Origin of the sequence: Dactylosporangium sp. NPDC049525 (assembly GCF_040676755.1) — a bacterium.
Lineage (GTDB): Bacteria > Actinomycetota > Actinomycetes > Mycobacteriales > Micromonosporaceae > Dactylosporangium.
The window spans coordinates 681,091-736,801 of record NZ_JBFAPO010000001.1; the positions used below are offsets into that span (position 1 = coordinate 681,091).

Annotated in this window: 55 protein-coding genes, 3 tRNA genes and 3 pseudogenes (1 of these 61 cut by a window edge); 34 read left to right on the top strand and 27 right to left on the bottom strand. The window is 70.4% G+C overall.

Translation table 11 applies throughout. The features are described from left to right. Positions 1-111 precede the first annotated feature (111 nt). From AB0K00_RS03040 to AB0K00_RS03075, 8 genes are all read left to right on the top strand, one after another. Complete coding sequence (locus AB0K00_RS03040) at positions 112-1,083, top strand: NAD-dependent epimerase/dehydratase family protein (RefSeq protein WP_363514302.1); 972 nt, start codon at positions 112-114, stop codon at positions 1,081-1,083. A gap of 71 nt (positions 1,084-1,154) precedes the next feature. After that, positions 1,155-2,417 carry an LCP family protein gene (locus AB0K00_RS03045; RefSeq protein ID WP_363514305.1) on the top strand — a complete coding sequence of 421 codons (1,263 nt, stop codon included), beginning with the start codon at positions 1,155-1,157 and terminating at the stop codon, positions 2,415-2,417. Between the two features lie 492 nt (positions 2,418-2,909). After that, positions 2,910-4,115, top strand: a complete 1,206-nt coding sequence (locus AB0K00_RS03050) for an LCP family protein (RefSeq protein ID WP_363514308.1) — start codon at positions 2,910-2,912, stop codon at positions 4,113-4,115. Positions 4,116-4,153: 38 nt separating this feature from the next. After that, the gene (locus tag AB0K00_RS03055; RefSeq protein WP_363514311.1) at positions 4,154-4,474 is read left to right on the top strand and encodes a rhodanese-like domain-containing protein; all 321 of its coding nucleotides are present in this window, start codon (positions 4,154-4,156) and stop codon (positions 4,472-4,474) included. A 10-nt stretch (positions 4,475-4,484) separates the two neighbouring features. Further along, entirely contained in the window at positions 4,485-5,294 is an 810-nt protein-coding gene (locus tag AB0K00_RS03060; RefSeq protein WP_363514314.1) for a glycerophosphodiester phosphodiesterase family protein, read from the top strand. 128 nt (positions 5,295-5,422) lie between these two features. Then, positions 5,423-6,916: a HAMP domain-containing sensor histidine kinase gene (locus AB0K00_RS03065; protein ID WP_363514317.1), complete on the top strand. Its 1,494-nt coding sequence runs from the start codon at positions 5,423-5,425 to the stop codon at positions 6,914-6,916. Between the two features lie 4 nt (positions 6,917-6,920). Beyond that, positions 6,921-7,319, top strand: a complete 399-nt coding sequence (locus AB0K00_RS03070) for an ATP-binding protein (RefSeq protein WP_363514320.1) — start codon at positions 6,921-6,923, stop codon at positions 7,317-7,319. Positions 7,320-7,676: 357 nt separating this feature from the next. Continuing rightward, positions 7,677-8,564, top strand: a complete 888-nt coding sequence (locus AB0K00_RS03075; RefSeq protein WP_363514322.1) for a DUF5926 family protein — start codon at positions 7,677-7,679, stop codon at positions 8,562-8,564. Here the strand turns inward: AB0K00_RS03075 and AB0K00_RS03080 are convergent. Next, on the bottom strand, positions 8,561-9,784 hold the full coding sequence (locus tag AB0K00_RS03080) for an arginine deiminase (RefSeq protein WP_363515046.1): 1,224 nt from the start codon (positions 9,782-9,784) through the stop codon (positions 8,561-8,563). The two genes, AB0K00_RS03075 and AB0K00_RS03080, sit on opposite strands and share 4 nt — an antisense overlap. Positions 9,785-9,972: 188 nt before the next feature. Here AB0K00_RS03080 and AB0K00_RS03085 point away from each other — a divergent pair, with 188 nt between their 5' ends. The 5 genes from AB0K00_RS03085 (at position 9,973) to pheA (ending at position 13,341) form a co-directional block, all read left to right on the top strand. Continuing rightward, complete coding sequence (locus tag AB0K00_RS03085) at positions 9,973-10,677, top strand: hypothetical protein (RefSeq protein WP_363514325.1); 705 nt, start codon at positions 9,973-9,975, stop codon at positions 10,675-10,677. 133 nt (positions 10,678-10,810) lie between these two features. Further along, positions 10,811-11,242 (top strand): hypothetical protein, encoded by a 432-nt coding sequence (locus tag AB0K00_RS03090; RefSeq protein ID WP_363514328.1) that lies wholly within the window; start codon positions 10,811-10,813, stop codon positions 11,240-11,242. A gap of 182 nt (positions 11,243-11,424) precedes the next feature. Continuing rightward, positions 11,425-11,829 carry an ACT domain-containing protein gene (locus AB0K00_RS03095; RefSeq protein ID WP_363514331.1) on the top strand — a complete coding sequence of 135 codons (405 nt, stop codon included), beginning with the start codon at positions 11,425-11,427 and terminating at the stop codon, positions 11,827-11,829. 186 nt (positions 11,830-12,015) lie between these two features. Continuing rightward, entirely contained in the window at positions 12,016-12,372 is a 357-nt protein-coding gene (locus AB0K00_RS03100) for a hypothetical protein (RefSeq protein ID WP_363514334.1), read from the top strand. Positions 12,373-12,402: 30 nt separating this feature from the next. Next, positions 12,403-13,341, top strand: a complete 939-nt coding sequence (pheA, locus tag AB0K00_RS03105) for a prephenate dehydratase (RefSeq protein ID WP_363514337.1) — start codon at positions 12,403-12,405, stop codon at positions 13,339-13,341. Between the two features lie 33 nt (positions 13,342-13,374). On the opposite strand, the gene AB0K00_RS03110 is transcribed toward pheA, so the two are convergent. The 4 genes from AB0K00_RS03110 to AB0K00_RS03125 are packed head-to-tail and all read right to left on the bottom strand — an operon-like array spanning position 13,375 to position 15,748. Further along, positions 13,375-14,082: an AIM24 family protein gene (locus AB0K00_RS03110; protein ID WP_363514340.1), complete on the bottom strand. Its 708-nt coding sequence runs from the start codon at positions 14,080-14,082 to the stop codon at positions 13,375-13,377. Positions 14,083-14,140: 58 nt separating this feature from the next. After that, on the bottom strand, positions 14,141-14,872 hold the full coding sequence (locus AB0K00_RS03115; protein WP_363514343.1) for an AIM24 family protein: 732 nt from the start codon (positions 14,870-14,872) through the stop codon (positions 14,141-14,143). A gap of 53 nt (positions 14,873-14,925) precedes the next feature. Then, complete coding sequence (locus AB0K00_RS03120; RefSeq protein WP_363515049.1) at positions 14,926-15,273, bottom strand: metallopeptidase family protein; 348 nt, start codon at positions 15,271-15,273, stop codon at positions 14,926-14,928. A gap of 49 nt (positions 15,274-15,322) precedes the next feature. Then, on the bottom strand, positions 15,323-15,748 hold the full coding sequence (locus AB0K00_RS03125) for an OsmC family protein (RefSeq protein WP_327007352.1): 426 nt from the start codon (positions 15,746-15,748) through the stop codon (positions 15,323-15,325). 83 nt (positions 15,749-15,831) lie between these two features. On the opposite strand from AB0K00_RS03125, the gene AB0K00_RS03130 reads away from it, so the two are divergent. The 5 genes from AB0K00_RS03130 to AB0K00_RS03150 all read left to right on the top strand — a co-directional run bounded on the left by AB0K00_RS03130 (position 15,832) and on the right by AB0K00_RS03150 (position 19,364). Next, entirely contained in the window at positions 15,832-16,305 is a 474-nt protein-coding gene (locus AB0K00_RS03130) for a hypothetical protein (RefSeq protein WP_363514346.1), read from the top strand. Next, the gene (locus tag AB0K00_RS03135) at positions 16,298-16,915 is read left to right on the top strand and encodes an NAD(P)-binding domain-containing protein (protein WP_363514349.1); all 618 of its coding nucleotides are present in this window, start codon (positions 16,298-16,300) and stop codon (positions 16,913-16,915) included. The genes AB0K00_RS03130 and AB0K00_RS03135 overlap by 8 nt, the downstream gene beginning before the upstream one ends. 15 nt (positions 16,916-16,930) lie before the next feature. Next, positions 16,931-17,620, top strand: coding sequence for a hypothetical protein (locus AB0K00_RS03140; protein ID WP_363514352.1), 690 nt, complete (start codon positions 16,931-16,933; stop codon positions 17,618-17,620). 119 nt (positions 17,621-17,739) lie between these two features. Then, positions 17,740-18,555, top strand: a complete 816-nt coding sequence (locus AB0K00_RS03145; RefSeq protein ID WP_363514355.1) for an HAD family hydrolase — start codon at positions 17,740-17,742, stop codon at positions 18,553-18,555. Continuing rightward, positions 18,552-19,364, top strand: coding sequence for an HAD family hydrolase (locus AB0K00_RS03150; protein WP_363514358.1), 813 nt, complete (start codon positions 18,552-18,554; stop codon positions 19,362-19,364). The genes AB0K00_RS03145 and AB0K00_RS03150 overlap by 4 nt, the downstream gene beginning before the upstream one ends. Before the next feature lie 241 nt (positions 19,365-19,605). On the opposite strand, the gene AB0K00_RS03155 is transcribed toward AB0K00_RS03150, so the two are convergent. Then, positions 19,606-20,142 carry a bacterial proteasome activator family protein gene (locus tag AB0K00_RS03155; protein ID WP_363514361.1) on the bottom strand — a complete coding sequence of 179 codons (537 nt, stop codon included), beginning with the start codon at positions 20,140-20,142 and terminating at the stop codon, positions 19,606-19,608. 83 nt (positions 20,143-20,225) lie between these two features. On the opposite strand from AB0K00_RS03155, the gene AB0K00_RS03160 reads away from it, so the two are divergent. From AB0K00_RS03160 to AB0K00_RS03170, 3 genes are all read left to right on the top strand, one after another. Beyond that, positions 20,226-21,044 (top strand): alpha/beta hydrolase, encoded by an 819-nt coding sequence (locus AB0K00_RS03160; RefSeq protein ID WP_363514364.1) that lies wholly within the window; start codon positions 20,226-20,228, stop codon positions 21,042-21,044. Between the two features lie 132 nt (positions 21,045-21,176). Continuing rightward, complete coding sequence (locus AB0K00_RS03165; RefSeq protein WP_363515052.1) at positions 21,177-22,331, top strand: ABC transporter substrate-binding protein; 1,155 nt, start codon at positions 21,177-21,179, stop codon at positions 22,329-22,331. A gap of 85 nt (positions 22,332-22,416) precedes the next feature. Further along, positions 22,417-24,258, top strand: coding sequence for a hypothetical protein (locus tag AB0K00_RS03170; protein WP_363514367.1), 1,842 nt, complete (start codon positions 22,417-22,419; stop codon positions 24,256-24,258). Between the two features lie 62 nt (positions 24,259-24,320). Here the strand turns inward: AB0K00_RS03170 and AB0K00_RS03175 are convergent, their stop codons facing one another. Further along, positions 24,321-24,569, bottom strand: coding sequence for a hypothetical protein (locus tag AB0K00_RS03175; protein ID WP_344500958.1), 249 nt, complete (start codon positions 24,567-24,569; stop codon positions 24,321-24,323). 94 nt (positions 24,570-24,663) lie between these two features. Continuing rightward, positions 24,664-25,881: an ABC transporter substrate-binding protein gene (locus tag AB0K00_RS03180; protein ID WP_363514370.1), complete on the bottom strand. Its 1,218-nt coding sequence runs from the start codon at positions 25,879-25,881 to the stop codon at positions 24,664-24,666. Positions 25,882-26,137: 256 nt separating this feature from the next. On the opposite strand from AB0K00_RS03180, the gene AB0K00_RS03185 reads away from it, so the two are divergent. Further along, positions 26,138-26,575: a hotdog fold thioesterase gene (locus AB0K00_RS03185; RefSeq protein WP_363514373.1), complete on the top strand. Its 438-nt coding sequence runs from the start codon at positions 26,138-26,140 to the stop codon at positions 26,573-26,575. A gap of 48 nt (positions 26,576-26,623) precedes the next feature. Next, positions 26,624-27,016, top strand: a complete 393-nt coding sequence (locus AB0K00_RS03190; RefSeq protein WP_363514376.1) for a hypothetical protein — start codon at positions 26,624-26,626, stop codon at positions 27,014-27,016. A 322-nt stretch (positions 27,017-27,338) separates the two neighbouring features. Here AB0K00_RS03190 and AB0K00_RS03195 read toward each other — a convergent pair whose 3' ends face one another. The 12 genes and pseudogenes from AB0K00_RS03195 to crtI form a co-directional block, all read right to left on the bottom strand. Then, entirely contained in the window at positions 27,339-27,632 is a 294-nt protein-coding gene (locus AB0K00_RS03195; protein ID WP_363514379.1) for a hypothetical protein, read from the bottom strand. A gap of 486 nt (positions 27,633-28,118) precedes the next feature. Further along, the gene (locus AB0K00_RS03200; protein WP_363514382.1) at positions 28,119-28,853 is read right to left on the bottom strand and encodes a hypothetical protein; all 735 of its coding nucleotides are present in this window, start codon (positions 28,851-28,853) and stop codon (positions 28,119-28,121) included. 102 nt (positions 28,854-28,955) lie between these two features. Next, positions 28,956-29,171: a type II toxin-antitoxin system HicB family antitoxin gene (locus AB0K00_RS03205; RefSeq protein WP_363514385.1), complete on the bottom strand. Its 216-nt coding sequence runs from the start codon at positions 29,169-29,171 to the stop codon at positions 28,956-28,958. A gap of 167 nt (positions 29,172-29,338) precedes the next feature. Next, complete coding sequence (locus AB0K00_RS03210) at positions 29,339-29,656, bottom strand: helix-turn-helix transcriptional regulator (protein WP_363514388.1); 318 nt, start codon at positions 29,654-29,656, stop codon at positions 29,339-29,341. Beyond that, positions 29,653-29,901 (bottom strand): annotated as a pseudogene (locus AB0K00_RS03215) (type II toxin-antitoxin system RelE/ParE family toxin); the annotation flags it as partial. The pseudogene AB0K00_RS03215 and the gene AB0K00_RS03210, both read right to left, overlap by 4 nt. 155 nt (positions 29,902-30,056) lie before the next feature. After that, positions 30,057-30,130 (bottom strand) — tRNA-Phe (locus AB0K00_RS03220). A 13-nt stretch (positions 30,131-30,143) separates the two neighbouring features. Next, a tRNA-Asp gene (locus AB0K00_RS03225) sits at positions 30,144-30,217 on the bottom strand. 32 nt (positions 30,218-30,249) lie between these two features. Beyond that, positions 30,250-30,322, bottom strand: a tRNA-Glu gene (locus AB0K00_RS03230). 132 nt (positions 30,323-30,454) lie between these two features. Next, complete coding sequence (locus AB0K00_RS03235; protein ID WP_363514391.1) at positions 30,455-31,336, bottom strand: polysaccharide deacetylase family protein; 882 nt, start codon at positions 31,334-31,336, stop codon at positions 30,455-30,457. 203 nt (positions 31,337-31,539) lie between these two features. After that, positions 31,540-32,415: a MerR family transcriptional regulator gene (locus AB0K00_RS03240; RefSeq protein WP_363514394.1), complete on the bottom strand. Its 876-nt coding sequence runs from the start codon at positions 32,413-32,415 to the stop codon at positions 31,540-31,542. Beyond that, positions 32,412-32,957, bottom strand: coding sequence for an isopentenyl-diphosphate Delta-isomerase (gene idi / locus AB0K00_RS03245; RefSeq protein ID WP_363514397.1), 546 nt, complete (start codon positions 32,955-32,957; stop codon positions 32,412-32,414). Before idi ends, AB0K00_RS03240 begins: the two co-directional genes overlap by 4 nt. Beyond that, on the bottom strand, positions 32,954-34,450 hold the full coding sequence (crtI, locus tag AB0K00_RS03250) for a phytoene desaturase family protein (protein WP_363514400.1): 1,497 nt from the start codon (positions 34,448-34,450) through the stop codon (positions 32,954-32,956). The genes idi and crtI overlap by 4 nt, the downstream gene beginning before the upstream one ends. Before the next feature lie 71 nt (positions 34,451-34,521). Between crtI and AB0K00_RS03255 the strand changes: the two are divergent. Together AB0K00_RS03255 and AB0K00_RS03260 are read left to right on the top strand one after the other, a co-directional pair. Continuing rightward, a pseudogene (locus tag AB0K00_RS03255) lies at positions 34,522-35,421 on the top strand (phytoene/squalene synthase family protein); the annotation flags it as partial. A gap of 119 nt (positions 35,422-35,540) precedes the next feature. Continuing rightward, positions 35,541-36,809: a deoxyribodipyrimidine photo-lyase gene (locus AB0K00_RS03260; RefSeq protein ID WP_363514403.1), complete on the top strand. Its 1,269-nt coding sequence runs from the start codon at positions 35,541-35,543 to the stop codon at positions 36,807-36,809. Here AB0K00_RS03260 and AB0K00_RS03265 read toward each other — a convergent pair. Further along, complete coding sequence (locus AB0K00_RS03265; RefSeq protein WP_363514406.1) at positions 36,806-37,498, bottom strand: HAD family hydrolase; 693 nt, start codon at positions 37,496-37,498, stop codon at positions 36,806-36,808. The two genes, AB0K00_RS03260 and AB0K00_RS03265, sit on opposite strands and share 4 nt — an antisense overlap. A 40-nt stretch (positions 37,499-37,538) precedes the next feature. Here AB0K00_RS03265 and AB0K00_RS03270 point away from each other — a divergent pair, with 40 nt between their 5' ends. From AB0K00_RS03270 to AB0K00_RS03285, 4 genes and pseudogenes are all read left to right on the top strand, one after another. After that, positions 37,539-37,712, top strand: a complete 174-nt coding sequence (locus tag AB0K00_RS03270) for a hypothetical protein (protein ID WP_363514409.1) — start codon at positions 37,539-37,541, stop codon at positions 37,710-37,712. 12 nt (positions 37,713-37,724) lie between these two features. Next, positions 37,725-38,375, top strand: a pseudogene (locus tag AB0K00_RS03275) (hypothetical protein); the annotation flags it as partial. Positions 38,376-39,309: 934 nt separating this feature from the next. After that, positions 39,310-42,483, top strand: coding sequence for a S8 family serine peptidase (locus AB0K00_RS03280; RefSeq protein ID WP_363514412.1), 3,174 nt, complete (start codon positions 39,310-39,312; stop codon positions 42,481-42,483). A 91-nt stretch (positions 42,484-42,574) separates the two neighbouring features. Further along, positions 42,575-43,030 (top strand): MaoC family dehydratase, encoded by a 456-nt coding sequence (locus AB0K00_RS03285; protein ID WP_363514415.1) that lies wholly within the window; start codon positions 42,575-42,577, stop codon positions 43,028-43,030. Between the two features lie 4 nt (positions 43,031-43,034). Here the strand turns inward: AB0K00_RS03285 and AB0K00_RS03290 are convergent, their stop codons facing one another. The 3 genes from AB0K00_RS03290 to fabG are packed head-to-tail and all read right to left on the bottom strand — an operon-like array spanning position 43,035 to position 46,052. Continuing rightward, positions 43,035-44,102 carry an acyl-CoA dehydrogenase family protein gene (locus AB0K00_RS03290; RefSeq protein ID WP_363514418.1) on the bottom strand — a complete coding sequence of 356 codons (1,068 nt, stop codon included), beginning with the start codon at positions 44,100-44,102 and terminating at the stop codon, positions 43,035-43,037. Further along, a complete protein-coding gene (locus AB0K00_RS03295; protein WP_363514421.1) occupies positions 44,099-45,280 on the bottom strand; it encodes an acyl-CoA dehydrogenase family protein in 1,182 nt (393 codons plus the stop codon). The genes AB0K00_RS03290 and AB0K00_RS03295 overlap by 4 nt, the downstream gene beginning before the upstream one ends. Before the next feature lie 10 nt (positions 45,281-45,290). Then, positions 45,291-46,052 (bottom strand): 3-oxoacyl-ACP reductase FabG, encoded by a 762-nt coding sequence (fabG, locus tag AB0K00_RS03300; protein ID WP_363514424.1) that lies wholly within the window; start codon positions 46,050-46,052, stop codon positions 45,291-45,293. Positions 46,053-46,255: 203 nt separating this feature from the next. Here fabG and AB0K00_RS03305 point away from each other — a divergent pair, with 203 nt between their 5' ends. The 4 genes from AB0K00_RS03305 to AB0K00_RS03320 all read left to right on the top strand — a co-directional run bounded on the left by AB0K00_RS03305 (position 46,256) and on the right by AB0K00_RS03320 (position 50,612). Further along, positions 46,256-47,236: a hypothetical protein gene (locus tag AB0K00_RS03305; protein WP_363514427.1), complete on the top strand. Its 981-nt coding sequence runs from the start codon at positions 46,256-46,258 to the stop codon at positions 47,234-47,236. After that, positions 47,236-47,868: a hypothetical protein gene (locus tag AB0K00_RS03310; RefSeq protein ID WP_363514429.1), complete on the top strand. Its 633-nt coding sequence runs from the start codon at positions 47,236-47,238 to the stop codon at positions 47,866-47,868. Before AB0K00_RS03305 ends, AB0K00_RS03310 begins: the two co-directional genes overlap by 1 nt. A 3-nt stretch (positions 47,869-47,871) precedes the next feature. Beyond that, the gene (locus AB0K00_RS03315; RefSeq protein ID WP_363514432.1) at positions 47,872-48,681 is read left to right on the top strand and encodes an endonuclease/exonuclease/phosphatase family protein; all 810 of its coding nucleotides are present in this window, start codon (positions 47,872-47,874) and stop codon (positions 48,679-48,681) included. Positions 48,682-48,920: 239 nt separating this feature from the next. Next, on the top strand, positions 48,921-50,612 hold the full coding sequence (locus AB0K00_RS03320; protein ID WP_363514435.1) for a substrate-binding domain-containing protein: 1,692 nt from the start codon (positions 48,921-48,923) through the stop codon (positions 50,610-50,612). 22 nt (positions 50,613-50,634) lie between these two features. On the opposite strand, the gene AB0K00_RS03325 is transcribed toward AB0K00_RS03320, so the two are convergent. Both AB0K00_RS03325 and valS read right to left on the bottom strand, forming a co-directional pair. Beyond that, positions 50,635-51,441, bottom strand: a complete 807-nt coding sequence (locus tag AB0K00_RS03325; RefSeq protein ID WP_363515055.1) for a TrmH family RNA methyltransferase — start codon at positions 51,439-51,441, stop codon at positions 50,635-50,637. Continuing rightward, entirely contained in the window at positions 51,441-53,930 is a 2,490-nt protein-coding gene (gene valS, locus AB0K00_RS03330; protein WP_363514438.1) for a valine--tRNA ligase, read from the bottom strand. Before valS ends, AB0K00_RS03325 begins: the two co-directional genes overlap by 1 nt. Positions 53,931-53,948: 18 nt before the next feature. Here valS and AB0K00_RS03335 point away from each other — a divergent pair, with 18 nt between their 5' ends. Continuing rightward, entirely contained in the window at positions 53,949-55,379 is a 1,431-nt protein-coding gene (locus AB0K00_RS03335; protein ID WP_363514439.1) for a fused MFS/spermidine synthase, read from the top strand. On the opposite strand, the gene AB0K00_RS03340 is transcribed toward AB0K00_RS03335, so the two are convergent. Further along, a protein-coding gene (locus tag AB0K00_RS03340) for an SDR family oxidoreductase (RefSeq protein ID WP_363514441.1) crosses the window boundary here: on the bottom strand, positions 55,366-55,711 show its end. The gene runs 401 nt beyond the window's last position; only the last 346 of its 747 coding nucleotides appear in the window; its start codon lies off the right edge, out of view; its stop codon occupies positions 55,366-55,368. The genes AB0K00_RS03335 and AB0K00_RS03340 overlap by 14 nt on opposite strands.

Sequence of the window (55,711 nt, forward strand, 5' to 3'; positions counted from 1 at the left end):
CTGCCCTGTGGCCCTTCTACCCCGGGGGTGGTGTCCGGTTTGTGGTTGGTGCGGTGGGGGGGGGCCCCCGCCCCCCCCCCCCCGCCGCCAACTGCCGCTAGGCTGGTCCACATGGTCGTTGTTGCGCAGCGTTACGGCGAGGGACACCGGGTCCTGCTCACCGGTGGTGCCGGATTCGTCGGGTCTCACCTTGCGGATGCCTTGATCGCCCGCGGTGCGCAGGTCGTCGTGGTCGACAACTTCGTGACGGGCAGTAAGGACAACGTCGCGCACCTGGCCGACCACCCTCGATTCACGTTGGTCGAGGCCGACGTCAGCGAGCCACTGCCGACCGTCGAGGCCCTCAACGCCCGGTTCGACGCGATCATGCACTTCGCGTCGCCGGCCAGCCCGACCGACTTCGAGCTGCTGCCCGTCGAGATCCTCCGGGTCGGCTCGCTCGCCACTCTCCAGCTGCTGGAGCGGGCCGTCGCCGACGGCGCCCGGTTCGTGATGGCGTCCACCTCCGAGGCATACGGTGACCCGCTCATCCACCCGCAGCCGGAGACCTACTGGGGCAACGTCAACCCGATCGGCATCCGCAGCGTATATGACGAGGCGAAACGCTTCTCCGAGGCGGCCACCATGGGCTACCACCGGGGGCGCGGCGCCGACGTCGGCATCGTGCGGATCTTCAACACCTACGGTGAGCGCATGCGCCCCGACGACGGCCGCGCGATCCCGACGTTCATCTCCCAGGCGCTGCGCGGCGAGCCCGTCACCGTGCACGGCTCCGGCACCCAGACCAGGTCGATCTGCCACGTGTCCGACCTCGTCCGTGGCATCCTGCTGCTGCTCGACTCCGGTGAGACCGGCCCGATCAACTGCGGCACCGAGCACGAGATGACCATGCTCGAGCTCGCCGACACGATTGTGCGGCTATCCGACAGCACTTCGACAGTTTCGCTGCGCCCCCGCACCGCCGATGACCCCGAGCGCCGCCGCCCCGACCTGGGCAAGGCACGTGAGCTGCTCGGATACGAGCCGACCGTCGGACCTGAGGAAGGTTTGCGCCGGACCGTGGACTACTTCCGCTCCCGGTGACACTCCCGGCTTCGTGCCGCGCCCGCTCGGGTTACGTGGCGTAGCGGCCACGGGTTCGTATCGTGGGTTTCATGTCCACCACGCCTGCCTCAAACGGCTCGTCGGGTCGCGCCTCGGTGCCCAACGCCCTCCCGCCCAGCGCGGGAGCTCGTGCGCGCGTCTCTAGCGCCTCCACTCCGACCAGCCCGGCGACGCCAGGCGTCTACGGCAAGCCCGCCTCCGCCTCCGGCGGTGGTGGCGGCGGCGGTGTCGTGCCCCCGCGCCGCCCGGGCGGCAACGAATACCCGGGCCGCAGGAAGATCCGTCCCCGCTGGGGCCGCATCGCCCTGGTCGCCGGTGCCGCGATCGTCGTGCTCGCGCTCCTCGCGGGCGTCGGCGCCTACAGCTACTACCGCTACGTCGACGCGGGCCTGCAGCGCGACGACCCGTTCTCGCAGATCACCGACGGCCGGCCGGCGAAGGTCGCCGACGGCGCGCTCAACATGCTGCTGCTCGGCAGCGACTCCCGCGACCCCGACAACAAGGGCAAGCCCGGCGAGTGGCGCACCGACACCATGATCATGCTGCACATCCCGTCCAGCCACGACAAGGCGTACCTGGTCTCCATGCCCCGCGACCTGTACGTCTACATCCCCAAGAGCAAGACGACGCCCTACGGCGACACCAAGGCCAAGCTCAACGCGTCGTTCTCGTGGGGTGGCACCCCGCTGACCGTGCAGACGATCGAGAAGTACAGCAACGTCCGGATGGACCACGTGCTGCTCATCGACTTCGGCGGCTTCAAGCAGGTCATCGACGCCCTCGGCGGCATCGACATGAACATCGAGGCCGACATCACCTCCATCCACCCGCCGAAGCGCAAGTTCAAGAAGGGCATGAACCACCTCAACGGTGACGAGGCCCTCGACTACGCCCGGCAGCGCTACCAGTTCCCCGACGGCGACTTCGCCCGGATGCGCCACCAGCAGCAGATGATGAAGGCGATCCTCGACAAGGCCGTCAGCTCCGGCACCGTCAGCAACCCGGCCAAGCTCAACTCGTTCCTCAAGGCGATCACCAAGGCGATGACCGTCGACAAGGACTTCTCGCTCGCCGACATGGCGCTGCAGTTCCGCAACCTGCGCAGCGACGACCTGACGTTCCTGGTCAGCCCGCACGACGGCAGCAAGAAGATCAACGGCGAGGACGTGGTCGTGCCGAACGAGGCGAAGGCCGAGGCGCTGTACACCGCGATGCGCACGGACAAGATGGCGGACTGGGCCGCGACGAACGCTCCCAAGCCGGCCGCGAGCGGCTCGTCGCAGCCGTCGACGAAGGCCAGCACTAAGAAGTGATAATTCCGGCATCCCGGGCATGTCTCCCCACCTGCGGGGTTGCATGCCCGGACTGTCGTATAGATCTCATTGCCGTAAGCACTGTTGACCGAGTAGAAAACGCCTGATTGGTGGCATCTCTTCGGATCTTGTGCAGTGACGCTGGTCGGCACGATCCCCGCCGCGAACGTAGACTCGGATAAATCCCCGCCGGAGTGCGGGCACGCAGTCGGGGGCGACATGCAGCAGGACCAGGACCCGCCGGTGGATCAACCGGCGGACAGACCTGACGAGGTGTCACCGGCCTCGGCCGACGCATCCGCATCGACCGGAGCGCCAGCCGCCCGCGGCGCCACCACTTCGGATATTTCCGACTCGTCCGACTCGTCTGATGTGCCCGACTCGTCCGATGCGCCCGCCGAGCCGGCGGACGACCTGCCGGCCGCCGACGCCGGGGTTTCGGACGCCCAGACTTCGGACGCCCAGACTTCGGATGCCCAGACTTCGGATGCCGTGGCATCGGATGCCGAAGCCGACTCGGGCGTCGACGGCTCGCAGCCCGCTGCCGGTGACGGTGCCGTCGCGGTGGACGGTGCCCGCGTCCTCACCCGCCGGCAGAAGCGCAAGGCTCGCAAGGCCGCCCTCCCGGGCCGTGACCCGGTCTGGGCCAAGCTGCTCGTCGTCCTCGGCGCGTTCCTGCTCATCGCCTCCGCCACCGTGGTCACCGGCTCCCAGGTCCTCGCCAGCCGATACAGCAACAGCGTCCACCAGGAGAACCTCCTCGGTAACAACGCCCGCGCCGGCAACGACGACAAGAAGGAGGAGCGCCGCAGCACCATCAGCGGCCCGCTCAACTTCCTGCTCCTCGGCTCCGACCTGCGCGCCAAGGACCCCGAAGACGGCCAGCGCTCCGACTCGATCATCATCGTGCACATCCCGTCCGGCCTCGACCGGGCGTATCTGCTCTCCATCCCCCGCGACCTGCGGGTGAAGATCCCCCCGTTCGCGCTCACCGACTTCCGCGGCGCCAGCCACGAGAAGATCAACGGCGCGTTCCAGTACGGCGGCGGCGGCGCGGGCGGCGTCCAGCTGCTCGCCGAGACCCTCACCGAGCTGCTCGGCATCCACTTCGACGGTGCCGCGATCGTCAACTTCGACGGCTTCAAGGCCGCGGTCGACATCCTCGGCGGCGTCGACATGTGCATCGACCAGAAGGTCACGTCGATCCACCTCGGCTACGACGACAAGGGCAACTACCTGTCGCCCGAACACGGCGGCCGTCCCGCCGTGTACGAGCCCGGCTGCCACCACCTCGAGTCATGGCAGGCCCTCGACCTCGTCCGGCAGCGCAAGAGCCTGGCCAACGGCGACTTCGACCGGCAGAAGAACCAGCAGAAGTTCATCCGCGCCATCCTCACCAAGGCCCAGCAGCAGAACCTGACCACCAACCCGATCGCGCTCGACAAGCTCATCCGCGCCCTCGGCAGCGCGCTCACCGTCGACACCAACGGCGTCGCGCTCGAAGAGCTGATGTTCGGCCTGCGCAACGTGCGCCCCAGCAGCCTGGTCGGCCTGACCGTCCCGTCGGAGACCCAGGACATCGGCGGGATCTCCTACGTGGTGGCGTTCGACGAGGCACAGGCGCTGTACACGGCGATGCGCGACGACACGCTCGACGCGTGGGCGGTGGAGAACCCCACCTGGGTCAACCCGATCTGAGCCTCTTATAGGCTGGTGCGGTGTTCAGGGGATCCGCTGTGCCGACCATCACGGTCGACGAGGTCGCTGCCGACGCCTACCTGCTCGACGTCCGCGAGGACGACGAATGGGCCGCCGGTCACGCACCCGACGCCAATCACATGCCCATGATGCAGATCCCGGCCCGGATCGAAGAGATCCCCGCCGATCGCGACGTCGTCGTCGTCTGCCGCGTCGGCGGCCGTTCCGCGCAGGTCGTCGCATACCTGCAACAGCACGGCCGCACCCGCACCATCAACCTCGACGGCGGCATGTCGGACTGGGCGGCCGCGGGCCGGCCCATGGTGAGCGAGGACGGCGGTGCTCCGAGGGTCGCCTGAGCGGCCCTGGGTGTTCGCACACAGGGGCTCGTCGTATCGACACGCCGAGCACACCCTCGACGCCTACCTCCTCGCCATCGAGGAAGGCGCCGACGGCCTTGAATGCGACGTCCGGCTGACCCGCGACGGCCACCTTGTCTGCCTCCACGACTCCCGCATCGACCGCACCAGTGACGGCCGCGGTCGCGTCAGCGTGCAAACCCTCGCCGACCTCGACCGCTTCGACTTCGGCTCGTGGCGCACCGACCTGCCCGAATCGGCCGACGAGCTGATCACCGGCCGGAAGCTCGCCGACGATCGCTGGCGCGGCCGGGTCCTCACGCTCGACCGGCTCCTCGGCCTCGCCGTCGACGCCGGCCGGCCCATGCGGCTGCTCATCGAGACCAAGCACCCCACCCGCTACGGCGCCGCCGTCGAAACCGCGCTGCTCAGCCTCCTGCGCCGGCACGGACTCGACCGCCCCCACGACGACCAGCCCGTCCACGTCACGATGATGTCGTTCTCCGCCACCGCCGTCCGCCGGGTCCGCCAGCTCGCGCCGGCGCTGCCGACGGTGATGCTCATCGACGTCTGGTCCGTGCCCAGCCGCATCGGCTGGCTCCCACCCGGCAGCAGCATCGGCGGACCCGGCGTCTCACTGCTGCGCGCCTCCCCGGAAATCGTCGAACGCCTGCACCGCCGGGGTTTCCCGGTGTACGTGTGGACCGTCAACGAACCCGACGAAATCGACCTGGTGGTGAAACTGAAGGTCGACGGCATCATTTCCGACCGGCCCGCGTATGTCATCGAACGGCTCCGGGAGCTGGGCCTGCGAGACTGACCATCTTCTTGCTATCAGGTTGCTACCACGGAATCCGTCGTCGCACCGGCTCAGCCCACCGGAATCCCACGTGGACAACTTTCGTCAATAGCCTTTCAAAGCGAAGCGCGGGGAGGCAGACTCGCACCATGGTCGATGCTCGCCGTCCGGTCGACGCCACCGCCGTGTTCGGCGGGCTGGCCGAGATCGCCGAGCAACTCTCGACCGGCGCGGGCGGCCTCCTCGCGCTCCAACGCACCGTCGACGTCACCGTCGAAGCCACCGCGGCGGCCGGCGCGGCATTCGTCGAATACGGCCACGACAGCGGCCGGGTCATCGCCGCCGCCGCCGCGCTCGACTGGTCCCTCGGCCGGCCCGTCGACCTGATCCACCCGACGCTGCGGGGCCTGCTGCAATACGGCTCCAGGGTCCGCGAGTTCCCGGTCGGCCTGCTCGGCACCGTCGGCGGCGAGCACCTCCGCGGCCGTGGGCTCGCCCGCCTCGTCGCCGCCGAGGTCACCGCCGGCAGCACCGCCGTCGGCGTCCTCGTCGCCGGCTACCGCGACGAGGAAGGCACCGCCGGCAGCGACGAACGCGCCGCCCTCGCGTTCCTCGCCGGGTTCGCCGGGCTCCAGTACACGTTGGGCCGCGGACTGCCGATCCACGCCGACGGCGGGCCGGCCCTCGACCCGGTCGGAGAGCCGTTCGCCCTGCTCGACGCCAACCACCTGGTGCGCACCTGGAATCCCGCCGCGGCGCTGCTCACCGCCCGCTCGCCCGAGTCGGCGATCGGGGAGCCGTGGCCGTTTCCGCTGCCCACCGGCGCCGAAACCGTCGAACACCAGATGGCCTGCGGCACGTGGATCCAGATCCGGGCCGCCGCCGTGCCCGACACCACCGACATCGGCGTGGCGTTCCGGGCCCGCTCCGACCAGCCCGCCGACGGGCGCGACCTGTTCATCGCCCTCACGGGCCACGAGCTGCGGACGCCGATCACGGTCATTCGTGGGTACGCCGACACGCTCGTCGAACACTGGGACTCCCTGGACGAGGGCTCCCGGCGCGAAGCGATCTACGTCGTCGGCCAGCGCGCCCGCGAGCTCAGCCGGCTCGTCGACCGTCTCCTCAACGCCGTCGGCGACGAGTCCAACCCCGGCGACGCGTCCGCGCTGCTCCCGTTCGACCTGGTGGACACGCTGACGGCGGCGGTCGACGACCTCAGCACCGAGCAGCGCCGCACGCTGACCGTCGCGCTGCCGCAGACCCTCCCGAAGGCCCTCGGTGAACGGGCCACCCTCGCTACCATCCTTGCGGAATTTGTCACGAATGCGGGTAAATACTCCCTGAACTGGGTAGAAGCAGTTCTAACCGCAGGTGCGGACGCGCAAACCGTCTGGTTCAGGGTCGCCGACCGGGGCATCGGCATCCGCCCGGAGCACGTCGAGCGGGCGTTCGAGCGCTTCTGGCAGCTGGAGACCGGCGACCAGCGCACCCGCGGCGGCGTCGGACTGGGGCTCTATCTCGTGCGTAGGATCGTTGAGCGTCAACATGGATGGGTATCGTTGCGTCCACGCCAAGGAGGCGGGACCGTCGCGGAGGTGCGACTGCCCCGCGCCGACGCAGATACCCATGGGGAGGCTTGAGAGGGTGTCCACAACCGTCGCGGAGCGCGCCTGGTGCGTCGTTGTCCCGCATCACGCTCGCGGTGCACACGTCGCCCGCCACCGCCTTGCCCATGAGCTCGACGCCCTGGTCACCGAAGACCGCCTCGACGATGCCGTCGCCATCGCCGCCGAGCTGGTCGGCAACGCCGTCCGCCACGCTGCCCCCCTCCCCGGCGACGTCATCCGGGTGGCATGGCGCCTGCTCGACGACGACACCCTGGAGATCAGGGTCACCGACGGCGGCGCTGCGGCGGGCCCGGAACTGCGGGTCGCCGCCCCCGACGCGATCGACGGCCGCGGCCTGACCATCGTCGCCGCCCTGGCAACCGGCTGGGGCGTCGAGCGCGACGGCCTCGGCCAGTGCGTCTGGGCCACGCTCTAAGCGTTCCGGCGTTCCGGCGTTCCGGCGTTCGGCACCGGTCGCTGAGGCGTTTCGCCGTTCGCCGTGGCGTTCCTGCGTCGTTCGCCGTGGCGTTTCGCTGTTCGTCGAGCCGTTCCTGCGTTGTTCGCTGAGGCGTTTCGCCGTTCGCCGTGGCGTTCCTGCGTTGTTCGCCGTGGCGTTTCGTCGTTCGTCGAGCCGCTCCGTCGTCGTTCGCCGAGGCGTTCCGGCATCGTCGGCCAACCCATCGGGCGGACATTTCCGACTTGTCGGAAATGGGGGACGCGGCCGGGTGAGTGACGCGCCCGAGGTGGTGGGTGTCCGCCCGCGGCGCGGTGGGACCGCCTAGGCTGGGTCGCCGTGAGCAAGCGAGCGAAAACCCCCCGTGGCCGGTCCGCCGACGGCGAGAAGCGCCAGAAGATCCGCGACGTCTACGTGGGCCGCCCGTTCGAAGGGCTGGCCGACGAGCCGGAGTGGGTCGCACTGCGGGAACTGGTGCCGGCCGCCTCGGCACCCCTGAAGCTGGCCCCCGAGCTGGCCGAGCGTTACGGCGACCGTCCGGTGATCCTTTCGACGGTCCTGCCGATGGCGTGGCCCGCGATGACGAAGCCCGACGGCCGGGTGTTCATCGGGCTGCAGCGGCACGTGCAGTCCGGGGATGTGTCACGGGACCTCGCGGTGGCGTTGCAGTGCGCACTGGACACGCCGACCGGGCAGACCGTCGACATCCCGCCGCTGCCGGGTGTCGGCCCCCGCCTGCAGGACGTGATCGTCAACGCGCCGCTGGACATCACCGTGCACACCGGGTTCGAGTACTGGCTCGAGGACAACGCCACCGACGACCCGAACGTGCGGGCGTCGCTGGAGCGGGCCAACGCGAGCATCTTCCCGACGGCGCGGCTGTCGGCGGCGCCGGCGACGTACTGGTGCCGCGTCACCGACCGGTCGCACGTGCGGCTCGTCCTCGGCGACGACGAGGACCGCGCGCTCGACGCGTTGTCGCGGCTGTCCGCGGGTGGTGGGCTGCTGCTCGGCGACAACACGAAGTTCGCCGGCATGTTCCGCGCGCACGGCCTGCTCGCCCCGGTCTGGGACCTCCCGCTCGAGGTGCCGGCCGAGGAGTGGGAGGCGCCGGTCGCCGAGTTCGCGAAGCGCTACGCGGAGGCGATCGCCGTCGCCGAACCGCTGACCGCCGCCGAGCGGCGCAGCAAGCAGGGCCTGATCGGCCGTCTCCAGCCGCTGCGCTAGGACACAGCACCTCCCGCCCGGGCGATCGGCGCGGACATGCATCGTGGACCTCCCCGGCCCGAGCCCAGCTCGGAGCCGGGGATCCGGATGACCTCAATGCCGTGCCGCTCCAGCTGGGCGTTGGTCTCCACGTTGCGCTCATACGCGACGCAGAGCCGCGGGGCGATCGCCAGGGTGTTGTTGCCGTCGTCCCACTGCTCGCGTTCCGCGGTGACCGGGTCGAGGCCGGTGTCGATGATCCGCAGCGTGTCGATCCGCATCGCCTTCGCGGCGCCGACGATGAACGGCTCCGGCCCGGAGACGGCGAGGTCGCCGGAGACACCGGGGTCGTCGGAGCCGGCCGAGGTCACCGTCCAGGCCTGCAGGGTGCTGGCGACGTTCGGATACATGACGACCGCGTCGACGTCGACCATCGTGCAGACGGTGTCGAGGTGCATGGTCGCGCGCTCCTGTGCGATCGGCACCACCAGCACGGTATGGGCGAGGCCGCGTTCGAAGCAGCGCCGGGCCAGCCGCTCCGCGCCGGCGGGCCGGGTGCGTTCACCGACGCCGACCGCGATGACTCCCGGCGCCAGCAGCAGCACGTCGCCGCCTTCGAGGTGTTCCAGACCCGGCTCGTACACCAGGGACGTCCCGGCGAACCGGGGATGGTGCCGGTAGATCGCGCGGGTGAGCGTCGTCTCGCGCCGGCGGGCGTGCATGGCAAGGCTGGTCACCGCGACCTGGTCGCCGATCCAGACGGATGAATCGCGCGTGAAGAGCAGGTTGGGCAGCGGGTCGATGATGAAGTCGGCCCGGTCCATCAGGGCGTGCACGAGGCCGCCGCCGGCGCGCAGCTCGGCCCGGGAGAGCCCGGCGATGAGCGTGGTCGCCAGGGTCGCCGGGTCCAGCGCGGTGAGGTGGTCGGCCACGTGCCGGCGGAGCGTGTCGCCGAGCCGGACGTCGTCGAGGACCGCCTGCGTCACCTCGTCGCGGGCGGCGGGCACGACCACGGTCTCGGCCAGCAGCTCCGACACGTAGACGACCTCGACATTATGACTACTCAGGGCGTGCGCGAACGTGTCATGCTCTTCTTGAGCGCGTCCGACCCACGGGATCCCGTCGAAGAGCAACGAATCGTTGTTCCGCGGGGTCAGTCGGGCCAGCTCCGCACCCGGGCGGTGCAGCAGCACCGTGCCAAGCTGCCCGACCTCGCTGTCGACGTGATGATGGCTCACCAGCTCAGACTAACGGCTGACCCGTTATCCACCGGTTGGGCGCTATCTGCAAATTCATGAGACGTCGTGAATGCGGCATTCATCCCAGTCATTCCGAGTCTTTCAACCATCCGGTCATCCCGGTTGCCCGTTTGAACACGTACGGTGTTTGAACACACACGCAACCGAGCGGCGACTTGGAGGTGTGCGAGATGACCGAACTGCTGCATCGTGGCGGAACGGATTCGCAGCCCGCAGGGTTTGACGATCGCATCATTGTTGATGCAGGTCGGCCTTCCCCCATTGACTGGATGCGCGAACGACGCGCCGAACGCGGAGCACGCAGGGAAGAGGCAGGACACAACCGTCTGTACCGCAGGATGGGCAGTCTCATCGGCCGTCTCGGCGAGGAGTGGCACGTCCTGGACCTGCGTGAGCTGACCGGCGCCGAACGTCGCTCGTTCCTCGCCGTCGGTCCGGGTGGCGTGTTCGCGGTGACGGTCAAGGACCACGGTCGCAGCCGCGTCTCGTTTGCCGGTGACATCGTGCAGATCGATGGCAAGCGGCCCAAGTACGTCGAGGAGACCCGCGCGGAGGCCAAGGGTGCCGCCGAGGCGCTCTCCCGCAGCGCCGGGGTGTCGATCCCGGTCATGCCGATTCTGGCGTTCGCCGGCACCGGCAAGATCAGTTTTTACGGGGTGCCGAAGGGCTGCCTCGTCACGGCGTACCACGAGCTGCCCCGCGTCCTCAACGCGCGCGGCAACCGGCTCGCCGCCGACACGGTCGACAAGGTGTTCTCGCTCGCGCTGCACCCGGCCACGTGGTCCTCGCAGACCTATGCGGCATTCGCCGACAGCTACCGCTGGTACAAGGATGGGGATCGCGTGGGCACTGACAAGCGGAGTGACGCGGAGTAGCCTCTGCGGCGTGGAGCCGCTCGACACGAAGCGCCGGATTGAGCAATCGCTGGGGACCGATCACACCCTGACTGATGCGATGATGAGTGCGTTGCGCGGACGCGTCCGCCGCACCGGTGCCTGAGGAGGCGCTGTGGCGCATGTCGAGCTTTCCATCTCCGATCCACACCTTGCCCGCTCGCCCGACCCGGCCGAGTCGTCACTCGACCGTTGGGCGGCGACGGTCGCCGACGCGGCGGAGCCGAGCCTGGTGATCGACGACAAGGCGGTCATCGTCGCGGTGTCCGCCTCGTTCGAGGACCTGCTCGGGCTCACCGAGTCGGCCATCGACCGCCCGCTCGTCGACGGCGTCCTGCAGTTCCTCGACTTCGGCGACGGCGGTGCCCTGGACTCCTCCGAGATCAACAAGACGCCGCCGCTGCTTGCCCTGTCCTCGGGGCGGCTCGCCCGCGGGCTCGTCCGGGTGCGCTGCGCGACGGGACCGCGCACGTTCGACGCGATCGCGACCCCGCTGCTGCAGGACGGACAGGTCGTCGGCTCACTGACGTTCTTCAGCACCGTCTGACCGGACCGTCTGACCGGACCGTCTGACCGGACCGTCTGAGCGGACCGTCTGAGCGGACCGTCTGACCGGACCGTCTGACCGGCGGTGCGGCCGAACGCCGGAAAGCCACCTGGACAACGCACGCACGTAACTTGGCTCACGGCTCCCGCCACGCACCGCGTTCGCACCGTACGCTCCTTGTCATGTTGGACCTCCAGGTGCTGCCAGGTGACTATGCGATCGGCCGTCTTCCGGCCGGAACGCCCCTGCCGGCGGGCCTCATCGAGGCGGCGGCGAACAGCTCCGACGTCATCTCGGTGACCTGGACCCCCGACGAGGTCTCCATCCTGTGCCCCGCCGACCGGGTGCCCGCCGGCGCATCGGTCGAGACGCCGTGGCGCTGCCTGCGCGTCGCCGGGCCGGTCCAGCTCGCCCTCACCGGCATCCTCGCCTCGATCGTGTCCCCGCTCGCCGAGGCCAGGGTCAACATCTTCGCGTTCTCCACATTCGACACCGATTACGTGCTGGTGCCGGCCGTGCGGCTCAACGAGGCACTGGCCGCGCTCAACGCCGCCGGGCACCGGGTGACGGCCTCCGGCACCGTGTGAAGCTCAAGGGACTGGCGTCCTACGATGTGCTGCATGCGCGCACCGGCCGCAGTGTTTGCGATCGTCAGTCTTGGATGTCTGCTGTCCGGGTGTACGCGGTCGCACGCTGATTCCGGCCCTCTCCTGCCGCCCGTTTCGCCGCCTCCGGCGAGGTCGGCGAGTCCGACGCCGGTCAGCACGCCCAACGTGCCGGCGCGCACCACTCCCGCCCGCTCCGCCAGCAGCAGTCCGAGCCAGCAGCCGTTCTCCGAGGCATACGTGTCGCAGTGCAACGGCCGTCCGAGCGGCGACCAGGTCATCGCGGCGGTCCGCCGGGCCCGGCCCAACCTGCCCGCCGGGGCCGGCCTCACGGTGAAGACCGGGCCGCTGTGTGCCGGGGTGTGGCAGTACACCGTGCTCACCGTCACCGGCAGTGAGCCGCTGCAGGTCATGTCGAAGGGAGCGCCGGCCGCGCTGACCGTCGTGACCGTCGGCACCGACCCGTGCACCGTCGAGGTGCGGGCGACCGCGCCGCCCGCGCTGCTCAGCACCGCCAACTGCTGAGCGGCCGGCAAGAGCGTCTAGGCTTGACCCATGCCTGGTGTACCGCCGACGCGGTTCGTGTACCTGGGGCCGGAAGGCACGTTCTCGGAGCAGGCGCTCAGAACCGTCCCGGCCGCCGACCGCGGGGTGCTGACCCCGGCCCGCAGCGTCCCGGAGGCGCTCGACGCGCTGCGCGCCGGTGACGCCGACGCGGCGCTCGTCCCGCTGGAGAATTCGATCGGCGGGCAGGTCGGGGTCACCCTCGACGAGCTCGCCAACGGTGAGCCACTGATCATCACCCGTGAGGTGGTGCTGCCGGTGCAGTTCGTGCTCGCCGCCGCCGAGGACCGGTCGCTGGACTCGATCCGGTCGATCGCCGCCCACCCGCAGGCGGGCGCCCAGTGCCGCAAGTGGCTCCGCGACCACGTGCCGCAGGCGACCGTCGTCGACGTGCTGTCCAACGCGACCGCCGCGATCGGCGCCGGCACCGGCGAGTTCGACGCCGCGATCTGCGCCGCGATCGGCGCGACCCGCTACAAGCTCAACGTCCTGGCGAAGGACATCGCCGACAACCCCGACGCGATGACCCGCTTCGCACTGGTGTCGCGGCCCGGACCGCCGCCGCCACCGACCGGCGACGACCTGACCACGCTCGCGGTCTACATCGCCCACGACCGGGTCGGCGCGCTGCTGGCCGTGCTGACCGAGTTGTCGGTCCGCGGGGTCAACCTGACCAGGATCGAGTCCCGGCCGACCGGCGAACGCCTCGGCCGTTACGTGTTCTTCCTCGACTGCGGCGGCCACGTCGCCGAGGCCCAGATGGGCGAGGCGTTGCAGGGGCTGCGCCGCATCTGCGCCGACGTGCGGTTCCTGGGTTCCTACCCGCGAGCGTCGCACGGGGACGCGCCGCCGCACCGCGCGCCCGGCCTGTCCGACGAGGACTTCACCGACGCCGCCAGTTGGCTCAGTGAGCTCCGCAACGGGGGTTGAGGGGATGGGCGGCGGGCCCATCCCCGTCCGATGTCAGCCGCCGATGCCGCCGAGGAGGCCGGCCGGCTTCTGCTGGGCCGCCGCCGGCTTGCCCTCGCTGGGCTGGACGATGACGAAGCCCTGACCCTGCAGCACCAGCTGGAACAGCTCGCCCGAGCCGCCCTTGAGGATCGACTTGAGGCTCTGGTTCTTCTGGATGCTGGTCTGCAGGCTGCTCGACCAGCCGACGACGGCGTCGGTGTCGACCAGCACCGGCGCCTGCGGGCTCACCGGGATGATGATCGGGGCACCTTCGGTGACGATCGCGAGCTTGCCCTGACCGGTGAAGACGCTGTTGAACAGGCCGCCGCCGAACATGCCGGCACCCTGGACGCGCTGGATGTCGTACCGCAGCGACGGGTCGAAGCAGAGAACGTTCCTGCCGTTGATCGTCAACGCGTCGTTGGGCTCGATGTCGACGATGTGGCAGTCGGAGGCGGCGTCGGCGAACCACACCTCGCCCTGCCCACGCACGGCCATGAGGGACAGGCCCTCACCGGTGACCGCACGCTTGAGGAAGTTGCCGACGCCCTGACTTTTCACCTCGAACTGGAGGTTGCCGCGGAACGCGACCATGGCGCCCTGACGGGCCATGACCTCACCGTTCACGGCGTACTTGACGCACTTGGAGTGCTGCAGGCTCATGCCTGCCTGGGTTGGGGGCTGGGCCATGTTTTCGGCCTTGAAGATGTCACCGCGCACGCTGCGCAGCGTAACGGGTCCTCCAAGGGCGTGCGGAGGACCCGTTATGAAAGCGCGATCAACCGCCGAGCAAATTGCCCAGGACCCCGCCCTGCTGCTGTTGTCCCTGGCCACCGGCCGGACCCTGCGGCGGCTCCTCCGACGGCTGGACCACCACGAAGCCCTGCCCGGCGAAGCTCATCGTGAAAGCCTCACCGGTGCTACGGCCCAGCAGCGTGCCGATGCCGAGCTGGTCGGCGCGGTGGTAGCCGGTCTGCAGGCTCGCGGACCAGCAGATCGCCGCCTGCGGGTCGACGTAGGTGGGCGCGTCGACGCTCAGCACGACCGGGGTGCCCTTCGTCGTGATCGCGAGGCGGCCCTGACCGGTGAACACGCAGTTGAACAGGCCCGCCGAGGACATCATGCCGACGCCCTGAACCATCTTGATGTCGTACTGCAGCGACGCGTCGAACGCGAGCACGTTGGCCCCGTTGATCGAGATTGCGTCGCCGGGCTCCAGGTCGATGAGGTGCACGTCGGCGGAGCGGTCCGCGAAGAACACGTCGCCGCGGCCGGAGACCTTCATCAGCGGGACACCCTCGCCGGTCAGCTTCGACTTGAGCCACTTGCCGACGCCGCCCGAGCCGAGCGCCTGGAACTGCACCTGCCCCTGGTAGGCGACCATCGTGCCGGTCCGGGCCATGATTTCGCCGTTGAGTTCGGCTTTGAGCATCTTGGAGTTCTGCAGTCGCAGACCGGGCTGCTGCGACTCCTTCTCCATGTTTTCAGCGGCAAACAGCGCACTGCGCATCGGGCGTCCCTTCGACGACGAACCTGACTCGCACGGTATGAGCCTGCCGCAAATCAGCCCCAGCCCAGGGCGTGCAGGCGCCGGTCGTCGATGCCGAAGTGGTGCGCGATCTCGTGCACAACGGTGATCGCGACCTCGTCGACGACGTCATCCTCATCGTCACAGATCGCGAGGATCGGGTTGCGGTAAATCGAGATCCGGTCCGGCAGCACGCCGGAGTAGTCCCAGCCGCGCTCCGTCAGCGAGAACCCCTCATACAGGCCGAGCAGGTCCGGCTCGCCCGCCGGCGGGTCGTCGACGACCAGGATCACCACGTTGTCCATGAGGTCGAGCAGCTCCTCCGGGACCTCGTCGAGGGCGTCGCCCACGAGCTCCTCGAAGCGCTTCTTGCTCATCGTCACCGGCATGTCAAAGAGGGTCCCCCATCGCGGGGGACCCTCTCAAGGGACTTCAGACCAGCTTGGCGTCGAGCGTGATCTCGACAGCGGCGAGCGCCTTGGAGATCGGGCAGCCGGCCTTGGCCTCGGCGGCGATCTTGTCGAACTCGCCCGCGTCGATGCCGGGGACGTCACCGCGGCTGGTCAGGTCGATCCGGGTGATGGCGAAGCCGCCGTCAACCGGGCCGAACTGCACCGCGGCGGTGGTCTCCACCGACGTGGGCGTGAACCCGGCCTTGGCCAGACCGTTGGAGAAGGCCATCGAGAAGCAGGCCGCGTGGGCCGCCGCGATCAGCTCCTCCGGGTTGGTTCCCTCGCCGCTCTCGAAGCGCGAGGGAAAGGAATAGGAACCCTGGAAGGTGCCCGAGCCGGTGGAGACGGTGCCGGCGCCGGACTTGAGGTCGCCCTCCCAGCGGGCGGATGAAGTGCGAGTAGGCATGAACCAGACGCTAGCCCATTCCGTGTGTTCCTTGGGACGAGCTCGGCAGTCTTGAGGGGAGCGTGTTGATGCAACACAAACTGGTGCAGATCGGCGGCTGGCTGGGCGTGTCCGGCCTGCTCACCGGCATTGCCTCGATCTTCGTGCCGTGGGTGCAGCAGCTGGTGGTGACCGGGTCGGGGCGGCGGGCCCAGCAACGCCTCGACAGCCTCACCATCCTGAATCTCGAAAAGGGCGTCTGGTACGTGATCCTGCTGCTCAGCCTGATCGCGCTGCTCGGCGCGGCGGCGATGGGCGCCAACCAGGGCCGCAAGATCGCCGGGCTTGCCGGCCCGATCCTGTCGCTGGTGACCGCCTCGCTCGTAGTGGGCCTCATCACTACCTTCGACGGGCAGCTCGCCGGACCCGGCCGGATCGCGGATGTCGGCACGTCAGCGGGGAGCTGGCTGGCCCTGGTGTCGATGCCGCTGCTCGGATTCGCCTCCGGGCTGATCGCCATCGGTCGCGCCCGGCGGCATGTTTCGGCGCCGGCCGGTGTTGCCGCTGGACATGACTGATCGCAATGTGGGCGTCCTCGGCACCGGCATGGTCGGCGAGGCCATCGCGACCCGCCTGATCGAGGTCGGGTACGACGTCGTCATGGGCTCCCGTGACGCCGCCAATCCGAAGGCCGTCGCCTGGGCGGAGCGGACCGGTGGCCGCGCCGGCACGTTCGCCGACGCGGCCGCGCACGGTTCGCTGCTGTTCAACGCCACCCCCGGCGGCGCGTCGCTGGACGTGCTGCGCTCCGCCGGCGACCTGACCGGCAAGGTCCTCGCCGACATCTCCAACGACCTGAGCTCCGCCGCGGTGAAGCCCGTCGCCACCGGCCTGCAGGCGGCGTTCCCCTCGTTGAAGGTCGTCAAGACCCTCAACACCGTCAACTGCGACATCATGGTCCGCCCCGACCTGCTGTCCCAACCGCACACCATGTTCGTCGCCGGCGACGACGCCGACGCGAAAACCCTGGTCAAGGGAGTGCTGGCGAAGTTCGGCTGGCCCGAGGGCGACGTGCTGGACCTCGGCGGGATCGACAAGGCGTTCGCGATGGAGCAGTACCTCCCGCTGTGGCTCGCGGTGTGGGGTGCCAAGGGCGATCTGCGGTTCAACCTGCGTGTCGTTTCCTGAGCTACCCTGCGCGGTATGACTGAGCCGGTCGTCATCGGACCATCGATCGTCGCGCCCGCCGCACCATCCACAGCGCTGTCCCACGCGCCGTCCGATCAGCCGTCCGTCGACGCTCCGCCGCCCGGTGCGGCGGAGCGTGGCGCCGGCCCGGTCGCGATCGCCCTGCTCGCCCTCGGGTTCGGGCTGGCGGCCGCCGCGCAGTACCTGCCATGGAGCTCCGTCAACCTGCGCGAGGCCGCCGTGGGCGACCCGGACCTGTCCGAGGACAGCAGCGTGCCGCAGAGCATCGACGTCGACCTGGCCAGCCTCAACAGCGGCCCCGTCGTGGTCTACCTCGGCACGCTCACGCTCGCCCTGGTCGGGATCGGGATCCTGCTGGCGACCCGCGGCTCGGTCCGCCGGGGCGCGGCCGCCGGGGCGCTGGCGATGCTCGCCGGCAACGCGCTGGTCCTCGTCGGGTTCAAACAGATCATCGACCGGCTCGGCTACAGCCCGCTCACGTCGTACCGGCTGCCGGACGAAGCCGTCCACGTCGGCGCCGGCTATCCGCTCGCCGCGGCGGCCACCGCGATGCTGGCGGCCGGTGCGATCGTCGCCGTGCGCGGCTCGCTGCTCGGCCCGAACAGGCCCGGCCGCAAGGCGCGGGCGGAAGAGCCGCACGACGGCTCCGAGCCGCTGGAGCTCACGGTCACCCCACTGCGGTAGGCGGACAACAGCGCCGTCATCAGGACGTCGTACGTTCGGTTGAGATTTACTCGCATGGTGTGACCCCGGCGGGTCGCAGAGGTACGGTTGCTCCCCCGCTGACGCGGAAGGAGCACTGAATGCGCAGTTTGCCCAAACTCATCGCGACCGACCTTGACGGCACGCTCGTCCACAGCGACGACACCGTGAGTGACTACACCAGGGCCGTCCTGGAGCGTGTCAAGGCGGCCGGCATCCACATCGTGGGCGCCACCGGCCGCGGTCCCCGGCTGACCGAGCTCGTCCGGTCCGACATCCCCTCCGCCGACTTCCTGGTCATGGGCGGCGGCAGCCGGGTCGTCGACGTCCGCGACCCCGAGCATCCGGTCGTCCTGCGCGACGAGCGGCTCGACGGCGACGCCCTCGCCGAGGTCCTCACCCGCCTGGAGCACGAGCTCGGCACCCTGTCCGTCCTGATCGAGGCCGGCGACCACCACGAGGCGCCGCTGTGGGGCGACGCCGACCCGCACTGGCGCTACCCCGACGTCGTCGAGGCCAGGGTCCGCGCCGAATGCCTCACCGGCCCCGTCCTCAAAGGCTTCGCCAGGCACCCCACCTGCGACGTCGACGAGCTGCTCGCCGTCGCCGAGCGCGTCATCCCGCCGAGCATGGCCACGATCACCCAGGCCGGCCTCGGCTACATCGAGATCTGCCCGCCCGGCGTCGACAAGGCCACCGGCCTGCGGTTCGTCGCGACGGCGCTGGGCATCGACCCCGGTGACGTCCTCGTGTTCGGCGACATGCCCAACGACGTGCCCATGTTCCGGTGGGCCGGGTTTGGCCGGGTCGCCGTCGCCAACGCCCACCCGGCGCTGAAGGCCCTCGCCGACGAGACAACTCTCACCAATGACGAGGACGGGGTCGCGACCTACCTCGAAGCTATGTTGAAGCTGTGACGCAGACCCCCCGGTTGGTGGCGACGGACCTCGACGGCACCCTTGTCGGCCGGGACCGCACGGTCAGCCCCCGCACTGCCGAGGTGCTGCGCCGCCTCGACGCCGCCGGGATCGTGATCGTGCTGGTCACCGGTCGGCCGATCCGGTGGGTGCGTCCGGTGTACGACCAGCTGCCCTTCGCGCCGATCGCCATCTGTGCGAACGGGGCGGCGACCTACGACCCCGGCACCGACACGATCGTCCACAGCAGCCCGATCGAGCCCGACACGCTCGCCGAGATCTGCGAGCGGCTGCGCGCCAAGGTCCCCGGCGTCGTCTTCGCCGTCGAACGCGACGGCGGCCGGCAGATGCGGCACGAGCCCGAGTTTCCCGTCGGCCCGTGGGAGATCAACCACGAGTCGGTCGGCCCGGCCTCCTACGCCGAGCTGCTGACCCGGCCCGCCGCGAAGCTGCTCGTCCGTGCCGGCGTCCAGCAGTCCGACGAGTTCACCGCGCTGGTCGGCGAGTGTCTCGACGGGCTGGCGGAGGCGACGAACTCCTCCTCCAGCGGCATGGTCGAGGTCTCCGCCGCCGGCGTCACGAAGGCGACGGCGCTCGCCCGGGTCGCCCGCGACCACGCGGTCACCGCGCCCGACGTGATCGCCTTCGGTGACATGCCGAACGACCTGGCGATGCTCACCTGGGCGGGTCGCGGCGTCGCCATGGCCAACGGTCACCCGGCGGTGCTCGCCGCGGCCCACGACGTGACCACCGCAACCAACGAGGACGACGGCGTGGCCGCCTACCTGGAGACGCTCTACCGCCACTGACCGTCTTCGCGGCCGGTCTTCCCGGCTTTGACCGCGTCACCGGTCTCCGTGGTCTGACCGCGTCACCGGTCTCCGTGGTCTGACCGCGTCACCCGGTCTTCACGGTTTGACCGCGTCACCGGTCTTCACGGTTCGACCGCGTCGCTGGGCCTCATGGTTTGACCTTGGAGACCCGGCGCCGCCGCGGCGGCTGTCCCGCCCGGCGGTCGCACGACTCCAAGGTCAAACTCGTCGACCGGTCCTACAGATACTGGCCGGTGCCTGTGGGCGTCGGCTGGACGGGCTGGCCTGGGACGCCACCCGGTCCGCCGGTGAGCGCCGGGCGGCCACGCATCTGCTCGAGCTGGACCCGGGCCGCCATCTGCTGGGCGACGAGTGCGGCCTGGATGCCGTGGAACAGGCCCTCCAGCCAGCCGACCAGCTGCGCCTGGGCGATGCGCAGCTCCGCCTCGCTCGGCGTCGAGCCGTCCTCGAACGGCAGCGACAGCCGCTCCAGCTCGTCGCGCAGCTCGGGGGCGAGCCCGTCCTCCAGCTCCAGGATCGAGCGGCGGTGAATCTCCTTGAGCCGGCTGCGACCCGCCTCGTCGAGCGGGGCCGCGCGGACCTCTTCGAGCAGTTGCTTGATCATGCTGCCGATGCGCATGACCTTGGCCGGTTGCTCGATCAGCTTGCTCGGATCCTCCGCACCCTCCTCATCGGTGGACATGGTGCCGAGCGGACGTCCGTCGGGCCCGACCACCAACACGGTGCGCGACTCGTCCTGCGCCTCTTCTGCCATGGTTCCTAGTCTTGCCTACCCGTCGTTGGGACGACCACCAAGGGGCCCTGTTGCCACGCTTCGTGACGCGTTAATGTCGCCCCGTGACGAGTGATCCCCGCGAGGTGCTCAGCCGGCCCGCCCGGCCCGCAGACTTCACCCTGCGGTATGGCGAGCACCCCGACCAGCTGGCCGACGTCCGGCTTCCTGCCGTCCCGGGTGCGCCGCTCGTGCTCTTCATCCACGGCGGCTTTTGGCGCAGCGAATGGGACCGCACACACGCCGGCCCGCTCGCCGCGGACCTCGCCGACCGGGGATACGCCGTCGCGACCGTCGAGTTCCGCCGCACCGGACAGCCCGGCGGCGGCTGGCCCGGCACGTTCTCCGACGTGGCGGCCGCCGCCGTCGCCGTGCCCGACCTGCTCGCCAAGGAGATCGCGCACCGGGGACTGCGGCCCGTCGCGGTCGACCGCCCGATCCTCGCCGGGCACTCCGCCGGCGGGCACCTCGCGTTGTGGTACGCGGCGGTCGCCCCCGACGCGGTCGGCGGGGTCGTCGCCCTGGCGCCCGTCGCCGACCTGGCCTGCGCGCACGAGCTCAACCTCGACGACGGCGCCGTCGCCGACCTGCTGGGTGGGCCGCCCGACCAGGTGCCCGAGGCATATGCGGCGGCGGACCCGATGCGCAACCTTCCGTCGAAGGTCCGCACCGTCATCGTGCACGGCAGCGACGATGCGATCGTGCCGGTCACGCTGTCCAGGGACTTCTGCCGCATGGCCCGCCGGGTGGGGGACGACACCACGCTGGTCGAGTTGGCCGGTGTGGAACACTTCGCTGTGATCGATCCGTTGTCGGCCGCCTGGCCCGCCGTCCTTGCCGCGTTCGGCACGGTGACCAGGGGTGAGACCGAGGCTGACGATTGACTGTCTGCCGCGATGGCGGTAGAACGCAGCGTGGGTGTCGAGGTTTTCTCGCCGCCGCAGGGTGCTGGGGAGGAAAAGTACGTGTCCCACCTGAACCGCCGCCAGGCGCTCCGACTCTTCGCGGCCGCGGGCGTGGCAGGCGCGGCCGCACCGTTACTCTCCGCATGCAGCGGGTCCGACAGCGACGCCAACACCTCGCTGCCCACCGGGCCACCGGTCAAGATTGGCATGATCGTGCCACTGACCGGCAGCCGTAAAGACCTCGGTAACGAAATGGACAACGGTTTCCAGCTGTATCTCAAGCTGCATGAGAACAAGCTCGGCAACCGCGAGGTCCAGCTGCTCAAGGTCGACGAGGGCGAGACGCCCGATGTCGGCAAGGCCGCCGCCGAGAAGCTGATCAAAGAGGACCGTGTCCTCGCCCTGACCGGCGTCGCGGCCGCCGCGACGATGCTGGCCATGAAGGACAGCATCGAGAGCGCGGCGGTCCCGCTCGTCGGGTCCAACGCGTCGCCGACCAGCCTGCAGGGCGCCAAGTACATGTGGCGCACCTCGTTCGTGGCCAGCGAGCCCGGCCAGGCCCTGGCCAAGTGGGCCGCCGACAACGCCGGTGGCTCCCTGGCCATCGTCGCCGCCGACTACCCCGGCGAAGACGACGAGGTCAACTCGTTCTTCGAGAACTTCAAGTCGGCCAACGGCAACGTCAACGGCAACGGCATCCGCTTCACGTCGTACCAGTCGAAGGACTACAGCCAGGTCCTGAACCAGGTCAAGAACTCCGGCGCGACCGCGATGTTCGCCTTCTTCGCCGGCGCGTCCGCGGTCGACTTCGTCAAGCAGTACAAGGCGGCGAAGTTCCCGGCCGGCTTCAAGCTCATCGCACCCGGCAGCCTCACCGAGGGCTATGTCCTCAAGCAGCAGGGCAACGACGCCCTCGGCGTCTACACCGCGATGAACTACTCGCCCGACCTGGACAACGCGGCCAACCGCCGGTTCATCGCCGACTACCAGAAGGCCTACGGCACGATCCCGTCGACCTACGCGATGGCCTCCTACGACGCCGCCGCCGTGCTGGACAAGGCGATCGGCGACGCGAGCCGGCCGTCGCTGGACTCGTTCTCCCTCAACGCCGCGATCGGCAAGCTGGGGCAGATCGACAGCCCCCGCGGCGGTTGGCAGTTCAGCCAGAACAGGACCCCACTGCAGCGTTGGTACCTGCGGCAGGTCCGCATGGACGGGGCCCTGCTGTCCAACGTGCTGACGGCCGAGCTGACCACGCTCGGCTGAGGCGCCGGCGCGACCGGGGCGGGGTCGACAAGGAGCGCCGGCCTGGCGCAGGATGTGATTCCGCTCCCCGACGTCGGCAGGCAATGTGACCAACCCCGAACCGGCCGCCGCGGCGCCCTCCGCCGCCCCTTCGACTGATGCCGCAGCTGCCGGCGTCACCGCAACGCCGGACGCCGCGGTGGTGACGACCCCGGCGCCCGTGATCCCGGCCCAGCCGGGCCCACCGGGGGCCGAGGTCCTGCCCGAGCCGGCCGGCGCGCCCGCCGTGACGCCGCCGGCAGCTCCGGCTCCGGCGGAGGCCGCACCGCCGGCCGGCCCGTTGCCGCAGGGGTATCCTCCGCAGTTCGTGCCGCAGCAGCGGGTGCCGTTGCAGGGGCCGCCACAGCAGTTCGGGCCTCCGCAGCAGTACGGCCCTCCGCAACAGTTCCCGCCGCCGCAGCAGTTCGGGCCGCCGCCGAACGCCGGGCCGCCGAGCGCTGGAGCGCCGCCGTTCGGGGGGCCGGGCGTCGGGGCGCCGCAGGGGTATCCGCAGTTCGGGGCGCCGCACGTACACCATCCGCTGCCGCAGACACATCCCGGCTATGCCTATGGTTGGCCGCCGCAACTGCCGCCGCAACCACGTCGCAACTTCCTCTGGCCGGTCCTGACCACCCTCCTGGTGGTCAGCATGGTCCTTGCGCTCGGCGGGGCCGCCGCGGCCACCTGGGCGCTGCGCGGCGGGGGTGGCAGCCAGACCGACCTGGTCTCTTCCACCTGGGTCGACATGCGGCCCGGGGTCGGCGTCAAGGCGATCGAAGAGCTGCTGCAGCGGCACACCCAGGCGGTCAAGAAGAAGGATCTCAACGCCTGGATGGCGGACGTCGAGCAGAGCGACGCGGCGTTCGTGAAGCGGCAGAAGCAGCTGTTCGACAACCTGGTCAAGATGCCGTTCTCCGACATCAGCTTCGACCGGACCAAGGTGCCCGCGCGGCAGCTGGCGAAGTTCCTGCCGACGCAGCTGTTCGACCGGTATCACGCCGCCGTGCACGTCGAAGCGGTCACGATCCGCCATCGGATCGAGGGCGTGGACAGCAAGACCGTCGCGATCCCGTGGATGCCCGTGGTGGCCCTGACCAAGGGCAAGTGGCTCATCGTCGGCGACGCGGCCGGCAAGGACATGCCGATCGGTGCCAATGGCCAGCCGTGGGACTCGACCGGGCCGGTCGCGGTGCTGCGCAACGACCGCATCATCGCCGTGGTCTCGGCCGACGACGCCGAGCGGGGCCGCAACCTGCTGCAGATGGCCGAGACGAGCCTCAAGCAGGTCGCCGAGGTCCGCCCGACCGGCTGGGACGGCAAGGTGCTGTTCACCGCCGTGCAGGACAAGCGGATCTTCGACACGTACTTCGCCGAGTCGCAGGAGCGGATCGCGCAGGTGGCGGCGATCGCGGTGCCGTATTACAACGAGGTGGGCGACTGGGCGCACTCGCCGGCGTACAGCTCGACCCGGGTCGTGTTCAACCCGACGCAGCTGACGGCGCAGACCGACGAGCTGGCGCACGACCTCACGCATGAGTTCGCGCACGCCGCCATGGGCCCTGTGACGACCGCACGGACGCCACGGTGGGTGGTGGAGGGGTTCGCGGAGTACGTCGCGTACAAGAAGGACAGGGTGTCCGCGACGGACATCCGCCAGGTGCTGGGCAACCTCACCATCTCGACCCTGCCGACCGACGACGAGTTCTACTCCGAGCCGCGCAACTACATCGCCAGCTGGCTGGCGAACCGGATGATCGCGGAGAAGTTCGGGCAGGACAAGTTGATCGCGTTCTACGAGGCGTTCCAGAACGTCGCCGAGGTCGAGTCCGCGGCCCGCGCGGTCCTGGGCATCGGCGTCAGCGCGCTCGAGCAGCAGTGGCGGGACTACGTAGCCGAGAAGCGCGGCTGAGGGTTTCCCTCGGCCGCGCTCCTCTGGCTTTGCTTGTGCTGTTGTGCTCTATCGGGCAGCGGTCAGACTGTCGCCGGCGGGAGGCCGCCGTCGCCGTCCACGACCTGCTCCGGCGTGCCGTCCTCGTCGATGTCACTCATCGTGATGTCGACCTTGCCGTCACCATTGGTGTCGAACTGGAACACGTCGGCCTTGCCGTCGCCGTCCGTGTCGATCGCCCACAGGTCGGGCTTGCCGTCGTTGTTGGTGTCGCCGACGAGGAGCTCGATGCGCTGGTCGCCGCGCGTCTCGACGGTCTCGTTCTCGCTCATGGTGCGGGTCCTCTCACGTCAATCGGGGGGAAAACCTGATCCGCCGTGGGGCCTGCGCCTTCGGCCGGACCTTCGCGTGCGCGTTCGCGGTTCGCTAAGCCGTTGGAGCCTTTATGCCCGCAGCGACCAGTGCTTTAATCACGAGCGCTGACTCGTCGAAGCCCACCAGCAGGATCGCGGTCGCCTCGAAGCTCTTGACCTGACCCGCGATCGGCGCGAACAGCTTCGTCGCGTCGGCTTTCGGATCGTAGTTGTCCTTCGCCTCATACTTGAGGATCTGCATGTTCGCGGGCTTGATGCCGGCGGCGGCAAGGTCGCTGCGGACCCCTTCCGACAGGCCGCTGCCGTACGTGTCGTCGCGCGCGATGATCGCGACCTTGGTGTGCCCGTCCCGCATGATGATGTCGGCGATCGCCTTGGCCTGCAGGACGTCGGGCGGCGACGTCCGGAAGAACAGCCCCTTGTCGTCGAACTTCGTCAGCTCGTCCGACGTCGCCGACGGCGAGATCATCACCTTGCCGGCCTGCGCGACCCGCGGGATGACGGCCTTGCTCACCCCGGACGCGCCGGCGCCGATGATCACCTGGACGTTCGCCGAGATCAACCGCTCGACGGTCGCCTTGGCGGTCTCGGGGTTGGTGCCGTCGTCACCCTCCTCGACCAGCACCGGCTGGCCGAGCACGCCGCCGGCCTCGTTGATCTCCTTGACCGCAAGCTTGGCGGCGGCGAACATCGGCGGCCCCTGGAACGCCAGCGCGCCGGTCTTCGGCAGCAGCAGGCCGAACTTCAGCGCCGGCCCCTTCCCGCCACCCTTGTTGCCGCCGCTGGCGGGCGGTGCCGCGGTCTTGTTCTCGGTCTTCTCGTCACCCGCGCCGACGAACTCGGTCTTCGCGTCGTCGATGGTGTTGTTCCGGCCGAAGTTGAGCACGCCATACATGGCGGACGACGGCTCGCCCGCGTCGGTGAAGCCACTGCGGCGCAGCGAGATCCCGCGGTACTTGAAATCCTTGCCGGACTTGGCGGCCAGCAGGCACGCGGAGATCGTGTCGCAGATGTTGTCACCGGTGGTCACGCCGATCAGCTGCTTGGCGATCGACGCGGACTCGACCGACTTGCCCGCCTCGGCGGCCAGCGCGGCGACCACGACGGCGTCATAGGCCTCGCCGGCGTAGTTGAAGTCGGTGAGACCGGAGTCGATGGACCTGACCCGGCGCTTGAAGTCGTCGCTGAGCGGGGTCAGCGGGGTCGTGCCCTTCATCCCGGCGAGCACCGCCGGTGAATCCTTGAGCGCCTCACCGAACGAGTTGGCCATGTTGCCGTCTGAGCCATAGAAGCGAATGTCACTCTTTGTCTCAGTGTCGCCGTTACTCTGCGCGGTGGAACCGCAGCCGGACGCGGTGAGCAACAGACCAATCGCGGTGATTGCTCCCACGATGGCTTTGGCCGACCGTGCGCGCATGAGTGTTTCTCCTCCCCAAAGGTGCCGTGCGCACCATAGCGCGGTCTGGCCGCGGACTTAAGTGGGGAGGTGGCCGCCGCGGACGTACCACCCGGTAACCTCTAGCGGCATGGAGGACACTGGCGTCACCGAGAGTGATACCCTGCCCGACGGCATGTCGATGCACGGCACACTGGCCGAACGGATGGGCATTGACCTGCTGGAAGCCGCCCCCGAGCGGGTCGTCGGCACCATGCCCGTCGCCGGCAACACCCAGCCGTATGGCCTGCTGCACGGCGGCGCCTCGGTCGTCCTCGCCGAGACGCTCGGCTCGATCGGCGCGGCCCTGCACGCCGCCCGCCTTTTCAACGGCATTGCGGTCGGCATCGAGGTCAATGCCACCCACCACAAGGCGGCCCGCGCCGGCATCGTCACCGGGGTGGCGACCCCGCTGCGCCTCGGCGGGATGATCGCCTCCTACGAGATCGCCATCACCGACGAATCCGGCGAACGCGTCTGCACAGCCCGGCTGACCTGCGCACTCCGCCGATCGTCGGCCGTGTCATAGTCCGCGGTTTCGGGCCCGTGGCTTGACTGAGGCGCATACGGTGTCGGCGTGGATGAGCCCGGAGACGAGACCTACCAGGACGCCGCCATGGTCCTGGAGTCCGCCCTAGCGGGCGACGGTGAAGGCGTGGTCCACACCTTCGACGCAGTCGTCGACCGCCGCGGGATGAGCGCCGCCTACGACGTCGCATGGCGCCTCGCCGGCGAGATGGTCGGCGAAAACCTTGCCCGCGGCCCCTGGCGCCTGGAGTTCCCAGACATCGACGATGCCAACTACGACAAGCGCTGGGTCGCCCGCTTCGTCAGCGCCTACGCGAACGAGGACATCCCCAGCGGCACGGCCCTGTTCACCGTCGCCCTGGTCGACGGCAAGCTCCCCGACTGCCTGATGACCCTCGCCGGCTCGGCCGTCGCTACGCTCCGCCGCCGCGGTGCCGCTTAGTGCAATTTCGCACTTGCAGAATGGCATTGGGTGCAGCATAGTTGTGCATACGTCGTTACCGAGCGTCGCAGCGCCCGAACCCCTGACCGCGTGTCGACTGAGGGGTCCGCGCGGTCGGGTGAACGGGCGGGCGCTCGCCTAGCCAACTGGCCTTGGTGACCCCGGGCGCCCGCCCCCTTTTCTCGATTCCTCGAGGGGGCCGCCGATGCCACACGATTCCCGACCATTCCCAAGCAACGGCACTTACGCTGCCAGGGACCGCAGCGCCGGCAGTGCCGACAGCCGTGGCGACCTTGGCCGCGCTGCCCCGGGCCGCGCTGTTTCAGGCCGCGCCGCTCCTGGTCGTGGTGACCTGGGTCGTGGTGACGCGGGCGGTGGTGACCTCAACCGTGCCACTCCGGGCCGCGCTGCTCCGAGCCGTGCCGCCCCTGGTCGTGGTGACGTGGGCGGTGGTGACCTCGACCGTGACGCTCCGGGCCGTGCTGTCCCCGGCACCGGTGACCTTGGCTCTGGTGGCCTTGGCCCTGCCGGTTCTGGCCCTGGTGGTGCTCCTCGGCCGCGGGTCGGGCTGGGCGTGCCGTTGCCCGGCCTCGCGTCCCCCGGCGACGTGTCCCACGCGGAGCAGTTCCTCCTGATGCACATGCCCCGCGAGGTGACCCGAGCCTTCTGCTTGGCCTGCCACACCGCGTGGCCGTGCCCGGACGTGCGCTACGCCCGCGCGATCACCGCAGGCCAGGCCGTGTGGGGGAGTCATCTCGCATGAGCACGGTGCACTACTCCCAAGTGGCCGCGGACCGGATCACCGCCGCGAACCGCGCCGTCGGCATCCACGTCGAGTCGGCCACCAGCAACCGCTGCGCGGCCTGCGACCAACCGACGCCGTGCGCCTTCCGCCGCGCCGCCGAAGGAACCCTCCTCGCCTACGGCCAACTGCCTCGCCGTCTCCCAGGTCTCACTCTCCGCTCTTCGGGCGCCACCCTCGTCCAGCCGCAGGCGCGGCCGATCCCACCGTCAGGACGGGCAGGACCTCGCGCCCGGTCACTGGACGCGGCGTTCGGCTGGTTCACCGCGGGAGGGTGCGGCGAACCACTCAACGTGCCACTCAGCCAACCCTCGTCGGCAGCTCCGCCAGCACCCCCTCAGACGCCTGCTCCACCGACGTTTCGGGCGCGCCGCCCGATGCTCCCGCCGCCGACGCCTTCACCGCGTCCGCCGACCCTTCCGCCACCGCCGCCACCGCGCCAGCCGCCGCCTCCGCCGACGTCGGGATCGACCCCTTCGACACTGCCTCAGGCGCGCCGCCCGACCCGTCCGCAGGTGGGTCAACATCCGCTGTCGGAGCCGGACGGACCTCCCCGAGAATCTGCAACCGCTGCCGGATCGCGCCGTCCGTTCGTCCCAGCTCAACGGTCAGGGTCTTGATGGTGGCGCCCTCACGGAAGCGCCGCACCAGCAGCTCGAGATCCGCCGGCTCCCACGGCTGACCGGACTTCGGCGCGGTCGGGCGGGGATCCCTCGACCACGAGTCATACGGCCGCCATCCCCCCGAAGGCGTCGATCCCGGCGGCGGCGAACCCGGCGGCGAGCCACCACCTCGGAAGCCGGCGAGTGCCGACGCGAGCAGCTGGCCGACGTCGGTCGCGTCGCCGGTCGGCAACTCGGCGACGAGCTCAGTGAAGACATAGCCGGAGTCCCACCCGACCAGCCGCAGCCCGACGACGCCGGTGCCGTCGTCGAACGCGGTCACGTCATAGCTGCGATGGTCCAGCATCAACCGCCGCCGGACGTCGGTGCCACGGGTCGGTTGGTCGTCGAAGTCCCAGTCGAAGTTGTTCATGCCCGCACGCTACGACCAGGGTCCGACACTTTTCCTTACCCGTGATGTCATCGTTGCGGGGCGTGACGCCCCCGTGCCCGGCTCAGGCTGGCGCCACGGGAATCATGCAGCGAGGAGATCGACTCGCACAGCCGTGGGCACCGGCAGGGGCTCGCCTCGCTCGCTCAGCAGCCGCAGGTGAAGCTTGATCGCTTCCCGCATGTCGGTTACTGCCTGATCTGCCGTCTCACCAAGCGCGACGCATCCGGGTACCTCGGGCGACCAGGCGCCATAACCGCCGTCCTCCGCGCGTTCTACGACGATCGCGTAGCCACTCACTCCCGCTCCCTCATTACAGTCCCGCGTGTCTTTGTGGCAGAGTCGAGGTCGAACCGCCGAACTTCCGCTCTCAGGTGTCGGCGGTTCTGCGTGGAGGGCACGAACGCAGAGCAACGCGTGTCGCACCATCTCCAGCCGCCCGGGGCATGTTTGCCACGGCGTTGAGATCAGGCGATGGTGGTGATGTCGCCGTCGTCGAAGTAGATGGCCTGGTGGAGGCGACCACCCAGAGCAACCGCGTAGCGGGCGAGGACGTCTTGACCCGAGACCTTGCCTTGCTCGATCTGGGAGACCCGCCCCTTGGTGACGCCCATGCGGTCGGCAACCTGCTGCTGGGTCAGGCCGCGACCGCGGCGCGCTTCGGCGAGGCGGTGACCGGTGACCTCGGCCAGCAGCTCCTGCTTGCCGGCCGCGACGGCTTCCTCGCCGCCCGCCTGCTCCACGAGTTCGCCGCGGATGTCGCTCCAGCGCACGTAGCTGCTCATCGCTGGTCTCCCTCTTCCTGTGCCCGCTCTTTCAAGTAGACCTCGTAGCGCTGCTCCGCCAGCGGTATCGCCTCTCGATACCAGGCATCCCATTGCCCCGCCTTGTCGCCGGCGACAAGCAGGATGCTGGATCGCCAAGGATCGAAGACAAAGAGGATCCGCATGGTGCCCGGTCGTAGCTCTTTGAGGTTCGCCAACGACGAGTGGGTGATGGTGTCGACGAGAGGTCGACCGAGGCCAGGTCCGCAGTATAGCGAAAGCTATACCGGTCGGCCGACCGTCCGCCGTCGCGGTGGCCGCTGTTGCCACATCTTGATCTTCTGGTTGACTCCGGACATACAAAGACCCCGACCGGCGTTTCCGCTGGTCGGGGTCTCATAAAGCCCGGCGAAGAGCTTTGTGGGCAGGGGCGGGGTCGAACCGCCGACCTTCCGCTTTTCAGGCGGACGCTCGTACCGACTGAGCTACCTGCCCAAGATGGGCCTTGCGGTCCTGACGGGACTTGAACCCGCGACCTCCGCCTTGACAGGGCGGCGAGCACTCCAACTGCTCCACAGGACCTTGCTCAACTGCGCCCGGGCGAACCCGGTAAGTACCCCCAACGGGATTCGAACCCGTGCTACCGCCTTGAAAGGGCGGCGTCCTGGGCCGCTAGACGATGAGGGCGGCCCCGCAATCATCGCATACTCTACGACTTGTGCGGTGTTGCTCCCATCCGGCCCCGCCGGAGGCTTTCAGAGCATACGTGACCCGTTCCGCGAAAACCAAATGGGTATCCATCGTGGCGGCGCGGCGCGCTCAGACGGGCATTGCGATCAGGGTGAACTGCTGTTTGAGCTCCGGCAGGAGGGTCTTGTAGGCGGCGAGGGTGGCGCTGCGGTCGCCGCCGCCGTCGTGGGACAGGATGACGGCGCCGGGCTTCGTGTTGTTCCTCACGTTGCTGATGATGTGCTGGGTCATCTGGTCGCCGGACCACTTCTTGGTGTTCCAGTCGGAGGGGTCGACGGTCCAGCCCAGGGACTTCATGCCAAGCTCGGCGGCGATCTGCACCGCGGCGGGAGTGAAGTTGCCGGCGGGGTGGCGGAAGTACTTGATCTGCGCGTCGGGGACGGCCTTGTGGATCTCGTCGTTGGTGCGCTGGAGGTCGGCACGGATGGTGTCGGCGGACTTCTTGCCGAGCTTCTCGTCGTGCTTCCAGGTGTGGTTGCACAGGGTGTGACCGTCCTTGACGATCTCCTGCAGGTACTGCGGGAACTCCTGGACGGCGACGCCGACCACGCAGAAGGTGGCCTTGATGTTGTGCTGGCGCAGCATGGCGAGCAGCTTCGGGGTGTCGGCGCTGGGGCCGTCGTCGAAGGTCAGGGCGACCTGCGCGCCGCCCGCCTGCCGAATGATGCCGTCGGAAGGGGCAGCAGAAGAAGCAGCCGCGGACGGCGACGCGGAGGTCGACGCGGCCGCCGATGAGGACGGGGTGGCGCTGGGCTTGCCGGTGGCGGCCTGCGCGGTGGAGTCGCTGATCGGGCGGGCCTGGGCGCCGCCGTCCTGGCCGCCGCCGGTCGAGCCGGACGGCGCGGGAGACCCGTGCCACGACGCTGAGGGCGCGTCGGTGGCGCCGCAGCCGGCAAGGGCCAGGACGGCGGCGCTGATCAGCGCTCCTAGGGCGAGGCGGGTGCGGGTCATTGTCTGCTCCGGGGATGGGTGCGTGCGGTGGGAAGGCACACGCTAATGACAAGACGCACCCGGCAACCTCCTGCGTTCCGGCCATGGCACGAACCCGGGAGTACCTGGACAAGGGACTTTTACGCAGATGGTTGGTAATGCTTTCCGGGTGGTGTTGTCGGGAAGATGCCCGTCGAACTCTGGAACGCGGAAAACCAAGTGGGCTAAGCGATTGCGGCGATGAGCATGGTCAGTGCCTCGGTCAGGGAGGCGGGGTTCGACACCCCTGCGGGCAGCGCGGCGGCGTTCCAGCCGGGACCGCCGGCGGCGACGACGAGCGGGCGCCGGGGCATGGCGAGCACCGGCTCCAGCTGCCCGGGGTTGCCGGTCGTGGGCAGCTGCGACCAGACCAGCACCGCCGCCGGCCCGGTCCGTCGGACGGCGGTGGCGAGCGCCGTCGGGGGCACCCGCGCGCCGAGCATGCGGGTCGGGACGCCCGCGGCGGCGAGGGCCGCGCCCACCGCCTCCAGGGGAAGGCTGTGCTGCTCCTCGTCGGCGCAGGCGAGCAGGATCTGGGCGGGGACCGTCGGCTCGGGGCGCGGGACGGCGCCGAAGACGGCCGAGACGCAGCCGGACAGGAGGTGCTCGACCTCGACGAGGGCGCCGGTGATCGCGTGCCGGTCGCCGATGGCGGTGAGGACCGGGCGGAGCACCTCGTCCCAGGCGACGACGACGCCCAGGTCGTGCACGGCCGCGGCGACCCGCTGCCGGACCGCGGGCGCGTCGAGCCGCACGGCGGCCCGGTGCAGGCCGCGCGCCGTCGCCACCAGGTCGGCGCCGCCGGACAGCGACGACGGCGCCGGGCCGCGGACGTCCTGCAGCGCCCACCTGGCCGCCTCGTTGGGCGCGACGCCCTCGACGATCAGGCGCTGCATCACCTCGAGGCGTTCGATGTCCTGCTCGGTGTACCGGCGGTGGTGCCCGGGCTCGTGCAGCGACGGGCCCATCCCGTACCGCTGATGCCAGGTCCGCAGCGTGGTCACGGCGACGCCGAGCCGCCGGGCCACCGCGCCCGCCGAATACGCCGCCGCGGCCGTCATGCCGTGGAGCTTCGCCAGGCGGACACGACCCCGGCCAGCCATGGTGCGTACAGGTCCGGGGACCGCGACAGCTGCGTGGCGAGGTCGTCGGCGGCGACCCACTCGACGGCGGCGACCTCGGCGGGATCCACGGCGAAAGGGCCGGCCGGGGACAGCTCGCCGACGAGCACGTGGTCGTACTCGAACTCGACCCGCCCGGTGCCCGGGTCGGCGGCCTGGTAGACGTACACCCCGACCTCCCGCAACGGCAAGGTCGTGATGCCGAGCTCCTCGGCCAGCCGACGGGTGGCCGCGTCCGTGACCGCCTCGCCCGGGGCGGGATGGCCGCAGCACGCGTTGGCCCAGCGCAGGGCGAAGCGGGTCTTCACGGCCGCCCGCTGCTGCAGCAGGAGCCGGCCGTCGGCGTCGACGAGCACGACGGAGAAGGCGCGGTGCAGCCGGCCGGGGGCGCGGTGCGCCTCGTCGACGGTGGCCGACCCGACAGCACCGCCACCCGCGTCGACCAGCTCCACCAGATGCGACTCCCGAGAACGAGGACTCACGACACCACTCCCGTAATGCGTTCGGCTGCCAGGCGACCGGAGATCAGGACCATCGGCACGCCGACTCCGGGCTGGGTCCCCGACCCGACGAAGACCACATTGGACAGTGTGGGGTGGAGGTTGCCCGGTCGGAAGGGTCCGGTCTGGCGCAACGTGTGCGCGGCGGCGAACGGGGTGCCGGCGGCCATGCCCTGATCGGCCCAGTCGGCGGGGGTGACGAACCGCGAGACCTCGATGGCGTCGCCGAAGCCGACGTAGCCGCGCCGTTCCAGGGTGTCGATGAGCTCGCTGCGGTAGGTGCCGCTGAGCGAGCCGCGCCAGTCGAGCAGCGGGGCGGTGAGGTTGGGTGTCGGCGCGAGCACGTAGTAGGTCTGCCGGCCGTCCGGCGCGAGCGACGGGTCGGTGCGGGTGGGGTTGGTGACCAGCAGGGACGGGTCGCTCATCAGCCGGCCCTGGTTGATGACCTCGTCGAAGGTCTCCCGCCAGGCCCGGCCGAAGTGGATGTTGTGGTGGGCGATCGCCCCGTAGGACTGCCGCGACCCCACGTGCAGCACCACGCACGACGGCGAATACCGCAGCTTGCCCAGCAACGGGTTGCGCCACCGGGCAGGGGGCAACAGGTCCCGGTAGGCGACCGGCAGGTCCGGGTTGAGCACCACGGTGTCGGCGGGGAACCGGCGACCGTCGGCGCACACCACCCCGGTGGCGCGGCCGGCGACCACGGAGACCGAATCCACTGAGCACCCGTAGTTGATGGTCACGCCGTGCTTGGTCGCGACATCGGCGAGAGCGCGGGAGACCGCGTGGATGCCGCCCTTGGGGAAGTAGACCCCGGCGACGGAGTCGAGGTAGGCGATCACCGCGTAGAGCGCGAGCGCCTGGTGCGGGGCGACCCCGGCGTACATGGCCTGGAAGGAGAAGATCCGCCGGGTCCGCGGGTCCTGGAAGTAGCTGTTGACCTTGGACTGCAGCCGGCCGAAGCCGCCGCGGACCAGCAGCCGCCACAGGTTGGCCGTGACGAGGTCCTGCGGGCGGTCGAGGTTGCGGTCGATGAAGTCGTCGCGCTCCAGCCGCCACAGCTCCCGCGCGTCGTCGACGAAGCGCAGGTAACCGTCGGCCTCGCGGGCGCCGCACACCCGGGCGACCTCGCCGGCCATCCGCGCGGTGTCGGCGATGACGTCGAGCGTCGAGCCGTCGGGGAAGTGCGCCCGGTAGGCGGGGTCGAGCCGCGTCATCGGCAGCCAGTCGGCGAGATCCTCCCCGACGGTGCCGACCAGGTCCTCGAGCAGCGACGGCATGGTCAGCACGGTCGGGCCGGTGTCGAACTCATAGCCGTCCAGCGAGAGTTTCCCGGCCCGGCCGCCCGGGTAGTCCTCGCGCTCCAGGACGGTGACCTCGCGCCCGGCCGCGGCCAGCCGGATCGCGGCCGCCAGTCCACCCAGCCCCGCACCGACGACGACCACCCGATCGGTCGGTCCCTTCACTACCCGCATGAGCGAAGCGTAGCGTAGGCTCAAGGTTGCGTCGATTGGTGCGTCGATTTGGACCGAGCCGGGAGGCCAGCATGGAGTCAGAGGCCCTGACCGCCGCGTATGAGCGGTGCCGTGCGCTGCACCGCCACCACGGCCGGACCTACTACCTGGCGACCAGGCTGCTGCCCGCCTGGAAGCGCCGGCACGTCCACGCGCTCTACGGGTTCACCCGTTACGCGGACGAGATCGTCGACCGCACCGAGGCGCTGACCCCCCGGGAGCGCGCGAGCGAGCTCGAGGCGTGGGCCGGCCGGTTCGTGCAGGGGCTCTCCGGCGCGCCGACCGACGACCCGCTGCTGCCCGCGGTCCTGCACACCATCCAGGTGTTCGACATCGACCTGGAGGACTTCCGCAAGTTCCTGGACAGCATGGCGATGGATCTCACCGTCACCGACTACGAGACCTACGCCGACCTGCTCGGCTACATGGAGGGCTCGGCCGCGGTGATCGGCACGATGATGCTGCCGATCCTCGAGTCGTCCGACCGGGCCGCCGCCCGCGAGCCCGCCCGCCAGCTCGGCCTGGCGTTCCAGCTCACCAACTTCATCCGCGACGTGGCCGAGGACCTGGAGCGGGGCCGGGTCTACCTGCCGGCCGAGGATCTGCGCCGGTTCGGGGTCACCCGCGAGGACCTGGCGCGGGCTGCACGTGAGCGGCGCAGCAGTCAGAAGATCAAGAGCCTCATGGTGTACGAGGTGCAGCGCGCCCGAGCGCATTACATCGCCGCTGCGGTCGGCATCCAGATGCTCGCGCCGAGCTCGCAGGCGTGCATGCGGGCCGCCTTCCGCCTCTACGGCGGCATCCTCGACGAGGTGGAGGCGCAGGACCACGACGTTTTCGTCCGGCGCGCCACCGTGCCGAAGCTGCGCCGCATCGCCGTCGCGCTGCGCTGCCTGCTGACCCGCCCTGGGGCGCCGGTGCCGATCCCCGGCACGCCGGCGGACGGGTTCGACGAGGTGTCGGCCATGCCGCCGGCCGCCGTGCCGCACCCCCGTGAGCCCGCCGCCGAGCTGCACCTGCCGGCCGTCCTGGACCTGCGCGGCACCGCGGCATGAAGGTCGCGGTCGTCCTGTTCACCCGCGACCTGCGGGTGCACGACAACCCTGCCCTGTCCGCCGCGTCGCGCGCCGCGGAGCGGGTGCTGCCGGTGTTCGTGCACGACCCGGCGCTGCGCGCCGGGGACAACCGGCGCCGGTTCCTCGACGGGTGCCTCGCCGACCTGAAGGCGTCGCTGCGCAAGCGCGGCGCCGACCTGGCCGAGCTGCGGGGCGACCCGGTGGCCGAGGCGGTCCGGGTGGCGAAGGCGGTCGGCGCCGAGGGGATCGGGCTCGCGGACGACGTCAGCGGCTACGCACGCGACCGGGAGCAGCGCCTGCGCCGGGCGTGCGACGACGAGCGCATCGCCCTGAAGACGTTCCCCGGCGTCACGATCGTGCCGCCCGGCGCGGTCCGGCCCGCCGGCGGCGGCGAGCACTACAAGGTGTTCACGCCCTACTGGCGCGCCTGGCAGGCCCAGCGCCTGCGGGACGTCGAGAGCGCGCCCCGCACGCTGCGGCTGCCCGATGACCTGCCGGCCTCCTGGTTCAAGGACAGGCCGGCCACGCAGGGCGGAGAGTCCGCGGCCCGGCAAAGGCTGACCACCTGGCTGCCGAGGCTCGAGGGCTACGACGCCGACCACGACGCCATGGCCGCCGACCGGACGTCCCGCTTGAGCCCGTTCCTGCACTTCGGCTGCCTGTCCCCGCGCGACGTGGCGGCCAGGGTCGACGGCCGCCCGGGCGCCGAGCCGTTCCTGCGGCAGCTCTGCTGGCGCGACTTCTACCACCAGGTCCTGCTCGCGTTCCCGGACCTGCGGCGCAAGGCCTACCGGGCGTCGGCGGAGGACACCTGGCTGGACGAGTCCGACGCGCTGCAGGCGTGGCGCGAGGGGCACACCGGCGTCCCGATCGTCGACGCCGGCATGCGGCAGCTGCTCGCCGAGGGCTGGATGCACAACCGGGCCCGCCTGATCACCGCCTCCTACCTGACCAAGCACCTGCGCGTCGACTGGCGGGCCGGCGGGGACCACTTCTTCGACCTGCTGCTCGACGGCGACGTGGCCAACAACTACGGCAACTGGCAGTGGGTCGCCGGCACGGGCAACGACACCAAGCCGTATCGGCGTTTCAACCCGATCCGGCAGGCGCACCGATTCGACCCCCTGGGCGACTACGTGCGCCGTTACGTGCCGGAGCTGGCCGGGGTGGAGGGCAAAGCGGTGCACGAGCCGTGGAACCTGCCGCAGCCGCCGCGCGGTTACCCGGCGCCCCTGAAGCTCTAAGCGCTCGTCAGCGCCACCCGGAAGGCCGTGGTCAGCGCCTCGTCCAGGTGTTCCAGGAGGTCCCGCGGGTCGGCGTAGACGGTCGCGGCGCCGTGGTCGAGCAGCTCCGCCGCGCACAGCCCGCCGCTGGTGAGCCCGATGCACGGAATCGACAGCGCACCCGCGGCCTTGACGTCCCAGACCGAGTCGCCGACGAACACGACCTCCTCGGCGGAAAGACCCGAGCGGCGCAGCGCCACCTCGACGATGTCCGGCGCCGGCTTGCTCTCCCCGGCGTCGTCGGCGCTGGTCACCGTGTCGATGACCGGGTCGGCGTCCAGGCAGCGCAGCAGCGCGTCGAGCTCCGGCTTCGACGCCGACGTGGCAAGCACGTTGCGCAGCCCGCGGTCGGCGCACGTCCGCAGCAGCGTCCGCGCCCCGGGCAGCCGGCGCAACGCGGTCCAACTCGTCGCGTACAGGCTGGCGTGCGCCGCCCGGAGCGCGTCGTCGTCGCTGGTGTCGTGGTCCTCGCCCAGCAGATGGTCCAGGATCTTGTCCGACCCCATGCCGATCGCCCGGTGGATGCGGGCCGACCCGACGTCGTGCCCGTACTGCCGAAACGCCTGCCACCAGGCCGTCGTATGCAGATAGACACTGTCGATGAGGGTCCCGTCGACATCAAAGAGCACACCGGTCACTGGTTTGGTCATGCGTCCGGTGTACCCACCTGCGGGGGGTTTCACTGGAAATATGACCGAGCCACAGGTACGTGAAGTGGAGCCCTTCCCCGGCTTCGACGTCGACGATCTCGGTGACTTCGCGGTGGAGCACTGCAGCGTTACGCTGGCCGACCAGCTGGCCGGCGGCCCGGAGCACGCCACCGAGCCCGACAGCCCGAAGGGACTGGCCGGCATGGACGATTGAGTTCGCCGATGGATGGGCATCCATCAGCGCATGGTCCGTGATGCCCTCAGCGACGTCGTACGGTTCGTGCCGTCACTGCTGCTGTTCCTTGTCATCCTGCTGGTCGGCTGGGGCCTCGCGGTCCTGCTCCGGGCGGGGGTCCGCAAGCTGCTGGCCAAGGTCGGCTTCGACCGGCTGGTCGAGCGCGGCGGCGTCGGACGGGCACTGTCGCGGACGAGCTTCGACGCCGGCGACCTGATCGCCAAGCTCGTCTACTACGCGATCCTGCTCTTCACGCTGCAGATCGCGTTCGGCGTGTGGGGGCCGAACCCGGTCTCCGAGCTCATCGACAGCGTGGTCTCCTGGCTGCCGAGGGCGGCCGTCGCCATCGTGATCGTGGTCGTCGCCGCGGCCCTCGCCAATGGCCTGCGCGACCTGGTGACCGGCGCGCTGGGCGGCCTGTCGTACGGGCGGCTGCTGGCCAACCTCGGCTACTGCTTCATCCTCGGGCTGGGCGTCATCGCCGCGCTGAACCAGATCGGCATCGCCACGTCGGTGACGACGCCGGTGCTGATCGCGGTGCTCGCCACGATCGCCGGCATCCTCATCGTCGGGGTCGGCGGCGGGCTGGTCCGCCCGATGCAGCAGCGGTGGGAGGGCTGGCTGACCCGCGTCGAGCAGGAGGCGCCGGCGGTGTCCGAACGCGTCCGGGCCGCCGCGCAGACCCGCCGCGAGGAGGCCGAGGCCCGCCGCGCGGCGGAGGCCGAGGCCCTTCGCCAGGCGGAAGCCGCCCGGCAGGCGGAAGCGGCCCGCCAGGAGGCCGAGGCCGAACGCCAGGCCGAGGCGGACCGCCAAGCGGCGGCCGCGCGCCAGGCCGAGGCGACCCGGGTCTCCGAGCCCACCGGGCCGGTCGACGGGCCGACGATGATCGTGCCGACCCTGCCCCAGCCGGTGCCGCCGGCTACGCAGAGTGGGCAGGTGCAGGTCCCCGCCCAGCGGCCGGTGACCGAGCCGCCGAAGGACCCCGACCAGACCATGGTCATCAACCCGCCACGCGACGACTCCTGACCGGACCCGCTTTCGACGACCCGCCCCGAGAGGGCGGGTTTGTCGTTTCATGCGCAACTGGTGCAAACCGCCGCCAGCGAATATTTCCCCTCACTCCGGATCACTCGGACATTGCAATTTGTTGATATACGCAATGGCTGCCCCGGTAAACCCTCGACATTGCCCTACAACCCCTGTTCGGCGCTTTTCTGCGGAGTGATTGCCTCTGTTCCGCGGTCTCGAAAACTGGCATGTTGTGACGGCGTATATCGAGCATTCGAGATATGCGGCGACGGCGTGCGCGTAGACCGAGGGTGGGCCACGCCGGAGCAGCAACGCGGGGGAAAGCAGTCACAAACCCTTCGGACACAGCCCGTCCATGAGAGGGGGCATGATGAGCCGACGGACCTGGGTGCGCGCCGCAATGGTGTCAGCACTCGTTCCGCCACTGCTCGTGATCGTCTCGGCAAGTCCGAGTCAGGCAGCACCGGTGCAGCGCGGCAGTCTGTCATCGGTGCCGGGTGCTTCGTTGGTCAAGCAGACCTCGACCGCGAAGTCACCCACCAGCCGCATGGCAAAGACCGACCCAGCCCTGCTCAACCGCACCGACAGCACCCAGCTGTCGATTGCGGTCAAGCTCGACTACGACTCCACCGCGACATATTCCGGCAGCATCGCCGGATATGAGGCGACGAGCCCGTCAGTCACCGGCAAGGAGCTTTCCGGAAGTAATGCGGAGCAGCGTTACGAAAGCCGCATCGCCGGAATTGAGGACAAGTTCCTCGCCGAACTCAAGAAACAGGTACCGGACGCCAAGATCGGTCAGAAGCTCCGCACGGTCTACGGCGGTATCGCACTGACGGTGCCGGCCAACAAGATCGGCGCGATCCTCAAGATCGACAACGTCGTGGCGGTCCAGTCCGACGCGGCCCGCGCACCGCAGACCGACTCCAGCACCAGCTTCATCGGTGCGGACCAGGTCTACCCGTCGCTCGGTGGCAAGCCGAACGCCGGCAAGGGCGTCATCTTCGGCTCGCTCGACAGTGGCGTGTGGCCGGAGCACCCGTCGTTCAAGGACAACGGCAACCTCGGCGCCCCGCCCGCGAAGGCGGACGGGACCCCGCGGGCCTGCGACTTCGGCGACAACCCGCTCACCCCGGCGGCCGACCCGTTCGTCTGCCAGAACAAGCTCATCGGTGGCAAGGGCTTCCTGGCCACCTACAACGCCAACCAGCCGGTGGAGATGTTCGGGTACACCGCCCGCGACTCCGACGGCCACGGCACCCACACCGCGTCGACCGCCGCCGGTAACCCGGTCGCCTCGGCGAACGTCCTCGGCGTCGAGCGGGGGCCGATCAACGGCGTCGCGCCCGGTGCCTGGATCTCGGTCTACAAGGTCTGTGGCGCGACCGGTTGCTACAGCACCGACTCGGCCGCCGCGGTCGCCCAGGCGATCAAGGACGGCGTCAAGGTCATCAACTTCTCGATCTCCGGTGGCGCGAGCCCGTACACGGACGTCGTGGAGCTGGCGTTCTTCGACGCCTACAAGGCCGGCGTCTTCGTGGCCGCCTCCGCCGGTAACTCCGGCCCCGGCGCGTCCACGTCCGACCACCTGTCGGGCTGGGTCACCACCGTCGCGGCATCGACGCAGAAGCGCTCCTTCGAGTCGACGCTGACCGTCGCGTCCAGCGACGGCACCCAGACGGTGCTCAAGGGCATCTCGATCACGCAGGGCATCAGCACCGCGACGCCGGTCGTGATGGCCTCGGCACCGCCGTACAACAACCCGACCTGTGAGGCCCCGGCCCCGCCCGGGATCTTCATCGGCAAGATCGTGGCATGCCAGCGCAGCCCGGGCCGCATCCTGAAGGGCTTCAACGTCAAGCAGGGCGGCGCGGCCGGCATGATCCTGTACAACAACCCGGCGGCTGACGCGCTGAGCGACAACCACTGGCTGCCGGCGGTGCACCTGGCCGACGGCACGGCGTTCCTGAACTACGTCGCGGCCCACCCGGGCATCACGGCGAAGTTCACCCAGGGTGAGAAGGTCATCGGCACCGGTGACGTGATGACGAGCTTCTCGTCGCGCGGCCCCGGCGGCCAGTTCATCAAGCCCGACATCACCGCACCCGGTGCGCAGATCCTGGCCGGCCAGACGCCGGTCCTGGATGACGTGCAGGGCGGCCCGCCCGGCCAGTACTTCATGGCCATCGCGGGCACCTCGATGTCGTCGCCGCACATCGCCGGCTCCGCCATCCTGGAGAAGGCGGCACACCCGGACTTCACCCCGGGTCAGATCAAGTCCTCGCTGATGACCACCGCGACCACCAACGTGAAGAAGGAGAACGGGACGACTCCGGCCGACCCGTTCGATCTCGGCGCCGGTCGCGTCCAGGTCAACCTCGCCGCCAACCCCGGTCTCACCTTCGACGAGACGGCCGACCGGCTGTTCGCGCTGGGCAACGACCCGGTCAACGCGGTGCAGATCAACCTGCCGTCGGTGAACGCCCCGGTCATGCCGGGCAAGCTCACCGCGGTGCGTACGGCGAAGAACGTCACCAACAAGACGCAGACCTACCGCGTCGAGACGACGTCGCCGGCCGGCTCCTCCATCACGGTCTCGCCGTCCACCTTCACCGTCGCACCGGGCAAGACCGCGACCATCAACATCACCATCAAGTCCAGCGCCCCCAAGGCGCAGTACTTCGGTGAGGTCCGGTTGAAGCCGCTCAGCTCGAGCGTGCCGGCGCTGCACCTGCCGGTCGCGTTCATCCCGCAGCAGGGTGACATCAAGGTGACCCAGGCCTGCAGCCCGGCGTCGCTGACGCTGCTGCAGACCAGCACCTGCACGATCACGGCCACCAACGGCACCTTCAACGACACCACGGCGGACTTCGCCACCACGACCACGCTCAACCTGCCGATCACCGGCGCGAGCGGTGCCACGGTGGTCAACCCGTTCAAGGCGGAGAAGAAGGCCGCGGCGCTCGCCGGCGCGGTGGCAGGCACACCGTCGATCGCCCCGGGCACCATCGCCGGGTACATCCCGCTCGACCTGTTCGGGGGCACGCTCGTGGCCCCGGTCGGCGACGAGGACCTGACGACGTTCAACGTGCCGCCGTTCAAGTACAACGGTGTCGAGTACACCTCGCTCACCATCGACTCCAACGGATACCTGTATCCGGGCAGTGACGACAGCAACGAGAACAACAACTGCTGTGACATCAGCCCGATCCCGAATCCCGCGAAGCCGAACAACGTGCTCGCCCCGTTCTGGACCGACCTCGACGGCACCGGCGCGACTGGCCTGCTGGTCAACGTGCTCACCGACGGCGTCGGCACCTGGATCGTGGTCGAGTGGCGGGTGAACGACTTCGGCACCACCAACGGCCGGACCTTCCAGGTCTGGCTGGGCTCGGGTGGTCCGCAGGACATCGCGTTCTCGTATGACTTCGCGACCGTCTCGAGCCTGCCGTCCGGCCAGGACCTCGTGGTCGGCGCCGAGAACGCGGCCGGCACCGGTGGTCAGGGTCTGCCGCTGAACACGCTGCCCGCCACGGACCTCTACGTCACCAGCACCGACCCGGTGCCCGGTGCGTCGACGTCCTACACGGTCAAGGTGCTGGGTCTGCTCCCAGGTTCGGGCAAGGTCACCACCTCGGTGGTCACCCCAGCCGTCCCGGGCACGACCATCGTCACCACTGACATCGGTGTGACGCTGAAGTTCAACCGCATCGGCACGTAAGCAGCACCATCGAAGCCGACGGCCGGTCCTGATCCCCAGGGCCGGCCGTCGGTCGTTGACGGATGTTGCACGGTGTGTGCAGGATCAAAGTATGCGGACGTTTGCGAGTGCGGGTGAGCTGCTGGCGGCAGTCGGTGAGGTCCTGGGCCACAGCGGCTGGCGGGAGGTCACCCAGGAGCAGATCAACCTGTTCGCCGAGGCCACCGGCGACCACCAGTGGATCCACATCGACCCTGAGAAGGCCGCCGCCGGACCGTTCGGCACCACCATCGCCCATGGCTTCCTGACGCTGTCGATGCTGCCGGTGCTGGCCTCCGAGGTGTACCGGGTGGAGGGCGTCCGGATGGGCATCAACTACGGCCTGGACAAGGTCCGCTTCCCCGCCACGCTGCCGGTCGGCTCCAAGGTGCGCGCGACGGTGCAGCTGCTGGTCGCCGACGACCTCGGCGAGGGCTGGCTGCAGCTGAAGAACAAGGTGACCATCGAGCGCGAGGGCCAGGAGAAGCCGGTCTGCGTCGCCGAATCCCTTACCCGGCTTCTCCTGTAACAGCTCAGGCGGGCAGCCCCGCCAGGTCGGCCAGGGCCGCGCGGTGGGCCGAGGCGGACCCGAAGGTCACCGCGTTGGAGCGGGCGCGCTTCAGGTACAGGTGTGCGGGGTGCTCCCAGGTGAAGCCGATCCCGCCGTGCAGCTGGACGCACTCCTCGGCGGCCTTGACCGCCACCGGGGAGCAGAACGCCTGTGCGAGGGCCGCCGCGACCGGCAGGTCCGGGTCCCCGGTCGCGAGGCAGTCGGCCGCGTAGCGGGCCACCGCGCGGGCCTGCGTGACGCTCACCCAGAGGTCCGCGAGCCGGTGCTTGATCGCCTGATACGACCCGACCTGCCGGGCGAACTGCCGCCGCGTCTTCACGTAGTCGACGGTCGTCGCCAGGCACCACTCGGCGACGCCGAGCTGCTCCGAGGCGAGCAGCGCCGCCCCGGCCCGCAGCGCCCGGTCCACCGGTCCGGTGGCGTCGGCGCTGACCAGCCGGCCGGTCACGCCGCGCAGCGTGACGTCGGTGAGCGGGCGGGTCAGGTCGAAACTCACCACGGGCACCCGTTCGGCGTCGGCGGCCTCGACCGCGTAGAGACCGGCGGCCGTCGGCACCAGCAGAACCTCGGCGAACCCGGCATCGACAACGCTGGTCACGGTCCCGTCGAGCCGGTCACCGTCCGCCGTCACCGACCATGCCCCGGCGGCACTGGAGGACAGCGGCACGGCCAGGGTCGCGACGCGGCCGCCGGCGGCGACCGCGTCGAGCAGCGGATCGCCGGTGCCCAGCAGCGCGGCGACGGCGAGCACGGAGCTGCCGAGGAACGGCACGGGCGCGACGCTGCGACCCAGCTCCTCCATCACCACGGCGGTCTCCCGCCAGGACGCGCCCGCGCCGCCCTCGGCCTCGGGCACCGGCAGGCCGGCCACCCCGAGGTCCACCGCCAGGGCCCGCCACAGCTTCAGGTCGACGGGCTCCGGCGACTCGATGCGGGCCAGCACGGCCTCGAACCCGGCGCGGGCCGCCAGCAGGGAGCGCACGCTGGCGCGCAGCTCCTCCTCCACGTCGCTGTACAGCAGGTCGGTCATTTGGGCAGGTCCTTCCACGCGACGTCCTTGTCGAGCCGGTGCTCCGGCGGCAGTCCGAGGACCCGTTCGGCGACGATGTTGCGCAGGATCTCCGACGTGCCACCCTCGATCGAGTTGCCCTTGGCGCGCAGGTACCGGTAACCCGCCGTCCGGCCGGCGAAGTCCACGACGGTCGGCCGGCGCATGGTCCACTCGTCGTGTCGCAGGCCCTCCTCGCCGAGCAGGTCCAGCTCCAGCGCGGAGATCTCCTGGTTGAGCCGGGCGAAGAGCAGCTTCGCCGCGGAGCCCTCCGGCCCGGGCTGCCCGACCGCCAGCTGCTGGCGCAGCCGCGTGCCAGTGAGCCGGGCCGCCTCCGCGTCCACCCACAGCCGCAGCAGGGCGTCGTGCAGCGCCGGGGTGCGCAGCTCGGGGCGCTTGCGCCACAGCTCGGCCACGATGCCGATGACGCCGCCCTCGCGGGGCGACGCGCCGCCGCCGATCGCGACCCGCTCGTTCATCAGCGTGGTCTGCGCGACCGCCCAGCCCTCGCCGACCGCGCCGAGCCGGTCGGCGTCGGGGACGCGGACGCCGGTCAGGAACACCTCGTTGAACTCCGCCTCGCCGGTGGCCTGCCGCAGCGGCCGCACCTCGACGCCGGGGGCGGTCATGTCGAGCACGAAGTACGTGATCCCCTGGTGCTTCGGCACGGCCGGATCGGTGCGGGCGATGAGGATCGCCCACCGCGCCTCGTGCGCCATCGACGTCCACACCTTCTGGCCGTCGACGACCCAGTCGTCACCGTCCTTGTCGCCGGCGCGGACCGCGCGGGTGGCCACGCCGGCCAGGTCAGAGCCGGCGCCGGGCTCGCTGAACAGCTGGCACCACACCTCCTCGCCGGTCCACAGCGGGCGCAGCCAGCGGCGCCGCTGCTCGTCGGTGCCGTGCCGCAGGATCGTGGGCGCGGCCATGCCGAGCCCGATGCCGATGCGGCGCGGGTTGTTGTCGGGGGCGCCCGCCGCGGCGAACGCGTCCTCGACGGCAGCCTGCTCCTCGCGGGGCAGGCCGAGCCCGCCGAGCCCCTCCGGGAACTGCACCCAGGCGAGCCCGGCGTCGAAGCGGGCCCGCAGGAAGTCCAGCGGCGCGAGCGCGTGCGGGTCGTGCGCGGCCAGGAAGTCCCGCGCGCGTTGTGCTGGGGTCATGATCGCCCTTTCAGTTGAGAGGGCCGCCGGCCACGTAGATGACCTGCCCGGAGACGAACCCGGCGCCCTCGCTCGCGAGGAACGAGATGGTGTGGGCGACGTCGGCGGGGACGCCGACCCGGCGGACCGGGATGCGCTCGGCGGCCGCCGTCTGGAACGTCTCGAAGTCGACCTTCATCCGGGCCGCGGTCGCCGCGGTCATGTCGGTGGCGATGAACCCGGGCGCCACGGCGTTGACGGTGACCCCGAACGGGCCGAGCTCGATGGCGAGGGTCTTGGTGAAGCCCTGCAGGCCCGCCTTGGCGGCCGAGTAGTTGGCCTGGCCCCGGTTGCCGAGGGCGGAGGACGAGGAGAGGTTCACGATCCGGCCGTATTTCGCCGCCGTCATGTGTACCTGTGCCGCCCGGCTCATGAGGAACGCGCCTCGCAGGTGCACGCCCAGGACGGTGTCCCAGTCGTCGTCGCTCATCTTGAACAGGAGGTTGTCGCGCAGCACGCCGGCGTTGTTGACCAGCACCACCGGCGGGCCGAGCTCGTCGGCGACCCGGGTCACGGCGGCGCTCACCGCTGCGGAGTCGGCCACGTCCGCGCCGACGGCCAGGGCGGTGCCGCCGGCCGCGCTGATCTGTTCGACGGTGTCCTTGCAGGCGCCCTCGTCCAGGTCGAGCACCGCGACGGCGAGCCCGTCGGCGGCCAGTCGGAGTGCGGTCGCGGCGCCGATGCCGCGGGCCGCGCCGGTCACGATCGCCACGCGGGCCTGTGTGTCAGTCATGCCTCCGATCCTCACCCCTGAGACACGGTCCTGAAAAGGCACTGCGAGTGCAAATTGTTCACAGGTCAGCCGAGGTGAAAGGTGGCTTATGTCCGATTGGTGGAATTTCCCGGAAGTTCCAGGCGGGGAACCGTTCAGGTGCGGCACGGTTGCGCCGATGGTCTCAGCGTCACACGGAAGCGACGGAATACCAGGGGGCACGGATGAACGGCAACGCGATCACGAAGGCGCTCACGCTCGCAGGCTTCGCCGCTCTGGCGGGTCTGGGCACGATGATCGGTTCGACCGCCCACGCCTCCGTCGCCGCTGCCACCGACGGCCACGTCGTCGCGTACGTCCGGGCCGGGGTCATCTACAGCAGCGACGGCACCACGGAGACCCGGCTCACCGAGGACGAGGTCAACGCCCGGCCGCGCTTCAGTCCGGACGGCAGCAAGCTTGCCTACCTGCACAACGACACGGTGTGGGTGATGAACGCCGACGGCAGCGACAAGCACCAGGTCAGTGACCGGACCGGCGGCGGGCCCTCGTGGTCGCCCGACGGCAAGCGGATCGCCTACGCGGCGCTGTCCTGCACCGGCGGCCCGGGCGTGTTCCAGGTGGGCACCGAGGGTGGCACCGCCTCCGAGCCGCTCTTCCCTGCCTCCTGCCGGGACCAGGCCGCCCCCGAGGTCGGCTACGTCATGGAGCAGCCCGAGGAGGCCTACCCCGCGGTCGGGCCGAACCTGGTGGACCGGTTGCGGACCGACGACGCCGTTGCCTGGTCGCCCGACGGCACCAAGATCGCCTTCCGTGGCGGCGAGTGCGAGTCGATCGCCGACAACTGCCTGAGCATCGGCAACGTGGCCACCGGCACCGAGCGCGCCATCGACTACTACGGCGGTGGCGGCAGCGGGACCAGCGGCTTCGGCGTCGTGCCGGCCTGGCGCGCCGATGGGCAGAAGGTCACCTGGACCACCTACACCGAGGACGGCACCGCCGTGCGCGTCACCGAGGCCGACGTCGACGGTGCGAACCGCCGCCAGGTCGGCACCGCGGACGACCGCGAGATGGTCTACGCGGGTACCCGCACCGGTGTGCTGACCGCCGCCCACGAGGGCCACTCCTGGATCATCGCGGTCAACCTGGCCACCGGCGCCCGCACCCCGCTGCACCAGGGTTCGCAGCCGACCGTCAGCGCTTGATGACCAGCACCCCCGCCGTCCTCCTCAGCGCGCTGGCGCTGACCGTGACCCTGAGCGCCTGCGACTCCGGTTCGACACCCGTCGAGCCGGAGTCTTCGCGTACCACTCCCGAAGGCGTCCTGCTCACGGTCGAGGACCTGCCCGACGGCTATGTGACCAGCCCGCCGCAGGCAGCGCCGGAGGTCAGCGCGAGCGGCTCGGTGAGCGTGGCCGGCTGCGACGTCCTGCTCAACCGGTTCCGTGACGGCGGCACCGGCGTCCGGTTCGAGGCCGGCCCGTCGGGACCCTTCCTCGCCGAGGAGTTGGCCGAGGATGCCCATGCGGCAGGTGTACTGCGGGACCTCGCCGGCCGGTGTGCCACGTTCACCGACACCGACGCGGGCGGCGAGACGACCAGTGTCACGGTGGCCGAGGGTGGCCTGCCGAGCCTTGGCGACGAGTTCGCGGCATTCCGGATGGCCGCGTCGGGCGGTGCCGGCGACGACGCGTACACGCTCAGCGGCTACCTCGTGGCGATCCGCGTCGGCGGCACGACCTGCACGATCGTGCACTTCGGCCAGCCCGGCGTCGACCCGGCCGAGACCGGGACGATCACGAGGGCCGCGGTACGCAAGCTGCAGCGGCGACAATGAGACATGCGGCTGGGCACGTTCAATCTCATGAACGGACGGTCCCTCGCCGACGGGCTGGTCGACACCGACCGGGTGCACGCGGCGATCGCGGGCCTCGACGCCGACGTGCTCGGCCTGCAGGAGGTCGACCGGGGCCAGCATCGCAGCGGCCACGCCGACCTCGCCGGGATCGCCGCCGACGCGCTGGGCGCGCCGGAGGTGCTGTTCGTGCCGGCGGTGGTCGGCACGCCCGGCGAGGGCTTCCGGGTGGCGACCGACGCGGATCAGGGCGGCGCCGATCCGCACTACGGCGTCGCGCTGGTGAGCCGCTATCCGGTGGTCGAATGGCGGATCACCAGGCTCCCGGCGGCCCCGCTGCGCTCGCCGATCCTGGTGGGTTCCATCGGCGGTCCGGGGTTCATGCTGCTCGACGACGAGCCGCGGGTGATGATCGCCGCGGTGCTCGAAACGCCGATCGGACGTGTGACGGTCGCCACCACGCACCTGTCGTTCGTGCCGGGATGGAACGTGCGGCAGCTCCAGTTGGTCCGCCGGGCGATGCGGGCGATGCCGGCGCCGCGCGTGCTGCTCGCCGACCTCAACCTCCCCGGCGGGCTGCCCCGGCTCTTCTCCGGCTGGCACCGTCTCGCCGGCCTGCCGACCTATCCATCACCGGCGCCACGTGTGCAGTTCGACCACGTGCTCGCCGACCGGCGGGGGCTCCACCGCCTCCCGAGGGTCCTGCAGGTGGCGAACCCGGTGATGCCCTTCTCCGACCACCGACCGCTCATTGTTACCCTCCGTGATCGACCGGGCACGCTGAAGATCGATTAGGGCAGATTTAAGCGCGAGTGGAATGCCTGCTTACGGCGGTTTGTCCGGGCCTGATTGCGAGCCGTGTTCGTTTAACTACGATTCTTCGGCGCCTTGTAGATTGGGCGTTCGTTTGTTGGGATGCGTACCGTCAGTGATTTCCAACCGAAGGTACAAGGCCGCAGAGGCCGCCGGTCCGGAGGATAAGAGCCGTGAAAGGTCGCCACCGCTCAGCGGGGTCGTCAGGCGCAGCGCTCAAAATGGGCGCCGCCGCCGTCGCCGTGCTCGTTGTCCTCGCCGGCAGCTGGTATGCGTTCCAGAAGTTCTCCCAGGCATCGTGCGGTTCGACCACGAAGCTCACGATCAGCGCCCCCGCCGACATCACCCCCGCGCTGAAGCTGCAGGTGGCCGACTGGTCCGAGCAGGCCAAGTCCGACGGCAGCTGTGTCGACGTCGAGGTCATCGAGGCGGCGTCCGCCGACGTGGCCGCCGCGATCGCCGCGACCTCGAAGAAGTCCCTGACCGGTGTCGGCCAGGCCAGCGGCAAGACCCGCATCCCCGACGTGTGGGTGCCCGACTCGTCGCTGTGGCTGCAGCGCCTGCGCGCCGCCAACCCCTCCAGCGTGCCGGCCACCGCCAAGTCGATCGCCCGCAGCCCGATCGTCGTGGCCGTGCCCGAGCCGATCGCGACGACGTCCTTCGGCTGGCCCAACACGAAGATCAAGTACACCGACCTGATCGCCAAGGTGTCCGGCGACCAGAAGGTCAAGCTCGGCATCGTCGAGCCCAGCCGTGACTCGACCGGCCTGGCCGGCCTGATGACCCTCGCCGCGGCGGCGACCGCCTCCGGCGGCGGCAACGCGACCCAGGCCACCCAGATCGCGACCGCCGCGCTGCGCGCCCTCGCGGCCGGCCGGTCGTCCATCAAGGACGACCTCATCCAGAAGTTCCCGCGCGGCTCCGACCCGCAGGCGCTCAGCGCCGGCCTCACCGTGGCACCGTTGTCGGAGCAGTCGGTCATCCAGTACAACGGCCAGCAGCCGCCGGTCCGCATCGCCGCCATCTACGCGGACCCGGCGCCGGTCGCACTCGACTACCCGTTCGTCGTGCTCACCAAGGACCGGGCCGCCACCGCCGAGCAGCTGCTCAAGTCGCTCAGTGGCGAAGGCTTCCGGGACCGCCTCGGCGCGATCGGCCTCCGCGGCTCCGACGGCGTCGCCGGCAAGGGCTTCCAGACGCCGACCAGCGCGCCGCCGGCGCTCGCCGCCAGCCAGATTCCCGAGCCGGCCGCGATCGAGGGCCTGCTGACCAAGTGGCAGGCGATCACCCTGCCGGCCCGCATGCTCGCCGTCATCGACGTCTCCGGCTCCATGCTCACGAAGGTCCCCACCGCCGGCGGCGTCGACCGGATGACCGTGACCCTGGAAGCGGCCCGCCGCGGCATGCAGCTCTTCGACGACTCCTGGTCCCTCGGCGTGTGGACCTTCTCCACCCAGCTCGACGGCGCGAAGGACTACAAGCAGATCGTGCCGATCGGCCCGCTGGTCAGCCAGCGCAACCAGTGCCTCCAGGCGCTGCAGGGGATCCGCCCGAAGCAGAACGGCGACACCGCCCTCTACGACACCATCCTCGCCGGCTACAAGGCCGTGCAGAGCGGCTGGGACAACGGCCGGATCAACTCCCTCATCGTCATGACCGACGGCGAGAACGACGACCCGGCCGGCGGCCTCTCCCTCGAGCAGCTGATCGCCGAGCTCAAGGCCACCGCCGACCCCGCCAAGCCGATCCAGGTGATCCTCATCGGCATCGGCGACAAGGTCGGCGAGGGCGCCATGCGCCAGATCACCGACGCGATCGGCGGCGGCACCTTCGTCGCCCCCGACCCCGCCAAGATCGGCGACATCTTCCTCCAGGCCATCTCCCTGCGCGGCCAGGCCGTCCCACCGAAGTAACCACCCGCGGCCGCGGCTCCGGCTACCAGTTGGCTTTGCGGGCTCTTGCCTCGTACAGCAGGACCGAGGCGGAGACCGAGACGTTGAGCGAGTCGCCGGAGCCGAGCATGGGGACGGCGACGCGCTGGTAGCCGTGGCCGTACCAGTCCTTGGCGATGCCGTAGCGCTCGCTGCCCACGACCAGGGCGGTGCGGCCCGAATAGTCGGCCTGGCGGTAGTTGACCGCCTCGTCGGTGTCGGCGAGCAGGACCGTGAAGCGGTGCCGGTCGAGCCAGGCGACGGCGTCCGTGGTCTCCTCGAACTCGACCGTCGGCACGGTCAGGATCGTGCCCTGGCTGGCGCGGATGACCTTCGGGTGGGTCAGCCGGGTCTTGCGGTTGGTGAGCACCAGGCAGTCGGCGCCGCACGCGTCGAGCGACCGGATCAGCGTGCCGAGGTTGCCGGGGATCTCGACGCCGTCGGCGACCAGCACCAGTGACGTCCGGCCGAACCGCAGGTCGGAGGCCTCCCACCGGGGCAGGGACGCCAGGGACAGCAGGCCGTCCGGTTTGTCGCGCTCGGACATCTTCTCCATCGTCCGCAACGAGACGCGGAAGGAGCGGTCCGCGCGCTCGGCGATCTCCGAAGCCCGTCGGTGCGCCTCGTCGGCGTAGATCGCCTCGGGGCACCAGAAGAACGTGTCGATCGGGGCGTTGGCCTCCAGGAGCATGTTGTGCGCCCAGAGGCCCTCGGCGACGAAGAGCTTGTAGCGGTTGGGTGCGGTGTTGTTCTGGATGTGCTGCACCTGCCGCACGGCGGGGTGCTGGACCCCGATGGCCTGGAGTTCCATCACAGCGTGACGGTAACCGACAGCTCCGCGGCGTCCGTGACGGCCCACTCGCGCACGTTGCCGGCGGCGGTGAGATCGGCCTGCACCTGCGCCAGCACGGCGGCGGGGCCGGCCACCGTCAGCAGCGTCACCTCGGCGCGCATCGACTGCTGGGCCGCCGACTTCGCCTTGCGCACCGCCGCGAGCACCGCCGTCGCGACCGTCAGAGGCGAAATGTCCGAAGCATCGGACAACGTCGGCCAGGAGGCACGGTGCACGGAGCCCGGCTGCCACCAGGACCAGACTTCCTCCGTCACATACGGCAGGAACGGCGCGAACAGTCGCAGCAACGTCGACAGCGCGGTCGTCAACGCGGCCCGGGCGGAGTCACCGCCGGCGACCTCGCCGTAGGCCCGCGCCTTCACCAGCTCCAGGTAGTCGTCGCAGAACGACCAGAAGAACTGCTCGGTACGTTCCAGAGCGCGGGCGTAGTCGTACACCTCGAACGCCGCGGTCGCATCGGCCACCGCCGTGGACAGTGCGGCCAGCAAGGCCTTGTCCACGGGCTCGGTGACCGCAGAAGAGGCGACCGCGGAGGACTCGCCGGCGGGGAAACCGAGCACGAACCGGCTCGCGTTGAGCAGCTTCGTCGCCAGCCGCCGGCCGACCTTCATCTGGTTGAGGTCCAGCGCGGTGTCCACGCCCGGCCGGGCGCTGGTCGCCCAGTATCGCAGCGCGTCCGCGCCGAACCGCTCCAGCAGCGACTCCGGCGAGTCGCCGGCGTTGTCCTTGGACTTGCCGATCTTCTTGCGGTCCGGGTCGACGATCCAGCCGGCGATCGAGGCCCGCTTCCACGGCAGCACGTCGTGCTCCACGTGCGCGCGCAGCACCGTCGAGAACAGCCAGGTCCGGATGATCTCGTGCGCCTGCGGGCGCAGGTCCATCGGGAACACCCGGCCGAAGAGGTCCGGGTCGTCCAGCCAGCCGCCAATGATCTGCGGCGTCAGCGAGGACGTCGCCCACGTGTCCATCACGTCCGGGTCGCCGACGAACCCGCCGGGCTGCCCGCGCTGCGACTCCTCGAAGCCGGGCGGGGTGTCGCTGCTCGGATCCATGGGCAGCGACGCGGGCACGATCGGCTCGTCGTAGAGGGGATGGGCGTCGGCGTCCAGGGGGTACCAGAGCGGAATCGGCACGCCGAAGAACCGCTGCCGGCTGATCACCCAGTCGCCGGTGAGCCCCTCGACCCAGTGCTCATAGCGGGTCCGCATGTGCGCCGGTGTCCACTGCAGCTCCCGCCCGCGCTCCAGCAGGGCGGCCCGCAGCTGCGGGGACCGGCCGCCGTTGCGGATGTACCACTGCCGGGTCCCCACGATCTCGAGCGGCTTCTCGCCCTTCTCGTAGAACTTCACCGCGTGCGTGATCGGCCGCGGCTCGCCCTCCAGCTCTCCCGAAGCCCGCAGCGCCGCCACCACCTTCTCCCGCGCCTGGTGCACGGTGAGCCCGGCGACCAGCGCGTAGCGGTCCTCGTCGACACCGGCGGGCGGCTGCAGCCCGAACCGGCCGTTGCGCTGGATGACGGTGCGGGTCGGCAGGTCGAGCTCGCGCCACCAGGTCACGTCGGTCAGGTCGCCGAACGTGCACACCATCACCAGGCCGCTGCCTTTGGTGGGGTCGGCCAGGGGGTGGGCGAGCAGCGGCACCTCGACCTGGAACAGCGGCGTGCGCACCGTGCTGCCGAAATGGGGCTGGAACCGCTCGTCCGAAGGGTGCGCGACCAGCGCCACGCACGCCGGCAGCAGCTCCGGCCGGGTCGTCTCCACGGCGAAGTCACCGAACCGGACCCGGTGGTAGGCGCCCGGCCGCTCCCGGTCCTCCAGCTCCGCCTGGGCCACGGCGGTGCCGAACGTCACGTCCCACAGCGTCGGGCCGTCCACCGCATAGGCGTCGCCGCGCTCGAGGCTGTTGAGGAACCCGCGCTGCGCGGCCGCCCGGGCCCGGTCGCCGATCGTCGTGTAGAGCAGCGACCAGTCCACGGACAGGCCGAGGTTGCGCCACAGCTGCTCATAGGCCTGCTCGTCGACCTCGGTCTGCCGCTTGCACAGGTCGATGAAGTTGCGCCGGCTGATCTTCTGCGGCGGGCCGCCCGCCGTCTTGGTGATCACCAGGTGCTCGTCGTAGGGCAGCGTGGGGTCGCACTGCACCCCGTAGGTCAGCTGCACCCGTCGCTCGGTCGGCAGGCCGTTGTCGTCCCACCCCATCGGGTAGAACACGACCCGGCCGAGCATGCGCTGGTAGCGGGCGATCGCGTCGGTCTGCGTGTAGGAGAACACGTGGCCGATGTGCAGCGCCCCGCTCACCGTCGGTGGCGGCGTGTCGATCGAGAAGATCTCGGCCCGGGTGGCGGTGCGGTCGAATCTGTAGGTCCCGTCGGCGTCCCATACCTTTACCCAGCGCTCCTCGAGTCCATCGAGGGTGGGCTTGGCAGGTATACGCGTCGAATCGGACATGTGCCCCATGCTAGAGCGGTGACTGCCGCGACACCCCTCAATAACCGCATCGCCGCCGCACTCGTCTTCCTGACCAGCGGGGCCGTGCTCGTCCTGGAGATCGTCGGGCTGCGGCTCGTCGGCCCGTACGTCGGCGTGACGCTGTCCAGCAGCACCGCCATCATCGGCATCGCCCTCGCCGCGATCGCCTACGGCGCCTGGACCGGCGGCTGGCTCGCCGACCGCCGCATCGACCAGCGCCGCCTGCTGTCGCCGCTGCTGCTGCTCGGCGCCGCCGCGACCGCGGCCACCCTGCCGATCATCCGGGTCGCCGGCGAGTGGCTGCGCGGCACCGAGGCCACCAGCGTGCTGCTCCTGGCGGCGATGACCCTCTTCGTGCCGGCCGCGCTGCTGTCCGCGGTCACCCCGCTGGTCGTCAAGCTCCAGCTCGCCGACCTCGCGCACACCGGCCGGGTCGTCGGCCGGCTGTCCAGCGTCGGCACCCTCGGCGCGATCACCGCCACGTTCGCGACCGGGTTCGTGCTGGTCGCCACCGTGCCGACCAGCGTGATTCTCTATTGCCTGGCCGGCATCCTGGCGCTTGCCGGGTTCGGATTCGGGGGGTACTGGCGGCGCCCCGGCACCGTGACGACGGCTCTCGTGTTCGTCGCCGTCGGCGTGCCGATCGGGATCGTCGCGCCCAACCCGTGCGACGTGGAGACCGCCTACACCTGCGCCGCGGTCGGCGTCGACGGCTCCGGGCGCACCCTCTTCCTCAACGGTGCCCAGCACTCCTATGTGGATCTCGACAACCCGGAGCACCTGGAATACGCCTACACCCAGTGGATCGGGTCCTATGTGGACAGTCTGCCGGCCGGGCCGCTCGCGGTGCTGCACCTCGGCGGCGGCGGGTTCACCCTCCCGCGGTACGTCGCCGCGACCCGCCCCGGCAGCGACAACCTCGTCCTGGAGCTCGACCCGGCGCTCGTCGCCCTCGACCGGCGCCGCCTCGGCCTGCGGACCGGCCCGCTGCTGCGGGTCGAGACCGGCGACGCGCGCGCCAACCTGCGCCGCCAGCCGTCCGCGTCCAGAGACGTGATCATCGGCGACGCCTTCGGTCACCTGGCGGTCCCGTGGCACCTGACGACCCGCGAGCTGGTCACCGACGTCCGCCGGGTCCTGCGCCCGGGCGGCGTCTACGCGCTCAACGTCATCGACGGCCCGGCCCGGCGGTTCATCCGCGCCGAGGTCGCCACCATCGCCGCGGTCTTCCCTCACGTGGCCCTGGTGGCCCCGCTGCCCGCGCTGCGCGGGGAGTCCGGCAGCAACTTCGTCGTGTTCGCCTCGACGTCGCCGCTGCGGCCCGCCGCGGACTCGTTGACGGGTGCGGACCTGCGCGCCTTCACCGGCGGGGCGAGAGTGCTCACCGACGACTACGCGCCGGTCGACCAGCTGCTCACCTGGGACTGAACGGCTTCGCCGGCCGCCCGGTCAGGCGTTCGACGTCGTCGCTCACCGCGGCCAGTTCGCCGGCGGCGATCGCCTCGTAGGAGGAGACCCAGCCGGCCACCTCGAACGCCGGCGCGTTGTAGTGGGCCCGGGATGCGTACGCCTCCTCGACGGTCTCCGGCACGTAACGGATCCCGAGCCGGGCCGCGACCTCGTGCAGGCTCAGCGCCTCGGGGCCGGTCAGGTCGTAGGTCCGCCCGTCGTGGCCGGCGCCGGTGAGCGCCACGACCGCGCACGCGGCGATGTCGTCGTAGCTGACCGCGGCCACCCGGCCGTCGCCCGCCGGGCCGCGG

Bases quoted from the DNA above. Each gene is read 5' to 3' on its own strand.
- AB0K00_RS03040 (WP_363514302.1), top strand. From the start codon at position 112: ATGGTCGTTGTTGCGCAGCGTTACGGCGAGGGACACCGGGTCCTGCTC.
- AB0K00_RS03045 (WP_363514305.1), top strand. From the start codon at position 1,155: ATGTCCACCACGCCTGCCTCAAACGGCTCGTCGGGTCGCGCCTCGGTG.
- AB0K00_RS03065 (WP_363514317.1), top strand. From the start codon at position 5,423: ATGGTCGATGCTCGCCGTCCGGTCGACGCCACCGCCGTGTTCGGCGGG.
- AB0K00_RS03085 (WP_363514325.1), top strand. From the start codon at position 9,973: ATGACCGAACTGCTGCATCGTGGCGGAACGGATTCGCAGCCCGCAGGG.
- AB0K00_RS03095 (WP_363514331.1), top strand. From the start codon at position 11,425: ATGTTGGACCTCCAGGTGCTGCCAGGTGACTATGCGATCGGCCGTCTT.
- pheA (WP_363514337.1), top strand. From the start codon at position 12,403: ATGCCTGGTGTACCGCCGACGCGGTTCGTGTACCTGGGGCCGGAAGGC.
- AB0K00_RS03115 (WP_363514343.1), bottom strand. From the start codon at position 14,872: ATGCGCAGTGCGCTGTTTGCCGCTGAAAACATGGAGAAGGAGTCGCAG.
- AB0K00_RS03125 (WP_327007352.1), bottom strand. From the start codon at position 15,748: ATGCCTACTCGCACTTCATCCGCCCGCTGGGAGGGCGACCTCAAGTCC.
- AB0K00_RS03135 (WP_363514349.1), top strand. From the start codon at position 16,298: ATGACTGATCGCAATGTGGGCGTCCTCGGCACCGGCATGGTCGGCGAG.
- AB0K00_RS03140 (WP_363514352.1), top strand. From the start codon at position 16,931: ATGACTGAGCCGGTCGTCATCGGACCATCGATCGTCGCGCCCGCCGCA.
- AB0K00_RS03145 (WP_363514355.1), top strand. From the start codon at position 17,740: ATGCGCAGTTTGCCCAAACTCATCGCGACCGACCTTGACGGCACGCTC.
- AB0K00_RS03155 (WP_363514361.1), bottom strand. From the start codon at position 20,142: ATGGCAGAAGAGGCGCAGGACGAGTCGCGCACCGTGTTGGTGGTCGGG.
- AB0K00_RS03175 (WP_344500958.1), bottom strand. From the start codon at position 24,569: ATGAGCGAGAACGAGACCGTCGAGACGCGCGGCGACCAGCGCATCGAG.
- AB0K00_RS03180 (WP_363514370.1), bottom strand. From the start codon at position 25,881: ATGGCCAACTCGTTCGGTGAGGCGCTCAAGGATTCACCGGCGGTGCTC.
- AB0K00_RS03185 (WP_363514373.1), top strand. From the start codon at position 26,138: ATGGAGGACACTGGCGTCACCGAGAGTGATACCCTGCCCGACGGCATG.
- AB0K00_RS03200 (WP_363514382.1), bottom strand. From the start codon at position 28,853: ATGAACAACTTCGACTGGGACTTCGACGACCAACCGACCCGTGGCACC.
- AB0K00_RS03210 (WP_363514388.1), bottom strand. From the start codon at position 29,656: ATGAGCAGCTACGTGCGCTGGAGCGACATCCGCGGCGAACTCGTGGAG.
- AB0K00_RS03235 (WP_363514391.1), bottom strand. From the start codon at position 31,336: ATGACCCGCACCCGCCTCGCCCTAGGAGCGCTGATCAGCGCCGCCGTC.
- AB0K00_RS03240 (WP_363514394.1), bottom strand. From the start codon at position 32,415: ATGACGGCCGCGGCGGCGTATTCGGCGGGCGCGGTGGCCCGGCGGCTC.
- crtI (WP_363514400.1), bottom strand. From the start codon at position 34,450: ATGCGGGTAGTGAAGGGACCGACCGATCGGGTGGTCGTCGTCGGTGCG.
- AB0K00_RS03260 (WP_363514403.1), top strand. From the start codon at position 35,541: ATGAAGGTCGCGGTCGTCCTGTTCACCCGCGACCTGCGGGTGCACGAC.
- AB0K00_RS03265 (WP_363514406.1), bottom strand. From the start codon at position 37,498: ATGACCAAACCAGTGACCGGTGTGCTCTTTGATGTCGACGGGACCCTC.
- AB0K00_RS03270 (WP_363514409.1), top strand. From the start codon at position 37,539: ATGACCGAGCCACAGGTACGTGAAGTGGAGCCCTTCCCCGGCTTCGAC.
- AB0K00_RS03280 (WP_363514412.1), top strand. From the start codon at position 39,310: ATGGCAAAGACCGACCCAGCCCTGCTCAACCGCACCGACAGCACCCAG.
- AB0K00_RS03285 (WP_363514415.1), top strand. From the start codon at position 42,575: ATGCGGACGTTTGCGAGTGCGGGTGAGCTGCTGGCGGCAGTCGGTGAG.
- AB0K00_RS03290 (WP_363514418.1), bottom strand. From the start codon at position 44,102: ATGACCGACCTGCTGTACAGCGACGTGGAGGAGGAGCTGCGCGCCAGC.
- AB0K00_RS03295 (WP_363514421.1), bottom strand. From the start codon at position 45,280: ATGACCCCAGCACAACGCGCGCGGGACTTCCTGGCCGCGCACGACCCG.
- fabG (WP_363514424.1), bottom strand. From the start codon at position 46,052: ATGACTGACACACAGGCCCGCGTGGCGATCGTGACCGGCGCGGCCCGC.
- AB0K00_RS03305 (WP_363514427.1), top strand. From the start codon at position 46,256: ATGAACGGCAACGCGATCACGAAGGCGCTCACGCTCGCAGGCTTCGCC.
- AB0K00_RS03310 (WP_363514429.1), top strand. From the start codon at position 47,236: ATGACCAGCACCCCCGCCGTCCTCCTCAGCGCGCTGGCGCTGACCGTG.
- AB0K00_RS03315 (WP_363514432.1), top strand. From the start codon at position 47,872: ATGCGGCTGGGCACGTTCAATCTCATGAACGGACGGTCCCTCGCCGAC.
- AB0K00_RS03320 (WP_363514435.1), top strand. From the start codon at position 48,921: ATGGGCGCCGCCGCCGTCGCCGTGCTCGTTGTCCTCGCCGGCAGCTGG.
- AB0K00_RS03325 (WP_363515055.1), bottom strand. From the start codon at position 51,441: ATGGAACTCCAGGCCATCGGGGTCCAGCACCCCGCCGTGCGGCAGGTG.
- valS (WP_363514438.1), bottom strand. From the start codon at position 53,930: ATGTCCGATTCGACGCGTATACCTGCCAAGCCCACCCTCGATGGACTC.